The following is a 55,495-nucleotide window of genomic DNA, read 5'->3' on the forward strand; positions in this document are numbered from 1 at the left end:
TTTGCGCGTCGATACAGCCGGCAATTGCCAAGAGGGAAACGAGTTCTTGTGATTTTAATGATGAACCTTCTTCGCCCTTTTTAGACATTCTTACACACAAAAATGACCGTAGGTTAGGATGGCGCGGATTATATGGATAATTGAGCTTGATGTCAATAATCGTTTCATCCTGAATTAAAAACACACAATCCACAGGGCGGTTGATAATAATATCATACTCAGTTCGTACAAAAAATATTTCTATAAGTCCACTTACGGGTTGTGACTTAGGATGCAAACCTGCTACGATATCGCACTAAATAATATAACAACTCAGGAAAGAGGATTAAATGAGATCGATACTTGCTCTCTTTACTTTTGCAGCACTAATGACCGGACCTGTTATGGCATCAAATGACGTACAAATTTATGGTTATGTTGAAAAAGCTACGTTTCCAGATAAAAATTTAACGCTCTCAGCAAAATTGGATACCGGAGCTAAATCAGCATCATTAAATGCAACCAACATAACTGAAATTACTAAAAATGGCATGCCTTATTTGCGCTTTACTGTCCCAACCAAAAGCGGAGACTATCAATTTGAGGCGGAATATAAAGGTCGAGTAAAAATTAAAGTTCGTGATGGAGAACATGGCTCAGAAATACTTGCCCATGCTCCTATTAAACGTCCGGTTGTACTACTTAATTTACAACTTGGAGATAAAGTTAGAACAATTAAAGTGAATTTAACCAATCGCAAACGGTTCATCTATCCTTTGCTTTTAGGAAGAGATGCAATTATTGCTTTTAATGGTGCGGTCAATCCAGCACTGACATTTACGTTAAGAAATCAGAGTCTTAAGAAATAATGAAACACAACACGCGTCATGTTTATGGACTTATTTTTACTTTATTTATCCTAGGAGCAGGGATTTTTTTGTACCGACATTTTGTACTCGATGTGCCGTTGACTGACACAGAAACAATAAACAGTTGGACGATTGAATCGAACTTACGTTTTGTCGCAGATCCGAATACGCCAATTAAAGCGAGTTTTAATATTCCCTATTTGCCGCCCCATTTTGCGATTCTTGATGAATATTTTGTATCAAGAAATTATGGGGTAACAACTAATTTAAATGGTGATAATCGAGAAACAGTTTGGTCCATCAGGCGTGCTCATGGCGCACAATCCCTATATTATAGGGCGATTTTCCGGCAAACGGAGGCTAATGAATCCCCATTAGGAACTCCTCCGGCAGTCAAAACACAACCGCTTGAAGAGAGTCAAAAATCAGCAGTTGAAACTATTACAAGCCAAGTACGACAATCATCCGCAGACATTAAAACCTTTGCCCAAAGTACGGTTAAAGAACTGAATAAAAAAGATGGGAATGCGAAGTTACTAACCAGTAATAATTTTAGTGACGAACATCTTATTAATGCAGCAATTCTCATTTTAAATCAGTCTAAAATTTCTGCAATTCCAGTAAAAGGAATTTACTTATCACAAAAGAGCAAGGCTGAGTTAAGTTTATTTTTAGCTGTATTCAACGGCAAAAACTGGGTTTATATTAATCCGAGAACGGGCAGTGCCGGATTGCCTAAAGATTTTCTTATCTGGCAATATGGAAATGAACCTGTATTTAATGTCACTGGCGGCAAAAAAGCTCAATTTAGCTTAACGGTATCGCCCACCCCCATAAATGCCTTAAGCATTGCCAAATCGCGAGGGTTACAATCAGACTCACAACTGTTGCGTTTCTCCTTATTGCAACTACCCGTTAATGCGCAGGTAACGTATAAAATTTTATTAACGATACCCATAGGTGCTTTCATTATCTTGATTTTGCGAAACTTTATCGGGATTAAAACCTTCGGTACGTTTATGCCCGTTTTAATCGCTTTAGCGTTTAGAGAAACCCATGTTATCTGGGGAATTTCCCTCTTTGTCATTATTGTCTCTTTTGGACTCCTGGCACGTTTTTATCTGGATCAATTAAGGTTACTTTTGGTACCAAGGCTTGCGGCCATTCTTACTATCGTGATTTTGCTTATGATCTTTATTAGTGTCATTAGCCAGAGCCTTGGATTGGATGCAGGACTATCTGTTGCCTTATTCCCCTTGGTCATTTTAACCATGACTATAGAACGTATGTGCATTACCTGGGATGAACGAGGAGCTTCAGAAGCAATAAAATCGGGGGTAGGCAGCCTGGTTGCGGCAGTAATCTCCTATTGGGCAATGAGCTATGAACCTTTGCAATATCTTGTCTTTGCTTTCCCTGAGTTGCTTTTAGTTCTACTCGCTTTAATATTGTGGTTTGGCCAATATCGCGGCTATCGCTTATTTGAGTTGAAGCGCTTTAAATCACTTGCGAGACATGTCGAATGATTACGCTGTTTCGTCGTTTAAAAAACCATGGCATATTAAGCATCAACCAGCGTAATACAGATTTTGTATTACGCTACAATCCAAGAAAACTGTTTCCTTTGGTTGATGATAAGTTAAAAACAAAAAAATTAGCGCTAAAGGCAGGCATCGCCGTACCACCTTTGTACGATATTATCGAAACAGAACAACAAATTAAAACCATAGAAGAACGTTTAGAGCCTTATAACGATTTTGTGGTTAAACCTGCACGTGGCTCAGGCGGTGATGGTATTTTAGTTTTTAAAGATAAGGTCTATGGCCGTTATCGACAAATTAATGGAAAGTTAACCACAACACAGGAACTTAGCTACCATTTATCATGCTTGCTCTCGGGAGCATACAGCCTTGGTGGCTCCTCCGACTATGCAATTATAGAGAAGCGAGTAGTGGTTGATCCCGTATTTGCAGAGGTAAGCTACGAAGGTATTCCTGATATTCGCATTATCAGTTTGCTAGGTTATCCTGCCATGGCGATGGTGAGGTTGCCAACGCGCTTGTCTGGCGGCAAAGCCAATCTACACCAAGGTGCCATTGGGGTTGGAGTTGATCTCGCCACCGGAAAAACTCTTGGTGGGGTATATCATAATGACATCATCGATTATCATCCTGATACGCTCAATCCTATTGTAAACATCGAAGTACCTTATTGGAATAAAATACTTGAGATTGCCTCCAGTTGCTATGAACTGACTGGTCTAGGTTATCTTGGAGTAGATATAGTCCTTGATAAAGAACAAGGACCTTTAATGCTGGAACTCAATGCACGGCCCGGCTTGAACATACAAATTGCCAACAGAGAAGGTGGATTAAAACGTTACCGAACAATTGAGGCGCATTATCAGGAACACCCTAACGAATCAGTTGCCGAAAAAGTAGCGTTTAGTCGCGAACACTTTGCCCGTTTAAAATAGTCTTTTTAAGGGGGGTCGGGCTGTTAAGCCCAGTGCTCGTTGCATCAAATCCGTATGCTCCAAAATACCTCGTTAATGTAAATCCAATGAGCAGAGAATATCCATTATATGGGTGCTAAGCGCTGGGCTTAACAGCCCAGCCTACTTAAGGTAACCTCATTGACTCGAGTCCATTTCGCTCACCCAAGCACATATTAAGGCGTTAAATAGCCACTTACCTGATTCTCTTCATCATCGCTGATTGCAGAAAGCTTTCTTTTTTTGCTATGAGGAACTTCTCCGAACTGGAACGTCGGACTCCAAGACGTTGATTGTCTTTTTTCTTGGCTGCTTCCATCATCCGCCACACGCACTTCGTCCAAATGCGGAGAAAATTCTTGCTCAAAAGCAGCGTCATCATAACCAGGGGTTAGGACTCTTGTATTGTCATCAAACTCAAAATCAGATTGACCAAGCCAATCGCTCGTTTGCTCTTCGGTAGTATATGGAGAGAAGACAGACTCCTCGGCATCATCCCAATTATAACCAGGAGTTTTGGGTATCACATACTCCATAGTCATTCCATTGCCACTCCAAGTCGCATGGTAATAATATTGAGCGTCATTAAAAGCAGCAACCACCTGAGTCAAATTGGTAGGTGAAGCACCATAATCATAGTCACGGTAATAAGCAAGAATTTCCTCACCTGGTTGAATTTGCCGTGTCGTGACATAAGAGTTGGTTGCAAAATCAAAGCGCACATTCATTTCCCTGCGATGCGTTGCACTTTCTATGCAATAAGCTTCGGATGCTTGGTATTTAGTATAAAGATATCCGCCCCCGCTTGATTGCACCAAGTAATTCGTATCAATATCATGTTGAGCCGCCCACAACTCCATCGCCTTTTCCGTGGTGGGTACATCAAACATTTGCTTCCCTACAAGCTGGCATATTGGCTTTTCCGCAGGAATGGCCTGACCACTAAATAAAGAGTAACGATATACCCCATTCCCCCGTTCCGTAGGTGCTATAAATAAATGATACGCTGAGTTTCTTTTGAGCTCCATTTTTTGATTTTTTTGAAAACGCGCCACATCTTCTGGTTGCTGCAAATCATAAATTTTAGGATCTAAGTTTTTATCTAAATACATTTGCTTTTTCTGTTCTTTTTTTATATTCAATTTTTGGGTTAGTAAATCGAAAAAATTTTTTATATCTGCGGGTGTTTTCACATCACTTGCAGTAAATTCTTGCTCAAGTGATTTGGCTAAGCTTTGCAAGACGTCAATCAAGGTTTGTGGTCGTCGCAAGATTTGCGGACGCTGTTGAGAAAAATAATCATCTCCATAAGAAACAGTTAACTCATCAGCAAAAGCAATTCTTTTAGTCGCAACATAATAAGCATGGTAATCAAATGCAACTTTTCCAAACTCGTCTTTTCGTTGCTTACAGGTGATTTGTACTTCTAAATTAGGCCGTTCAGCATGGTTCACCCAGCGGGTACTAGACCCTGATTGCAGCATATCAATTACTACGGCATATTGCTCTTGCTCATCTAAGTTTAATTTCCATACATAAGTAGAATCGCCTTCATACTGTTTAACGGCGCGTTCTATTCGAGAATTAGATTGTATGCCGAATAAATCAATGCCTTTTATTTCTCCGACAATGTCTCCTACCTCAAACGATTTTGCGGCATATACCCCCAATTGCTTAGAACCAAGATTCGGCATAGCAGCGATAATTACACCGGCATCATAGTTTGTAGTGAGATAATTAAAGCCAGGTCGATTGCAATTATTTTGCAAATAATTACCTAGCCTTAATTGGGACTCCGCTTGTTCAGGAAAAAAAAGTAATTGTTCGGCAAGCATTTCGTCCATAGCTTGCTCTTGATCTGATGTATATAAAAATTTAACATTTTTTGGCATATTTGAATTCTTTATCATTTTGAATTGCTGCGCATTTTAGTAAAAAAAAATAACCTGTCCAGCTATTTCCCAAAATAACATCAATTTGTTTTTAACTTATCCTTTGCTGTAATATAATTGGTGCACATAAGCGTACACAGGGATAATATGTTTTCAAAAAAATTGTCTGGTTTTTTTCGTGCAAGCAACAGCGTCAAATCGATGCAGCCTAAAGAATGGTTGGATGCGCAGTTCAAGGCAAGTGCTTTAGACAAACAGTTCCCTAAAGTCCTTCGAGAAAGAACCCAAAACTCCGCAAAAGTATATTATAACGAACATTATTTTGCGCATAATGATACGGATGCGCCTTTTTCCTTACGTAGGGCATTAAGCAAAACAACAGCAGTTAGCGTTGCAGGGGATAGAACCGGAATATTTCAAAATGGCACTCCCTTTCCAGCAAGCTCTGATTATTTTGCCCGCATTCCATTAACACACCCCGAACTTTTATCACCTGTTGAACGACTATCCGGGGCTAAAAAAATTATTTTTTCCAATAGTTCCGTGCTTGCTTCAGGCGGCTACCCCGCAATGAATCCGAGAGTGATGAAGAAAAAACCACATGATGTTGGGATTTTTTCTCTAGCAGGAGCCTGTTTTGAAAATCTCTATCTGCATTATTCGCTGTTTATGCTGGATCCAATAAACTCAAAAATCGATAGTCCAATGTTTGCTCATCTCTTTGAAAAAGTACCGACTGATTTTAAAGATGCACAATCCTCTCTAGGTCCATATGATTCTAACGGCACGCTTACCCGTATTCGCACAGGACTACCGTTGCTTGCACGCTCTGCGTCTAACATGTTTTATCCATCTTTTACTAAAAAAAATGCAGTTCTTTTTTTATCTGAAGCGTATTTCAGATATCAGTTAGAAGATATTTCTATGTTATTAACTGCAGTGAATGACGCTGCGCAGAAAGCAGGAAAACCTGCGCTTTTAAAAGCCACTGCTGTTGGGATGGGTTTTTTTGCCAAAATAAATGAGCAATATGACATACAACATCTTCTTTACCCCCATTATCTGCGTGCTTTTCAAAAATTGCTGCAGAAACACTCTTATCCTTGGATAGCAAAAGTTGAGTTCCCTACGTTTAATGAGCAGCTTCAACAACAATTTGATGCCATTATGGATACGCCAATCGAAAAGGTTGAAGTTTATCAAAGAAGCAGAGATGTCTTGGAGTTTACTGAAGAAGAGATTGAAAACTATTTTGTTTGTGCCATTAATCCTGCAGATGCGTTCTCCTATACAGGAAACGAATGGGGATTTGGTAGTGTCGAAGCAATGATAGGGTTAAACTCATCATTGCGTATGGATCAAATACCGCTGGAAAATCCCTTGCTGCTTGATTCCAACCACCATATTCCAGTCAGAATCAACAGCGCGTTTGAGGCTGAACTACTTGACTCAAAAGCCAATAACTTACATCTTTAACGTGTGATCTAATTTCAAAGCATTGCTAATTGCTTCTACAAGTTGTGGATTGCGAAAGCGCTCTGTCAGCATCTCTTGGGTCATATCAGCATATATTGCCTTGCACACTTCAGTAAATGCCTGCTCCGCTTTGTTGATCAATAACCAAGTCAGAACTCCTTGTTCTGTAAGTAAATTGGCAATGCACATTGATTTTGGTAAGTCATGATTATATTCATACATGGCATTAGGCACCATCCCACCATTCAAAAACCTTTCTCTATATTTAGGACAGGTCGATGCAATAAACTGACTGAATGGTACATGTTGCACAATGATTTCTTCTTTTTCCTGATCAAGTCCTTCGGCTTCAATTCCTGTAGCATATTTCAGCATAAGCAGTGGCGTAGACTTACCATAAAACTTATGTATCCAAGACTTTTCCGTATGTGATTTATTTTGCGTAATAAAAGTCAGTAAATCTTGTATCGAATTACAGGCTCCCCATGCAAAAGGCTCCTCATTATATTTTTGATAACGTTCTACATTAGAATGGCGAATCGTTTGCAGCTGCCTTTCTGAAATCCGAGGCATAATGCCATTTTGTTGATACAATACATCGAGACCTCTACCATCGACACGTGCAAGTAACGAATTTTTTTGTAGCTTGAGGATTTGATTACCAACTAAGGGGTCTGCCATCTCAAAGAGACCTTTACCATATCCTATCCCTTTCTCCAGGACTCCATTAGAAAAAAATTTTGTCCACATGATGACCTCACAAACAACAGATATACTGCTGTCTATTATATAAAGGCAACATTAAATAAATATTAAGCAAATTGATCAAATAAAGTTATTTTAAAATGGATGTAGAGTTATCCATGCATTGATGTGAACGGATGCGGGAATAAGCGGAGAGGAATTATATTTCTATTGCTGTATGCCTTGGGCATGTTGAATGAATAAACGTTTTATAGGAGTAAATCCGTTACACAAATTTAAACCTAAGCCACGTAAGGCAACAACAGGCATAAAAGAATTACTGAATAAGCGTTTGAATCCTTCCATCAACATAATCGTTTGCCATACATCATTTTTACGTGCACGTTGATAAGCACCTAATGCCTTTTTGGATACCAGGGTATCGCGAGCGGCATCCAAACACTGAATCCAAGAATATACATCGGCCAAGCCTAAATTTAACCCCAAACCAGCCAAAGGATGAATGGTATGTGCTGCATCACCAAGGAGTAACCAACGGTTCCCTACATATTGTTTAACGTGTCTCATTTGTAAAGGGAATTGATGGCGTGTACTGATTACTTCAACCTGACCTAGCTTTTTGGCAAAAGCGTCGCTTAAGGATGCATTAAACTCCTGTTCAGAAAGATTCATTAATTTTTTAACATGTGCTGGATTGGTAGACCACACGATAGAACATTGATGTGTATCAGCCAGCGGTAAAAAAGCCAAAGGACCATCAGCGCGAAATACTTGATATGCCGTGTACTGATGTTCCTTTTCTAAAGACACCGTCGCAACCAATGCATGTTGCTCATAAGACCAGCTGTTTAATGGCACCTTGAGTTTATGACGAATGGGGGAATTGGCACCATCAGCAACCATTAACAATTGTCCTTCCCAGGTCTGCTGACTGCTGCACACCCTGACTCCGGATTCCTCGCTAAACACATCCTCTACACAACTCTCAGGAAATAAATGAATAGAAGATTGATTAGAAACTTGTTGCAATAAAGCGTGTTTTAACACCGACTCCTCAATGATACTCCCTAGGCTCTGTGTACCGACATAACGCGAATCAAAATCAATATGCGCTTTACTTTCAGCATCCCAAACATACATGCGGCGATAAGGAGAAATGCGCGAACTTTCTAGATATTGCCAAGCATTTAATTGCTGCAACAGAGCCTGTGACGCATGGTTAATCGCATAAACACGCGTATCTGCTTGTGAATGATTGACCTTCAACGAACCCGCATCGATGACTGCTACAGTATAACCCCGTTGGGCCATAGCCAAGGCAGCAGTTAAGCCTACAACCCCACCACCAATTATCAATACATTAAATTGCAGACTCATTTCATTTCCTTCATCACTTTTTTTGCAGCTTTGGCAAAGCAATTTCACAGACTAAATCAGGAACCACCCCTCCGAATCCTCGGGCGTATCGGGCTAAAAGATTCTTCAATGCGGGAATATTATCCAGAACAACCAACCCTAAGCCGCGAGCCACCCCCAATCCAGGTAAACGACTGGTAAACACTTGGATTAAACCATCAGTTAAACGTGTAATGGCTTTTTGATCATGAGATCTTAATTGTACATAATGCTGTAACATTTCCGCATTAAGCCCCCGTTCAGCAATGCATTGCGCTAAAGTAGCCACGTCTCTAAGTCCAAGATTAAAGCCTTGTCCTGCGACGGGATGCAATGTGTGTGCGGCATTACCGACAAAAACTACTGGCCACTTCACTTGTGTTGGCATTAAGACTTGTTGTAAAGGGAAAGAAAAACGCTTTCCTACTTTGGCAAGCCGACCTAAACGATAGCCAAAGGCATGTTGTAACTCACGTAAAAAATCGACCTCAGGTAAAGACAATAAACGCTCAGCTTCCTTGGGCGGTACCGCCCAAACCAAAGACATCCGATTGTCGTGCATGGGTAAAAGCGCCAAAGGCCCATAAACGGTAAAACGCTCATAAGCACGGTGTTGATGTGGTTTTAGCAAACCCACGTTGGCAACAATTGCGTGTTGCCCATAGAGCTTAGTCTTCGAGGGCAATGAACAAAAACGGCGGACTCCGGAATGCGCTCCATCCGCAGCAACAATTAAACGCGCCACAATTTTTATTTCACCAGAGTCAGTGAGAATTGTTGCCGAATTATTTTCATAATCTAAAGACTGCAAGCTCGCGGGAGCAATCAGCTGCTCAGAAGGTAACAATTGATGCAAAGCCTGGTTTATATGCTGCATTTCCGCCACATAACCTAAAGGCGCATCCAACTTCCCTTGTAAACGGGATATCCCGAAGTGATGTTGATCAGAAACATGAATCGTGTCTATAGTAGTGACATGATCTTTAAGAAGATCCCACACACCGAGCATCGTTAAAATACGTCGACTAGCAGGCGATAGAGCTAAAGAGCGAGCATCAAAATCAGGATTTATTTTGTCACTAAAAGGCTTAGCTTCGACCAATAAAGTACGGTACCCTAATCCTTGCAAAGCAAGCATTAGAGTTGCACCTGTTAAACCCCCGCCAATAACCAGTATATCAATCTCTTTATTAATCACGCATTAATGCCTCAATCTCATCCACATCCACAGGCAATGCTGCAGTTAATACTTCATGACCTGTTTTCGTTACGACTACATCATCTTCAATACGTACACCAATACCCCACCAACGCTTATCTACTCCTACGCTGTTTGAGCTAATATATAAACCTGGCTCAACAGTTAAAACCATTCCGGGCTCTAAGGGGCGCCACTCTCCATCAATTTTATAAAGCCCGCTGTCATGAACATCCAATCCCAACCAATGCCCAGAATTATGCATATAAAAAGGTTTATAAGCTCCTTTAGCAATCAATTCCTCAACATCTCCTTGCAAAATACCCAAGATACATAACCCTTCAGTGAGAATACGGAGCATAATTTGTTGTACCGCATTCCATGGCAAGCCCGGCTTAATCGCTGCAATTCCTGCTTTTTGTGCTTTGAGAACCACTTCATAGATACTTTTTTGTTCTGGCGTGAATTTGCCATTAATTGGAAATGTTCTCGTGATATCAGCAGCATAATTTTCATACTCACCCCCTGCATCAATAAGTACTAAACTACCTCGATGCAAAGGTTGATTGTTATCCGTGTAATGCAAAACACATGCATTTTCGCCACCGCCCACAATCGGATCATAGGCGACGCTACGGCATCCATGACGACTGAATTCATACACAAGTTCTGCCTCAAGCTGATACTCATGCTCCAGATGCTTGCAACGACGCATCGCATGTTCATGGGCTTTAACCGAAATACTTGCTGCTCGGCGCATTAAATCCAGTTCCGCATCACTTTTAAATAAACGCATTTCACCTAATATAGGTTCCAAATCACACAACTGAGCCGGTACTTTAACGCCACGCCGTACCTGGCCTTTAAGTGAATTCAATGAGCGCATGATCGTTTTTTCTAACTCTGCATTGCGAGCAAGCGCATAATAAACAGCCGATTTTCCATTTAATAATTTGGGTAATTCTTCCTCAACACTATCTATAGGAAAAGCAGCATGCATACCCAATTCAGAAAGTGCCCCATCTTGGCCAAGACGTTTTCCTGTCCATTGTTCTTCTGAGGGATTGCGTGTACGGTTAAAGAGAATACTCTGAGCATCTGCTCCTGCAACAAGAACCAATAACGCATCAGGCTCATTAAATCCGGTGAGGTAATAAAAATTACTGTCCTGGCGAAAACGATAATGCGCATCGCCATTACGTAATAATTCGTGAGCAGCAGGGATAATGGCAATACTGCCCTCGGGCAATTTTTGCGCCAATTTACTTCTTCTTGTTTGGTATTCTGGTTGCGAAATCATAGTAACATCCTTTTTAATGAGTTATTCCAGCATGACCGCCACGTTCTTTTTCATTCATAATTAAATCACTATGCAAACGAAGCACTGCCATCCGCGCATATTCACTAACTTCCATTAATGCACGTTCATCTTCTTCATCGACATCCAAGGTATCACAATCAAGTTCGGCAAATTCAATAAGATGTTGGAATGCATCTTGAGCCTCTTCATCGTGAAATTGACTAAGACCTATGCCAGCTAAAGTCAAGGCTTGGGTAAACCCTTCGCACCACTCACTAAAAGCGGTTGCACGAAGCAGTAAGGATTCCTCATCATCAGGAAGCATCATTTTAAATTCAAAATCCAAACTGTTAATTTGTTGCTGGCTTATTGAAAAAACAGCAAACATCGCTAAAACTGCATTGCGGTTGGCTTCATCTTTCTTATTATTTAATAAGGCGCGTAAATAAGCCTCTCCTTGGCTGTCAGCGCCAGCACATAGGTAACCACACATCATTCCATGCAATAAACTGGAAGATACGTGCAACATTAAAACAGAAATAGATGCAGAAAACTCATCATAATCAGGCAAACGCAAATGTTCTCTTTCCTCAGACATATTTAATTTAACTCATTTATAGAAAATACCCCCATGATACCCGATTTAATGCAAGCGTTCATCCTACTAATTGCTGCTCGCGAGCAAAATTGTTACTATGCATAACTGCTCTCTATGGAATGCAAAGGTCTTATTATTATGACGCAGATGAAATCATGTACTGTTAAGCTACTAAATAAAACGTATGAAATTAAATGCCCTGAAGGCGAAGAACCTAATTTACTGCTTGCGGTGCAGAAATTAAATAATCAAATCATGATTAATAAAAAGAAAGCGAAGCAGCTGGACAACTTCCAGGCTTTGTTGCTTGCCGCGCTTGATATTAGCCATGAATTGATCTTATGTAAAAACAAACAAGCACACCAACAACATCAGGTATCCCAATTTATTAACTCACTGGAAAATAAAATCAATAAAATGGTGGGTGGGGACATGATGGAACGAATTCCAGAACTAGATTAGTTGATTGATTCTGGAATGCTACAAAACATCCCCGCTTTGTGCGGGGAGATAATATAAATATCCATCTCTTCATAATAAGAGGAAGATTAGATCTGATTAAAAGGACTTACAAATGAGACGCCAATGGTATATAGGATTTGGGGTAACTTTATTAATTGCCCTTGCTCTCTTTGCGATGTTTAATAGCATCAAGTGGTTTATCGCTTTTCTAATTCCCCTAATTGTGATCTGGATCTATGATTTGATTCAGAAAGAACACACCATTTTGCGTAACTTCCCAGTCTTGGGCCATGTGCGCTATTTTCTAGAGTTTCTGCGTCCAGAAATTCAACAATATTTTATTGCGACCGATGAAAGTGAGCTTCCTTTCAATCGTGAAACACGCTCCCTTATTTATGAGCGCGCCAAAAATACTCGTGATACCGTTCCTTTTGGTACGGAGCGTGATATTTTAAGTGTTGGCTATACCTGGGCTCTCCACTCGCTAGCACCAAAACATCACACAGAAGTTGAATCACGGATTATTGTTGGTGGGCCCGATTGCCTGCAACCCTATAATGCCTCGCGTTTTAATATTTCAAGCATGAGCTTTGGTGCACTGTCTGCCAAAGCAATTATGGCCATGAATAAGGGGGCACAGATTGGTGGTTTTTTCCAAGCCACCGGTGAGGGAGGATTAAGTTCCTATCATTTGCAAGGCGGAGATCTGGTGTTCCAATTCGGAACTGCCTACTTTGGTTGCCGCGATGCACAAGGAAATTTTGACGAGAAAGAATTTGCTGTGGAAGCCAACCGTCCAGAAGTAAAAATGATAGAAATTAAACTCTCGCAAGGAGCCAAGCCCTCTCACGGAGGCATCTTGCCCGCCGCCAAGTTAACTCAGGAAATTGCAACCGTACGCAAAGTTCCCATGGGCCAAGATGTCGTCTCACCCATGGCACATTCTGCTTTTACAACGCCCATAGAACTACTCTATTTCATAAAAAAATTACGCGAGTTATCTCATGGCAAGCCTATAGGATTTAAATTGTGCCTGGGGCGCAGAGATGAATTTCTGGCAATCTGCAAAGCCATGTTAAAAACAAATATCCTCCCTGATTTTATCACCGTTGATGGTGCAGAAGGAGGAACCGGAGCAGCACCAGAAGAATACGTTAATTTTATAGGTACACCTTTGGAGGCCGGCTTAGTCTTTGTGCATAATGCCTTAGTAGGGATTAATGTAAGGGACAAAATTCGTATTATCTGTAGTGGTAAGGTGGCAAATGGATTTGATATGCTGACCAACATCGCTTTGGGCGCCGACATGTGTAATTCTGCGCGTGCAATGATGATGGCAACCGGTTGTTTGCAGACAAAACAATGTAATGCGAATACCTGCCCCACTGGGGTCACAACACAAAATAAACGCTTACAATATGGTTTGGTTGTCGATCAGAAAAAATATCATGTCGCCAATTTCCATAAAAACACCATGAAAAGCTTTTTGGAAATGGTTGGCTCGCTCGGTTTAGATAATCCCAGTGATTTAAAACCCATCCACATCATGCGACGAGTAAGCGTACAAGAGGTCAAATCATTTAATGAAATTTATGAATATCTGACACCGGGACAACTACTGGGAACAGATATTCCCCAAAGTTATAAAGCACATTGGGAAATGGCAAATCCAGAAAAATTTTAAAAATTTAATTGTAGCCTGGGTGAAGGCGAAGCCATAACCCGGGAGTGTTTTGACACAGAACACCTGGGTTATGGCTTCGCCTTCACCCAGGCTACATATCATCCAAGATCAACAATCACTTCCACTTAATATTACATCCCAAACTTGGTTTTTGGTCTGAGCTCACCGGTACTCCAGCAAGGATATTATCCAGTGCATTTTGTAAATGGGCTCCTGTCACTGGTTTATTATTCCCTGGTGTTGACTCATCCAAACAACCACGATAGACACAAAGCAGATCCTTATCAAAAATATAAAAATCAGGAGTACACGCCGCCTTATATGCTTTGGCAACATCTTGGGATTCATCGTATAAATAGGGGAATGAATAATGACATTGCTCTGCCTCAAGACGCATTTTTTCTGGGCTATCTGCAGGATACTTCTCAACATCATTGGAGCTAATCGCAATAAATTGAATCCCTTTTTGCTGATAGATTTCAGCCAATTGCACTATTTTTTCCTGAATATGCTTCACAAAAGGGCAATGATTGCATAGAAACATAATGACTGTCGCAATAGGTGATTTAATCTGCGACAGCGAAATCAATTGATCGTTACGTGTATCAACTAAAGTAAAATCAGGTGCTTTGCTTCCTAAAGGAAGCATATTTGATGCAGTTGCTACCATAATTACCTCTCATTAATCAAAACAAGTGCCACATCACCCCAGTCACCTCTATTTAATCATTGCGTCAGCAGATCTATAAGATAGGTTTAGTGTATTTTCATGGATGACGGAAATTGCGCTTCATTGTGATAAAAATTAAAAAAGAATTGGGGATCAAATAACTCGACGCATGTTAAACGAAAAATTATGGCTAAGCAAACGGGTAATCCTGATGCTCATCGGTATTTGGTCTCATGCATCAAAACTTGGGTTGCAAGTGCTCCTCTTTTTGCTGTTCCGGCGGTGATCGTTGTAAGGTGCCATTCTTATTGCGTGTAGGGCTTATCGCTTCATCAATTTCTTCTTTAGCTGTTACTTGTTCAATAGGCCCTTCTTTTCTTTTTGCACCCGGTCTATCAAGTATTGCCATGGTCTGTCTATAACTACAATTGTGTGCATTCTTGGCCCCCTCTTCCCCTTGAGAGCTCAGTAGCGATTCTGAAAAATCTTCTGCTGCAGACGATCTGATGCGTAACCCACTAAACGCTTGGGTAACGCCTTGCCAGGCACTCTTTAGCCGAGTGCTTAAAACACCTCTTTCCGGTTGCATCGTTTCTGGAATGGGTTCCCTGGCAGCTGGAGCTTGTAGATCCAAACCGGTTATTGCGCTTAATTCCTCTTCTAATGCTTCTTTCGCATTTTGCATACTTAAGGCCATAGAGGGCTCGCCAATATCGTGGAAGACCCGTATATTATTCTCGCAGTTAGCAATGCCCTTTCGTAAATCGTTCACCCTCTTTTCGAGAGCTTCTTGGGTAATTGAAGGTATAAATTGATATTTTTTATCGCGATCTAAGGCCTTAATGGGATACTTTTGTTCATCAATCCGAACTTGCAACTGTTCATACTCTTTAAATAGAATGTCCCACTCGCGTTGTGCTTTATCTATTGCCGTTATCGTCCCTCCCAAGACGATTTTATCAAACAAGGATACTTGTGCTTGCAACTCTTTTATCTGCGCAGACTTTGCTTGTTATTGCTCTCTTAATTCGCCACCTCTGCGCGCAGCTTGTTCTGTGGTAAAACCAAATACCGATGTACTCCCATCCTGGCCTACTCCAACGCGCATAGCCTGTACAGGGGTTGCATTTCGATTAGTAAACGCACTTAAATCTAAACGATATCCGTGCAGGGTGAATTCATTTGTCATTTTTTGAGCATAACAATCGCCCGTTTTGTCCACTAAACCTAATTCGCAACCAAAACAACGCAATCCTATAATGTCTTCTCTTTTGAAACCTGCTGTTGTTCTAGCCTTATCAAAAGCTTCCACAAACTCTTTCGGTTTAAAATCAGACGCACCGTATCGGGTGGTATGAGCATGTCCAACTACCGTCATGCGGGCGACATCGGCGGGCTTTAAGCCAATGAGACATTCCGGTGAAAAACGTCTTATTTCACAATTAGGTAACTGCGTGGCAATACCTTGAGCCGACGCCAGAGTTTCCTTATCATCACCTAAAATAAGTATGATGTTTTTGGAGGCCATAAAAAAATACACAAACAAAGAGCCAATAAGAATATTATAGAACTCTTTGCGTATTTTTTTATCAATTTACTATAATTGAACTACTAAGGACTAAAGAGCGCACGATGATCATCTTGATGAGTGACAGCAAAGAAAATGAAGCGGCTGCAGCCAATTTACAACACCTTACTGCTTTTGATGTCATGAAATTAAGCCAACCTGCTGACCTAAGCAAAACTACGGAACAACTTCTATTGGTTGATGTGGATGCAGATGATAAATTTTTGCGCTACCTTGAGCCAGTAAGTTTGGCGGAAGTGCTATTAAAACGCCAGTTATCAGCTCAGGTGCGTTCGGTTGTATTTCTTATTTCTGATACCAATAAACACAAAAACTTGTTTGAATTTGCCAGACCCTTTCTTGCCCGTTTAGAAGGAGCCTTTAAGCATCCAGTAATCGCATATATCCCTACGGATTTAAATTATTATTCCACACTACTCATGGCGCCTCGTAAAACCAACTTAAATTGGCAAGTCTATGGCATAAACATTGATGATTTTCCCAAGGACACATCATTCAATTTAGAGTTATTTCAAAGGCTAGAAGACAAACATTTGTTATGGGAAGGGCCTAACATATTGGAATGGATTACTACCGGGCAAAAGGCGATTAGCAGCAGCCCCGTCGTTGCAGAAAATATTCGCTTTGGTTTGTAACGTTGACTGCAATATTCTACCCCAAACAATCTCATCAACTTATATGTAGCCTGGGCGAAGGTCCACAGGACCGTAACCCGGGTTCCACTTCGTTGCACCCAGGCTACATGTGCTTTTATATTCAACACTTATTGTTTTAATAACTCTCTGATCATGTAGCACAAAATTCCCCCATGCTTGTAATATTCCAATTCATTTAAAGTATCGATACGTACCAGAAGATTCACTTCGGTTTGGTTTCCGTCTGCACGTTGTATCGTCGCATTGATTGACATTTTGGGTTTCATATTTTTGGTTAATCCAGTTAACGCAATGCGTTCGTAACCCGTAATACCTAATGTTTTGCGGGTGACTCCCACGGGGAATTCCAATGGCAAAATTCCCATTCCTACCAAATTAGAACGATGAATCCGCTCAAAACTCTCAGCAATTACGGCCTTAATACCTAAAAGTTGCGGGCCCTTTGCAGCCCAATCACGTGAGGACCCAGTACCATATTCTTTCCCGGCAATGACGACTAGAGGAACATGTTCCTTGTCATAACGCATTGCAGCATCATAAATGGAAAGCATTTCCTCGCTGGGTACATGCTTAGTAAAACCACCCTCTACATCAGGAAGCATTTCATTTTTGATGCGTACGTTAGCAAACGTGCCACGCATCATGACCTCATGATTACCACGTCGCGAACCATAGGAATTAAAATCCTTTGCGGCAATCCCTTTGGAGAGCAAATATTTTCCAGCAGGGCTATCTGCTTTAATAGAACCTGCAGGGGAAATATGATCGGTGGTGATGTTATCACCAAATACGGCAAGAATGTGTGCCTCGGTAATATCATTGATTTTTTCAGGCTCAAGCCTCATGTCATTAAAAAAAGGAGGATGCTGGATATAGCTTGAACTCGCTTGCCATTCATAAGTTTCAGATTCTGGAATGTTCATTGCTTGCCATGCTGCGGAACCATGAAAAATATGAGCATAAGTTTCTGCAAACATGGTTTCTGTTATCATTGCTGCTGTGTGCGCTATTTCACTATTCGTTGGCCAAATATCTTTTAAGTAAATGGGCGCTCCAGATGCATCCGTACCCAGCGGATCTTTTGCTAAGTCAATTGCCGTTGTGCCTGCCAAGGCAAATGCAACAACCAGCGGTGGAGAGGCAAGCCAATTGGCTTTAACTTGGGGGTGTATACGTCCTTCAAAATTGCGATTACCCGATAAAACTGCAGAAACAATCAAATCATGCTCAGATACTGCTTTGGCTACCGCCTCAGGCAATGGCCCTGAGTTGCCAATACAGGTGGTACAACCATAACCTACTAACCCAAAACCCAGTTGATCCAAATAGGGCTGTAAATTTGTTTTTGCCAAATAGCGAGTCACCACTTGCGAGCCAGGGGCAAAAGAAGTCTTAACCCAAGGTTTACGGGTCAAACCTTTAGCTACAGCTTTTTTGGCTAATAAGCCGGCGGCAATCAGTACATCAGGATTGGAGGTATTGGTGCAACTGGTAATAGCGGCTATGACCACATCCCCATGATGCAATGCATAGTTCTCCGTCGTTGGAAACGCTTGCGTTTTTTCTGCCTCACGATGGCTATCTATAAGTAACTGATTAAACGTATCCTGCAGTTGTGATAATTCCACTTGATCTTGTGGCCGTTTGGGCCCTGCAAGACAGGGTTTAATATCGGCTAAATCTAAGGTAACCACTTCTGTAAATTCAGGATCGGGTTGTGTTGCATCATGCCATAAGCCTTGAGTTTTGGCGTATGCCTCCACCAATGCAATTGTTTGGGCATCACGACCGCTTAAGCGTAAATAATCCAAAGTGGCTTCATCAATGGGGAAAAAACCACAAGTAGCGCCATATTCTGGTGCCATATTACCTATGGTTGCTCGATCCGCGATGGATAACTCATGTAAACCAGGTCCAAAAAATTCAACAAATTTACCCACCACACCTTGCTGGCGCAGCACATGGGTCACTGTAAGTACCAAATCGGTTGCTGTAACTCCTTCACGCAATCTGCCAGATAAGCGTACGCCAATGACTTCGGGAATTAACATGGAAATAGGTTGCCCCAACATGACCGCTTCGGCTTCGATACCACCCACCCCCCAGCCCAAAACACCAAGCCCATTAATCATCGTCGTATGACTGTCAGTCCCCACTAAAGTATCGGGGTATGCCTGATTGTTGCTGCCTTTTTTCTGGGTCCAAATCACTTTGGCCAGATATTCCAAATTCACTTGATGACAAATTCCAATGTTCGGTGGCACAACCCGGAAGTTTTGAAATGCTTTTTGCCCCCAGCGCAAAAATTCATAACGCTCAGAGTTCCGCTCCATTTCCATACTCGCATTCACAGTGTACGCCTTTGGGGTATTAAACTCATCGACTTGTATGGAATGATCAATCACTAAATCAACTGCTGAGAGCGGATTGATTTTTTCAGGACTTCCTCCAAGTTTTTTAATTGCCGCACGCATAGCCGCTAAATCAACAACCGCAGGCACACCGGTAAAATCTTGCATTAATACCCGTGCAGGGCGATAGGAAATTTCACGATCGGATTTTTTTTGTTTGAGCCAATCAATCATTGCATGAATATCATCTGTATTCACCGTAATTCCATCTTCATGACGAATTAAATTCTCTAATAAAATTTTAAGGGTGAAAGGAAGTTTAGATAAGCCATTGAGCCCCATTTTTTCTGCAACTGGCAAACTAAAATAATGATATTCAATGCCATGAACCAGCAGCGTTTTTCGTGTTTTTTCATTAAATTCAAGCGGTAAAAACACATCAACATGAGGTTTAATATCCGTATGGCTGTGATTATGCGATACCCATGCAGGGGGATCACTTGCAGGGAAAGACTCTTGAGAAGCCTCATCAATTTGATCCGATATAAATGGAGTAGTGGTGGCTGTTTTTTTAGGCTTTTTCTTCCCTGAGGTTTCTTTCATTTTCAATTCCATTGAAATCATATGTTATTTCACTATAGCTCATTTTTTATCCACAAAGGGCAACTTCAAGGCAAACACCTCGGTTTTAACCTATACTTTTAAACTGTAGTGTCACAGAATTAGGTGTAGAAAATGGCTTATGACGCAGTAGACCTCCCCCCAGAAAATTATGAAAACATTATCAAAGAATTAGATGAACTAATAAAAAAAATGGAAGGATCAATTGATATTCTCCCTGAAGAACAGCAACCGGAGCTCCTCTCTGTTTTGGATGCCCTAGATGATGATGTAGCCGAATTAAGTGAAATCCACGAAGGCAGGAAAGAGACAACCATTGCAGATGAAAAACTCCTTGAATTGGATCTTCAATCCGCTATACGTACGCTTCTTGCTGAATTTCGTCCCACTAAAATCGGGGATTTGCAGTTGCGGTGTCAAAAATTGATAGAGCATCATGGTTTTACACAATTTCAAGAAACAGTTGATGCATTGTTAGTTCAGAGCGAGCAGTTAAAAAATCAGGAATTGAGAGCCATGAAGCATATCAATCGATACCTGATGAATAAAATGATGGATACGTTTGTTGCCATCACCGCAGAAGGATCAAACACTTTTGCTAAAAGCATTTTAAATGCGTTTAGCTTGAATCAGTATTATCGAGAAAAAGCGCTTGAAGCAGAAAAAAATGATAGTCCACAAGCTCAGGAACAGGCCATCAAAATGGTGCAGATGGAAGCAGCACAAATAATAGCGGAAATAAAACAACTAGAGCTGCCTGAGGAAGAAGAGAATAAGTTGATTGAACAAACCAATAAGGAAGCCACCGAACAAATCACTGAAATTCAACAAAGAGCCAAAAACATGGCCATCAAAGTAGTACAGACTGAAACAGCGCAAAAAATCGCGGGAATAAAGCAACAAGGATTGCCTAAGGAAGAACAGCAGCAGTTGATTGAACAAGCTATCAAAGAATCTGCCGAACAAATCACAGCGGTGACACAGATGGAAACCATACCCTTGGATTATTATATCCGAGCAGAGCGCCAACTGTTCCAAGAGCGTGTTCTTAAAGCAGCAGAAGAAGATGGATATCAAAAAGCGAAAAAACTGACCATCAAAGCAATTCAAACTGAAACAGCGCAAAAAATAGAAGGCATAAAACAACAAGGGCTACCTGAGGGAGAACAGCAGCAGCTGATTGAACAAGTGAACAAGGAATCTGCTGAGAAAGTCGCTGCGGTTGAGCAAATGCAAACCATGCCATTGGATTATTATATTGAAGCAGCACGTCGAAAGATATTACAAGACTCTGCACGTTCACGCGCCCTTTTTCAAAGCTATGATAAAGTAGTGGATTCTGTAGTCCAAGATATTCTATCGAGAAAATCAATCGACGAACGAACCATAGTGATGGAGCGCTATCTTTTCATGGCCGAAAAACTGATGACGCAAAAAAATTATGATGCAGCATTCCAAATTCATGGGGCATTACAACAAACTCCAGTCTATCGTTTGGCAAAAACCAAGGAAGGATTATCACCTCATGCACAAAAAATTATCGAAAGACTCAATGAGCTACAGGATAATTCAAAAAATTATGCAGCGCTTAGAGGCCGTTGCGAGCGTGAAAATGCATACATTCCTTTGAACTTCACCGTGACTGATATTACATTCGCTACGGATGATGCCAATCCATTTATTTTGGATAGCAAAGGAAAAATCGTTAGGGGCTGTGAAAAGTTACCCGGAATGGAAAAAATAATTGCCAACTGTGTTAAAGCAGCTGCAACCACTATTGCAGATGCGCCTGATCCCACTCTATCTGGAGAAATAGAAGGCCACCATCAGCAGTTAGCCACAAAAAATAAAAAAAATGTTGAAAATGAGCTATATGATGTCTCGCAAAAGCATGAACCCCGAAATGCACCTCCTGAAGCCAGTAGCATACTTTCTAAGTCAAAGTTAAAAAAATTAATTCATTTAGGAATAATAGAACCGCCCAAAAGAAGCGAACAAACACGAAAATTAGAGGATGCTATTCACGATTTAAAAGAACGGATACAAGGTCGATTGGAGCACTTAAAACACTTGGTAGTTCACTATGAAGATAAAGTAAAAACGCAACTTTCTGCTCTGGTAGACAAGATGCAAAACGCCATTACGCCTCTTTTTGAACGAATAGGTGCCTCATTAAAAGAGTCTTTTCAAAATGCCAGTCAGCGATTTCGCTCGCTGATGCAGTCTTCCAAAAAAGAACAGGAAAATGAAGATAAGGAAGGTGAACACCCCCATTTTTAAGAATAGGCAAGGCCGTGCTTGACTTTAAGCGAGATGGCCATGATATAATCAACTTAACCCGATAGCGAGAGATTTTAGAACCAATGCTAACAGCATGGGGAGCATCCTGAAATCGGCGTTGTGCAAGCCCACCTTGTAGTGGGAAGCCTGAACCGATACATCCGCTACCCACTTGAACCTCAGGGTTCATAATCCATGTCTGTCGGGCTCCTTTCATGTGCTCCAATTTGAGTGCAATCAGCCAGTTACTTCATTAATTGCTCTTTTAATAAAAAATACTCATCTCTAACCTTGGCTGCCGCTTCAAACTCCATGTTTTTTGCATGCAAGTACATTTGTTTTTCCAAAGTATTAATGTGTTTCACTAATTCCTGAGTTGACCAATGCAAATATTCTGGACTGGGTTCTGCAACCGCAATGTTGCGTTTTCCTTGATAAGCACCTTCCATAATGTCGGTTATGGACTTGTTAATCCCTTTAGGTATGATTCCATGTGCCTCATTGAATGCTTTTTGCTTTTCACGTCGTCTGTCGGTCTCTTCGAGCGCTCTTTGCATAGAACCAGTGATCTTATCCGCATAAAGAATGGCACGCCCCTTCATATTTCGTGCCGCACGCCCTATAGTCTGAATCAAAGAGCGATCAGAACGTAAAAAGCCCTCTTTATCTGCATCAAGAATAGCAACTAAAGCAACTTCGGGCATATCCAAACCTTCACGTAATAAATTAATCCCCACCAAAACATCAAAGACGCCCAGGCGCAAGTCACGAATAATTTCAACGCGCTCCACCGTATCAATGTCTGAATGTAAATAGCGTACTTTAACACCATGTTCATTCAAATAATCGGTTAAATCTTCGGCCATCCGTTTCGTGAGTGTAGTCACTAACACCCGTCCATTTTGTTGGACCACCAGACGAATTTCAGACATTAAGTCATCAACTTGCGTGCGCACAGGGCGAATTTCCACTTCGGGATCCACAAGACCAGTCGGACGCACGACCTGTTCTGCAACATTATCTGAATGCTCTTTCTCATAAGAACCAGGAGTTGCGGAAATATAAATCGTTTGGGGTGAACGCGCTTCAAACTCCTCAAAGCGTAGCGGTCGATTATCAAGGGCCGACGGCAGTCTAAAACCATACTGTACCAACGTCTCCTTACGCGAGCGGTCACCGCGGTACATGCCGCCAATTTGCGGTACAGTAACGTGAGATTCATCAATAATCAGCAGCGCCTCTTCAGGCAAATAATCAAATAAAGTTGGCGGTGGTTCACCTGCTCCCCGCGCCGATAAATAACGGGAATAGTTTTCAATACCGGAGCAATAACCCAATTCCAACATCATTTCCACATCAAAATTAGTGCGTTGCTCCAAACGCTGGGCTTCGAGTAATTTATTTTGTTCATTAAATTCAGCCAGGCGCTCTTGTAATTCTTCTTTGACCCAATCTACGGTTTGCAAAATACGATCACGAGGCGTCACATAATGAGTTTTAGGGAAAATAGTAACACGGGGAAAACGGCGCAAAATTTCACCCGTGAGTGGATCAAATTGCGCAATGTTTTCGACCTCATCATCAAATAACTCAATACGTATGGCATCACGCTCTGAATCTGCAGGAAAAATATCGATAATATCGCCATGCACGCGGAACTGGCCACGCTCCAGGGATAAGTTACTGCGGGTGTACTGCATTTCAGCAAGTCGCCTTAAAATTTTACGCTGATCGGATTGTTCTCCACGGGAAAGATGTAATACCATACGTAAATAGGAATCAGGATCACCCAAACCATAAATTGCAGATACGGTTGCGATGATAATCGCATCTTTACGTTCAATTAAGGCTTTGGTTGCAGACAAACGCATCTGTTCTATGTGCTCATTGATAGAAGAATCTTTTTCAATAAAGGTATCTGAAGCAGGCACATAAGCTTCTGGCTGATAATAATCATAATAGGAAACAAAATATTCCACCGCATTATCGGGAAAATATGCTTTAAATTCGCCATAAAGCTGAGCAGCAAGCGTTTTGTTGGGCGCCATAATCAAGGCAGGACGACGCATGGATTGAATAACATGTGCTATAGTAAAGGTCTTGCCCGAGCCAGTAACCCCTAACAGGGTTTGTTTGGATAAACCAGACTCCAAGCCTTCAATTAATGAGGCAATGGCAGCCGGCTGGTCGCCAGCAGGCTTGTAATCGGCATATAGTTTAAATAAATCTTTCATATCTTATTAGTATATCTCACAGGAGCAACAAATGGATATCGCATTAGCAAAACGCGTGCAAAAAGTTAAGCCTTCACCTACTTTGGCCGTAGCAGCAAAGGCTACCCAAATGCGTGCTCAAGGCCATGATGTCATTAATTTAGGTACCGGCGAACCCGATTTTGACACACCCAACTACATTAAAGAAGCCGCTATTGCTGCCATTAATAAAGGGTACACCAAATATACTGCTGTTGATGGCATACCTGAACTTAAAGATGCGATTAAAAACAAATTTAAAAAAGATAATGGTCTTGATTATCAGCCCAATCAAATTTTAGTTTCCGTGGGTGGCAAACAAAGCTGTTACAATCTCTGCCAGGCCCTGCTTAATCCAGGTGATGAAGTCATTATTCCTGCGCCATACTGGGTCTCTTATCCTGATATGGTGTTATTGGCTGAAGCGACTCCGGTTATCATTTCTACAACTCCGGCACAACGGTATAAAATCAATGCCGAGCAACTTGAAAAAGCCATCACCCCCAAAACACGACTAATCTTCTTAAATAGCCCATCCAATCCATCGGGAGTAGCATACACTCTAGATGAGTTGAAAGCATTGGCTGAAGTCTTGAAAAAACATCCGCAAATTATTATTGCGACCGATGATATGTACGAACATATCCTTTGGAGCCAACCCTTTGCAAACATTCTGAATGCATGTCCTGAATTATATGAGCGCACTATTGTATTAAACGGCGTTTCCAAAGCGTATGCGATGACTGGCTGGCGTATCGGTTATGCAGCAGGTCCTGCCCCCTTAATGAATGCGATGAAAACCATCCAGTCCCAATCAACATCCAATCCTTGTTCTATTGCACAAAGAGCCGCTGTCGCCGCACTAACAGGTGGAAATGAGAGCGTCGTAGAAATGGTTAAAGCCTTTCGCGAAAGACACGACTTTGTCGCTTCCAGATTGCAAGAAATACCCGGAATAGAAGTGATTCCCGCTGATGGTACCTTTTATATTTTCCCAAATGTACAAGCAATCATTGAAACGCGCGGTTATATCAATGATCTTGAATTCTCTGAAGAATTACTCGTTAAGGAAGGGGTCGCTTTAGTACCTGGATCTGCATTTGGCAATGAAGGCTGCATCCGTTTATCCTTTGCAACCAGCATGGACATATTAAAAGATGCCTTAAACCGCCTACAACGTTTTTGCAGTTAAGCTCCACCATTACTTCTTCCCCCCAAGGGGGAGAAGGTGCCCAAAGGGCAGATGAGGGGGGCAAAAACCCCATCAATAAGCAGATTTTAAAAAATTATTCTTAAATCTACTTGACCCTCAATCAGAATCGTTTTAAGATTCCGACCCTATTCCCCGGTAGCTCAGTCGGTAGAGCGGATGACTGTTAATCATTAGGTCACAAGTTCGAGTCTTGTCCGGGGAGCCACTTCCAGTCTGGGTTTTGGCGAAATTCAATCAAACCTTAAATTTTACGTGTCGAACATGTGTCGAAGTTTGAAGTAAGATACTGGGCTCTTCCCCAAATCAGGGGACACTAATCAAGAATACAAAACTTTGGACGGATTTTTCAGATATGTCATTTGCATACCAATGATGAAATGTCATTTAGTGTTATAAATTCAACTTTAGATAAATGAGCATTATTAATAAAACCCATTGGGACTAATCTATTAGTTACTACCAGTGCCTTAATCTCAATTATCTGTTGGGTTATCCCTAATTTCGAACATACTGTGTCAATATTTTTATTTAACCAATCTACCCTGTTAATATGTTTGGTGAGTTTATCATCATTGTTTGACGGGTCGCCCCTAAATTTTGAAAGTAAACGGCCAATGTCTCGTGCTGTCCGGCACATTTTTAACCGCTTACATTCTAAAGCATAAATTTTATTACTATGATTACTCCAGACTAAAACGTCAACATCCCCGAGTTTAGAAGGCGCGCCAAAAAACTCCATTTTTACTGAGTGCTTAGAATTCCATTGGTTATCTAAACAAATATTATGCACTAACTTTTCAAATTCATTTCCTAATTGCTCTGCTTTAGCACCTAATAAACTCTTCATTCTTTTACTATCAAATATTGAGCTATCTATCCAGCCTTGCTCGATACCAGAAAAAATATTACGAAATGAATTTTCAATAAATTGAATACCATAAATTAACTTTGATTGCTTAAAATCTAATTTATTTTCAATCAAAATTACTGGTTGAAATGAGAGCGATAATTTTCGTTGGAAACGCCATGGAAAATTACTATCTTGATTAGTTGATTCCCAAACAGTCCTAGGTGTAAAACAGAACCTACTAACAAACGACTTAACAACTTGTAAATTTACTGTATCTTTCAATTTATCTAAAAGTGATCCTACTGAAATCTCTACTACTGCTAACTTTTTTCTTTCAGAAAAATAAATTAAAGCTTGAAAAATTTTTGTAAAATCACTTAATTGAATTTGATATTCGTTGTAAAAAGCTTCTTCAAACTCAAAAAGATCTCCTTGCTCCAAATAGTTAATATGATCACTGTATAATTCATTATATTCTTTTTCTGAAATTTCAAATGTATCTAAAAAATAACCAGTTAGATATTCATTCGTTACTGAAATTAACTCATTTAAATCCATAGAAATAAGTCCGTTGTTATGAATTCGGACTTGGCAGGAGTCATTTAAATTATAATGAATTGAATCAGAACTGTTTGCATATGAATACATCTCTGAAGCTAATGCCATAAGATGGTCAATATCTGATTGAGACGCCTCTTTACAATCTTGTGTAATTGGACAAAGTGACATCTCTATCAATATTCTACAACTTATAGACGTAATTGCTCTAAGAGACTCCTCTTTAGATGAGGCTAAGAGACCATCTTCGCCATAATCAATTACTATAGACTTGGATGTATTTTTTAAGCGTCTTGATTCTAAAGACAGAATTTCTATATTTTTTAATAAGTTAAATACTAATGAAAATGAATTATATTGCCGGATATTTTTTTGCAATTCTTTGAACAAAAATAACCATATTTTGTCAAATATAGTTTTACAATCTTGAGAGTTATCTATGATTTGGGGAATCCTTGATATCCCTATTTTTCTTGCCAATCCAAGATTGATTTCAGAAAGATCTTCTTGTTGTATAAGAAATTTTCTATTTTTACTGAGGCTTTTGTATGCGATTTCAAAACTTAGTTCTTTGACTCTAATAAAATGTATGTGGCGCGCATACTCACTAGGAAAAATTTTACTTAAAATATTTTCAATGTCTGTTTTTCCAAGATCTTTTCCTATTAAAAAAAATAATGCTTTTAAACACTCTTGGAGCAATAACTTTTCGCCAGTATTTACCGGCTTACCTAATTCCAATAATAGTTGTCTTTTTAAAACAATAATAATTTTCTTATTTATCTTGTCAACTTTAGTGTCAAACAAGTTGCTATTATTAATATTTCTCGTACTTGCCCATTCTTCTGGATGCTCAAAAAATAATTGAATACTTATCTGATCAAAATTTCTTGCCTTCAATTCTCCACAAAAAATATAAGAGCTCTGAAAAAGTTTATTAAGAATGCTCTCCCATAAATGATACGATAAATCTTTCAGCTCATTTGAAAATGACTCTCCATTAATTGCCAACCATATTCGCGCTCCATCAATCTTGACTAATCCAAGGAGAATATCTAATTCTAATGCATCCTCAGCAACGTAAATATCTAAATTTTTATTTTTTTCATATATATTATTTTGCATCAAACGAACTACTTTACTATATGCTCCATCTTTAAATGCTCTTACAGAGTGGGCATCTTGTATTTTTCTTTTTTCAATGCAATATACCGCCGAGACATCAGCACTAAGTGTAATCATACTTGTTTGTGATGCGGGATACTCACAATCAGAAGGAGCTAGTAAATATCCATTTTGAACCCAATATGCATATTCATTAGTAAATTTATCTGGATTAATTAGATTAATTCCATTTCTCAATAAATTTTCTTTTGAACGTAAGTATTTCCAAATCTTTAATAATTGATTAGATCCGTCCTTTGGAAAAAACTGAAATTCAGCGATTGACAATGAACAAATATACCAATTATTTTCTAATGGTTTGTCTAACTCTAGATATAACCCTTGAGTATAACCACAGGGTATTATCAGAGTTAATCCACCACCCAATCCAAAACTATTATATAAGTAACTAGAAATACTTCTGATTCTTTGATTGATAAAATTTTCCTGCTGTTCATTAAACGAATATGGAGTATTAAAGTTATTAACGTTAAATTTGCTTAAATCTTCATTCAGAATAATCACGTGACAAAATTTGTTTGTATCAAATTCTAAGACAAAATCATCAATCATTATCACATTTAAATTTGGAGATGGCAGAAGACAAATTCTTGGATAATAAGCGTTAAATTTTCTTATAAGCTCTCCTTGAAGTATCTTTCTTGTGCGGGCTTTACTTATGTCGACGTGTAATTCTCTTAATCTATTTTGCTTATTTACGTTTTCTACGAAATATAAGCATAACGAATAACATATTGCTGAGGGGATAAGTAGCATCATTTTTCCCTGAGCTGTCTTAAAAAAAGGATATCTATGTAATCTACCTGTATCTTTTAATTTATTTAAAGGTGAAATGAAATTTTCAAAGAAGGATAAATTTATTTTAAATTTATTTAAGTCGCTATCTTTTATATATAAGGATCTTCTTCGTATTTCTAATTTATTTTTCTTCGGTATATGAATTTTTTTTTGGGCAGAACTTTTTCCATAACACCAACGTTCCAAATTAAATTTATCTGCCAATTTTTCACTTAAAAGCAATAGATAGTACATTTCTTTAGCAACATGCCCATATTTACTGGGATGAGTTTCACAAAGTTCAATTATTTCCTGCAAAAAATAATCAATACTCGTATGAAGACCTGTAAAAACTCTAAAGCTTCCATGTCTTGAGTTAATATTTGAGATAAAGACATCCTCATGAGGGCCTTCCATATGGATATGAAAAATTTTTTTATTGTTAATAGTTTTTTCAAGACAATTGTAGGAGAATTTTTTCTTTCCATCACAATACATTAATCCATATAATATTAACTGCTCAATTCTGTATTGATTCTCTTGATATTGAGGGTAAGTTAATAAGCTACTTAACCAAGAAATTGTACTTTCTACTTCATAATTTTTAAAATATTTTTGTGCTACATCATCAAGGTTCGTTGATTTAAACATATTTCCAAGCACTCAGATATCCATGATTTATTGAGAATATTTTAGCCTAGTATTGACATAAAATCTTTTAACGTACGTAGCCACCCAGCTGCTAGCAGCAGGGAACAAGCATTTATTTATTGCAGACTAACAAATAATGAAAGGGACAAATGGGACTTATGGGAATCTCATCCAGCATTGGGTTATAACCGCCCCACCTTAAAATATCATTGTGGGGCTTAAGGGACATTTTGAGGTTAAGTCAGAGAAGATTTTTCTTCTTTAATCACAAATACTTTGCCCCTCTAAGAAAGATTTAAATAATCAGAATAGATTCTCAGGATTCCGTAGGACTAAAAGTAAAACTGGGTATTGGGGTTGACAGTTTCTTCTTCAATGGCCTTTCAACCAACAACTTCGCTCGATCAATTAAATCATTTCGAGAATACCCTGGCTTTTGGCCATTCAGGTATTTCAATACGTATAAGCGGAACGTATTGTAAGTTGCAGTGAAGCGTCCCTCATCCCTAAGCGTTTCCCAGATGATGGTAATCGACCATCCTTTTTCCAAGGCTTCGGATATGTCTTCACATAACGCAAGAAATTCCACTTTATTTTTTCTGGTGTTCGTTCTTTGTTGGCTCTGTTTAGAAGTCATTATGTTTTCTGTTAAGGATTTTTTCATGGTATCTACTCTCCATATTATTGGTTATTCAATCCTTTGCGTTTTATCGTTTATTTCTATTTATTTTTGACCTTTTCGGTCACTGGTAAAGCCCTTTTGGTAATTTTCGGTAATTTATTATTTATTTTTGTTTATTCATGATTATTTTCGTTACTAATCGTTACATAACGAACAATTACGCTTAATTACCAAAACACGGTTCTAAAATAAATTTCAAAATACAGGGCAAGATAGGTGAAGTTAGCTAACCAGCAGGCTGGTCACCAAACTTCACGAACCTTATTCGCACCTTCGGTGCTCAACGGGAAAACCACTGGTATAGTCAATTTTATTCACCTCCCCAAATTTTACCGGTAAAAACATACAGCCTTGGTGTGCCAACTCCTTTGATTCTTGGCTTGTGTGAGGCTTTGCCATCCGAGGCGGGTTTCAGCCAGCCGGCTTGTAATAAAACCCTGGTCACAGTGCGTTGATCAAAGCCTTTGCACAGTTCATTTTTGTAGGTCTCAGTTAACACCATATAGATTCGAAACCCTTCGTTATCTGTATGATAGAATCCTGCTCGGTTGAGAATCTTGTCATTGTTGGGTGAGTTAGCATTATCAAAACGACTGGCGCCATGAGATTCAAAGAAGGCACGTACTTGCGCCATAATGGCACGATCTTCGCGTTGGCCATCAACCCCAAAAGCATCCTGCCATGCAATAAAGCAAGTCTTTGCAGCATGGAAAGATTCGCCTTTTTGCCATCCTGTCAGGCCAAATTGACTGGCGAGTTCTCCGGCAGCTGCAACTAATGCAAAGCGTCTGGCAACACGGATTATCTGACCTGTTGCATCGGGTTGAATGACTGCATCAACAAAGGTTTGAATGGTGTCGGTGATAAATCGGCTGATTGTTTGTCGGTTGGCAACTACTTGATTCAACCACGCCATACCGATTGCACCATGATATCGGTTGCTGTATTTCTTTAGCGATAAAGCCATACTGGCTGGGCTTAGTTGATCATGAATGGTTTCAAAGATCCCCATCTTGCACCCTGCATCTGCCTCAATATCAGCAAACCTGATTTCCTGACCTGCATTAATGCGCTGTCCTGATTTTGCCATGAGTGCCGTCAAAGACTCTTCACCAGCAGATAAGAAAAATAAAGACCATCGAGAAGATTGCCTGACTGTGCCAGTACGAGAAGCACGTGTTTTTCCCTGACCATTGGCCAGCAAATAAGCTGCCTCCCCTGCTTCTCTGGGATCAATTTGGCTGAGTTCATCAAGGATCAGCAATCCATCATTGTGTAATGAAGCCAAGCCTTCGAGTCCATTGGTGGTGCTTCGCCATAAACGGCAATAGGATTGTGGGTTTCCCCAAACAGAAGCGGCCAAACTTAATGCAGTGCTTTTACCTGATGAGGATGCGCCTCGGAAATGAAAACCGCCTGAGTCTTCCCCAACAATCTTTGCCAGTACAGGTGCAAGAGCTACAGATATGGCAAATACCAGTCTTGAGTTGCCTGATGCCAACCGACCTATTGAATCTCGCCATTCTTCAACACTACCCTTAGCGGACATTGCTGGTTCAATGGAATTGATATTCTGGAAGACAATTTTTTCTGTTGATTGCCCGATACATTGGGATGCTGTTACAAAAACATCGCCATGCCAACCCAGTTTATCAACACATCGTGCACGTGCGTCTACTGGAAAGACCTGTAAATAGGAGGCTAACAAATCGCGAGCAGTCCTATTGGGAGAAATACTCAATCCCAATCTTGCCAGCTCTCTCCTTACATCGGATGAATCACCTTGCAACAAAGCCAGTGGCATCGCCCACTGATGAGTGATGCCATCATCGTCCTGCCATTCCAGCAAACGACCCCATTCACCACTCTGAGCATCTCGAGTTTTTGCAACGACATACAATGGCGCGCATATCCACCGAGGTGATAATGGGTTGCCATCCTTATCAATACCGATAAAGGTTAATCCCTCAGCAGTTAATCGAAAGCGACCACCAGCATAGTCGCAGATAATTGGGCGCTGCTTTGCATTGGCTAATTCAACAACATGATTTTGTGACATAGATTATTCTCCAAACAACAATCACACCATCGGAATGAAGCATATTCATTCTGACGAATTTTAAATTTATGCGTTCTCAATAAGCTGTAACTGACCTTCGTCACTGGTTGAGTAATAAATTTTTTGTTGTTGGAGAAAATTCAACACATCGCTTTTTCGGTACAACACCTTGCGTCCAATTTTTAAATAAGGAACACCACCACCCGCCCAACGGTTACGTTCAAGTAACTGGGTGGAGCAGCTTAATACCGCAGCAATCGTTTGTTGATTAAAAAGCGCAGAATGTGGCGCAGATTCAAATTCGTTTAATAAATGTAAACGGGATGGTTTTTGAGCAGACATAGGGATCTCCGCAATTGGTTATTCATTCAGCATAATGCCGACCTGTACCATCCTTGGAGATGAATTCAAATGCCTATCCGATTAGACTTGGACAAATAATTGATATTCACTAGCCTTTTGGCTATAAAAGCTTCTACTTCAAGCTCGGAAAAAGTATCTCGTATTCCCTCAAAGATTGTCAAGGAGAAAAGATCGTATTCAAAGAAGTGTTATCGAATGATATTGATTGATGCTGAAAATAGTTTTTAAAATCAATGTGTCCCTTACGTCCCATCAGTACAATATAAGATTGGGGCAGCTCAAACCCTGTAATGACGTGGGTGTCCCGCTTGTCCCCGATGTCCCGCAGTTTTTTGCGTTATGGTGCAATTCGCTTAAATGCCATGGAGATATCAAAACCACAAGCATGCGCGTATTTTTCCAATGTTTTCCAGCTTGGATTGCTGCTCCCTTTCTCCAGTCGAGAAATGTTTCCTTTTTGTGTTCCCATGCGATCCGCAAGCTGCTCTTGAGTTAATCCCGCTTTTTGACGCATCGAAAGTAATGAGTCAATCAATGCAAATTCTGACTCTAATGCGTCATAGGCTTGCTTTACGTCCTCATTTTTAAGTGCTTTCTCTTTTAATGTTTTAAGGCTCATAATTTTTCCACCTCGCGTTTTCTCTGCAAAGCCAAATTCAACTCCTGCTTTGGTGTTTTTGCACTTTTCTTTACAAAAGCATGTAAAACCATAATATGCTTACCCTTCATATAACAATAAAGCGATCGGCCAATGCCTTCCTGAGCTTTTGCACGAACTTCAAACAAGCCATTACCCATCGCCTCTGTATGGGGTGGCCCAAGATTGGCGCCATGCCTTTCAATTAACTCCAGAAGCTTAAGCATTCGAGCCTGAATTTTTGGAGGCATTGCCAAGATAGCTTCCTCTACAGACTCATTATAAAAATCAACAGTCCAATGCACTTAATTTAATCCCAATGTTATCTTATATGATAACCCAATGTTATCATTTTTTCCAGTTTGATGACGCTTTACAACATATTAGTTTCCAAGGAGGGTATGTAAATATTTTCTGGTGGCAACTTTGCCATATTTGGAAGATAGTTTCATCAACTGGACTTTATCAAACTGATCGAGGTTTTTAGCAACTTTTAATTGTAATTGGCTTACATCTTCCGTTAAATATTTCGCATTGTTCAATAAGTCCACCAGTAAAAATTCTTTAGTCAGTTTAGTTGGGAAACCATTACTTGGGCGTTTAAAAGAGAAAACACGATTTCCAAGCTTTTTATCCTCATGACGTTCGCTGTTATAAACAACTACCCGGTTATAAAGTTGTGTTAGTCCTAAACCCAATTTATTGTAATCATTCCATGAATACATGAGAAAGGGCTTATTAAGAAAACCTTTAACAAGCGCCTCATCAGTCGGTGGTAGTAATCCAAAACGAGATTGCTTTGGTTTGTAATATAAGCCTGTTGCTGGCTTTTTGAGTTTGTTTGCTTCTACTAAGATATTGAGATCTCTATCCAGATTGCTTGAAAAAGATAACAAGTCCTCTCTCCGGTAAACGAAGCCGGCTTTCATATGGGAATATAGGTTGTCACGCCTTAATGTATTCATGGTTATATTATATACAGACATTGTCTAATTTGAAAAAATTTTATTAAAATTTCATGTAAATATTTTTTATCCTGCCCTTTACGCTCTTCTTTAACCATCTGCGCCAGGCATACAATATGTCCTTATTGTAATTGCGACACAGCTTGTGGCGTAATTGGGGCACAACCTGTGCACCAATTTTGAATTCAGAATAAGCTCGTGCAAAAACGTGGAGTTTATTACTCATGAACTACTTCTTGTGGTCGAATTGCTACTAGTGTTGCGGATGGTTGAACACCCATACACTTTAAAAAATAATCGGTAATTTGTTGCATCGGTTTTCTCAACCGCTCAACGTCGGTCACAATGTACCCGGCTGTGATATCACCGTTCATTTTATGGTTCATCAAACGCTTTAAAGCATAAGCTGAGATATCCAGCCCCTCAGCAATAGTAATAAATGTTCGTCTTAAATCATGAACCGTAAAATGAATGCCTGAGAGCTTGGTTACATTAGCCATTTGCTTCCGCGGCTCAATAATATGACCTGCTGCTCCCGTGCCAGGAAAAACATAGTCATTAATCCTTTTTTGGCTGCGTGATAATAGCAGTTCATAGAGGTAGCTAGAAAGAGGTAGGGTGTGAGATTCATGGTTTTTAGTATCAAGTACGGTTAAGGTTTTGGCGTTTAGATCAACTTGATCCCAGCGTAAAGTCGCGGCTTCCTGACGTCGCAATCCCGTGAGTATGATTAACATTAAGTAATCTCGCAAAACCGCACTTTGTAATTGTTGAACGCCAAGATACCAAGCAGCTAATTCATGGGCTTTAATAAAACTTTGGCGACGCTCAACCCGATACCATGCTCTTGTTTGTGATAAACGTTTTACCGGGTTTTCGGTAATCAATGATTTACCTTGTGAATCTTCATATTGACCAGCCGCAAAATTGAAAAGGGCGCGCAGTAGACGCATGGCTAAATTGGCGTAAGCCTCTCCATGTTCTTGCCCTAATTTTTTATGATGTTTCGCAACACTATCTTTGGTGATACCAAGAAGGGGTTTATTAACCCAGCCTGCAAATCCTGTGGCTAATACCTTTTTGTAATTATAAAGGGTATTGTGTTTTAGTGATTTACGGACTTGAATGTAATCATTAAATACATCGTTTAATGTAATTTGACGCATTTTTTCAGCGCGCTTTTCAGCAACTGGATCTATTCCAGTCGCAATTTGCCCGAGCAGCTTTTGGGCTTCCTTTCTTGCCATCTCAACTGTCAGTTCAGGATAACGGCCTAAAGTAATGCGAGACAGTTTATTTTTTATCAGTTTTTCAACAAAAAAAGCCTTAGTTCCACCGGAGGTAACTCTGATACCAAATCCCTTCATTGCGTCATCGTAATATCGTTTTTGTGCCGTTCTACCCAGAGTCGTTGAAACAGGCAAAGGTAGTTTATCAACGGCTGATTTTGTTATTTTCATTTTCCCTCTTATTCAAACGTGTCGAATATGTGTCGAAGGAATGATTAAAACACAATAAAAGTAATTGTGCTATAAAAAAAGCCGATAGGCCTTATAAACAAAGGGTTGTTAGGATAATTTAAAAGTTGGTAAAAGTGGTTAAAAGCCGTAGTTTTATAACTGTTAATCATTAGGTCACAAGTTCGAGTCTTGTCCGGGGAGCCATTTCCAATCTGGTTTGTGGCGAAATTCAATTAAACTTTCTAAAACGACACATACGTACTATCTCCTCTTTCCATTGACGGAACGTTTTACCAAGAGCAGCTAAGCTTTAAAGGGGCTATTTCTTAGTTCATCACGCTTATTTAAAAAGAGAGAAATCATTTTTTAACACCAGTCTTTACTCATTTAACAATAGAACGAAGTCTAAAAAGTAATTGATTTCTTAGGACGCTCATGGGACACTACGCCACGAATAATGGCAATAAATGACAACAATTGGCAGAGAAGGTTTATTCATAAGCAGTTGATTTTATTGTTTTTATTGGTTGTAGCGTTTAGAAGTGACTTGTTGAAGATATTTTCTATAATTTATAACTCATAATCGATCTGATTCTAGATTCATACCCTAGTTATCAAGTAATTACGAGTAGTTTCAGAAAACTAAAAATTACCACATAGCCACAGTGAATAATTTATTAAAGCAACTAAACTTTATTAGGCATACAAACAAAGCTCTATTTGTTATGCTGACTATTCATCTCATCCTACTGCTCATCCAAACTGTTTATATGTCCTTTAACAGTAGCATGATTCATGATTACTCCTGTTACTATAATGCCGCTAACTATTGGTTAAAAGGATTATCCCTTTATTCTGGTTGTTTTGTGTATTTACCCCAAAGTGCAATTTTTTTCACCCCACTCTCAATACTCCCCCCGCAATTATTTTTGATCATTTGGAAAATAATTTTAATTATTGCGCTGTATTCTTCATTATTTAAAATTTTAGAATTTTTTAAAATTACTACAAGAAAAAAACTTTTTATGTTTTTTGGGATAACTCTTCTTGTCGCTCAAGGACCATTGACACAAGGACAAGCAGACATATTGATGATTTCATGTATGATCTTTGCCATTGCTGCCTGGTATGATGAGAAATATACGAAATGCGCCTTTCTTCTCTGCTTCTCAGTATTCTTAGATCCATTGGCTATTGTTTTTATGGGTTTAATGTTTTTATTTCATCGTCAATTACAGTTTAAAATAATTTGTTTTTCACTCTTTTTTATTTTATTTCCCTATATTATTAGTAACGTAAACTATGTGAACCAGGAGTACATCGAACTGATTTTAAGATACAGGTTCTTATCAAGCCCCCAATTTCCACATGTATTTAATTTATTTTTCCTTTTTACAAACAGCAATATTTCTGATTATGCGCAATTTATTATTCGTTTAATTTTTTCAATTTTGACTATTGTTTTTTCGTGGCAGGTCAAGAAAAAAATAGACAACCGTCTTTTTCCTTTTTTCTTATACATGCTTTCTTCTCTATACATGCTTTTATTTAATCCGCATGTAGAGTCTCATCATTCCTTAATTCTTATCGTTGTCGCTTTGCCATTTATAATCAGTCAAATGAAAACGATTGATACTCCCCTATTAACATTAATATTTATAATTAATCTTTTTCTCTATATCTGGCAAAAAATATTCTTAAACTCCATGCTTCAACCAATTCCAGTTCTTATAGTTTGTGCCACCTCATTTTACCTGTTGAAATCAATAAGACATTATGAGCAAATTTAGCTCTACTAGTATAAGCATCAACTTTCAAAACCGTTCTTTTCTGGCTTTTCCTCATTTCCAGGGCAATAATCAAGAACGCAAAACCTTAACGCTTAACTTATGCTTTTCGCCTTTTATTAATAGGTTAGGATGAATTTATACTAAAATATTAGTTATTAATGGTCATGGCGCCCCAAGAGTTGATTTATACGCTTGTCCGGCAGCTCCCATTGTGTTGTGCAAGGCATTTTGTTCCTCCATTTACCTTCATTCTCTGACCTTAAATGCTCGTCTTTTTATCGTAAAAAAGCAAAGTTGACTTTTTTTGAGCATTCTGGTTTACTCGTTTTGGCACAACATTAATCAATGTTGTGTTAAGAAATAAATAGGAAGGATACAATTGCTTAGAATAATGCGATTTAGAGAGTAACCCTACCTTGTTGCATATTCGAAACATTTACCAATAAAAACAAAAATCAAAGAGTGCTATTTGGATTAAGGAACAATCAATCTGATAACACTCGAAGCTGTTGTGTACCTATGGAATTTGACTATTACTTTTATTCTATCGAAAAGTGAATGCTTAATAAAAACAGCCACATCGTGTTTTTAAAAAGATGAATGCTGAAGACGGAGTATAGGTATCAGTAATTAAGGATAGAAAAATGATGTCGAGACTTGCAAGATTTTATAGATCGAAACCTTCGAATAATGTTTCTACAGTGCGCGAAGTATATGCCGCTCATAGACCCAATTTCGTTACGGGTTCTTATACTGGAAGTAGATGGCGACATAAAAGCATGGAAAAAACATTGGAGCACGTCACTGATGAGGCTAAACTCAATGAGCTACAAAAACAGGCTCACATTAATTTAAGCCAATGGGCACTAAAAAAAATAGTGCCACCAAAAGCGGTGCAAGTGGTGCCTCAAGATTGGGGCGTTGCGGCACATGAAGCAACCAAGAAACATGGCAAACCTTATTCCGTACTCAATATGGCCAATCCGGTATTCCCTGGAGGGGCTGCTTTAGAAGGTGGAAGTGCCCAAGAAGAAAATATGTGGCATCGAAGCACCTGTGCTCAATCCTTGATGGATCCAATGGTTTTTGTCGATCAACTCTCTAAGACATTTCGCTACCATGACACCGCAAGAAAATTGTTAGAAGCTAGACTCAAAATGACGGCAGAGGAACTGGAAGCCTTAAAAAAACATGGCGGAGAAACAGACTCTTCAGGACATAAAGTATTTTTGAGCCAGACACCTAGGGTATGTTTCAGGGGACCAGAAATAACACTGCCTACGGAGACTGGTGATTTTACGGCAGCACACCGTGTTGCAGACAGTGGCTTGAGTTATTCTTTTATGCATCCAACAGAGATTTTCCCATTTTATGAGTTAAGATCAGCAGCTCCAGAATTTGCCATTGAACCACACGGACTGAATCCTCAGGCTAAGGCACAATACACCGCAGATCTCAGGCGGCGGATTGCAGCTCAATTAGACACCCTCATCCTTGAAAAACAGCCCAATGCAATTTTAGGCGCTTGGGGTTGTGGCGCATTTAAAAATGATCCGACCATAGTGGCAACAATATATGGTGAAGAAATTGCAAAACGGGCTCACTTCTTCGACCATATAGTATTCCCTATAATTAACACCGGTTCGCATAATAACTATGTCATATTTGAGGAAATTCTTAGTGGTATCAAACTTGGACATACGCCCTCTCTTTCTACTGCTCTGACTTTGTAATTTGAGCCATTATAGTTTCCAACTGAGCCTCAACATTTCAGGCAGAGCATTTGCTCTGCCATTCTTAGCATACTGATGTAATTCTTTTCCAACCTATTTATTTAAAAATTAGCCGTAAAACGAAATAAAAAATCAAAATGAACAACATCAATCACAAAAACACAAAATTTGTTAATTTTGAAAAAAACATTTGCATTTAATTTAATGTTTAGATTAATCTAAAAGGGACTCAAGGAAAAGGAGATCACCATGTATAAAAGGGATACAAATGCTCGTCTAGTCAATGGAAAAAATAAAACCAATCAACCTGATTCTCATCAACGAACACCACTTTTTTTTAATCAAAAACAAAAAGCCCCATCAGCACAAAAGGAAGCCCCAAAAAAACCAGGAGCACAACAACAACCACAACCTGTGCAAGAAATAAGCTTACAATCAACTACGGACTTTTTACTCGCTGCAATTTTGCAAGAATTAAAAACGCAAAATATGATCGAGCTCATGAAACTACAAACCCAACAAGAACAAGAGCAAGCGGAGAAAGAGGCGGCTGAAAAAATGCAAGAACGCGATCGCGCGCGGTTTGCAGAAATACAACCTTCGCTGTATCTTTAATTAGCTTTTTAACCCACAGTAAAACGTAGGTCTGATTTGAGCATGACCTACGTTATTTCCCGCTCTGACCAAGAATTGCAATGAAGTATAAATTTTAGTGGGTGACACTCTATTATTTTATAGATTTTTGTTTTATTTGTTCCTCTGTAGGTAACTTGATTTCTTGGACCAACCCCATACGTAATAGTAAAAATATCAACAGATAAGAAACATCAATTTGCCCTTTTTTCAGTCCATGTTTGGCAGAGCTTGGAAAAGCATGATGTCCATTATGCCAACCTTCGCCATAGGCAAGGATCGCCAAGAGCCAATTATTTTTACTGTTATCCTGCGTATTAAAGTCCTTCTTACCCCAAATGTGACAAATAGAATTAATGGACCAAGTGACATGTTGTTGCACAAAGATCCGGACAAATCCACAAATAATTATTCCTTCCCATAAAGAATACCAGCTCATATACATCAAGCCATTGATCACTCCAGGAATAATTATTCCACTCAAAGCAATGGGGGCATAGTATTTATTGATAAATAATAAATCACGATCATGAAGCAAATCACCGAGATAATATCGCCAGTTCTCTATAGTATGATGAGGCATCCATCCCATATGTGCATGATAAAAACCACGCAACCCTCCTTTCTTTACGGACATAGGCGAATGCGGATCAAATTCGGTCTCTGTATATTTATGATGTCTTCGATGGGCTGCGATCCAAAAGAATGGCGGCCCTTCATAAGCCATACTGCCAAAACAAGCAAATACAATCTTAACCCATCGTTTTGCTTTGAATGAATGATGTGTTAACAATCGATGAAAACCGACTGTCACCCCGAAAACGGTGCAGCTGTAACAGAACAAAAATAAGATTAACGTACCAAGATGAATGTCAAACAACATCCCTGAAGCGATACTAAAGACTGTCACGAGTAAAGGCAGCCAGATGATGGCCCGACTGTATAGCTTTTCCGAATTGGTTAAACTACGGTACAAATGCAATTCGGTTTGTTTCATAAACTACCTCAAACAACGGACTTATTAAAGCCACTATGAATGAACAGATGGTCTTATAAATATAAACAACAATGTCTCAAAATTCAATCAAAATGAATCGATACAAATCAACCATCCCATAAACAATGGCAAAAAGCCTAAAAAATAACTGTATATTTCTTGAGCATTTTTAAAAAGCTACTACACTCATAAAATACGAGAAAAATTAGATACTACTAATTTGTATTTGGAACTATTTGGCCATTCAAATGAACTCAAGGAAAAAAATCGAAAGTATGGTTGAGCTGTTTACTGAACGTTGTCTTGCAACCCCTTCAGCTCCATTGTATTACTTCTCCTCAACAGGATTGTTTGCAAACAGTGAGTTACTTACCTACAGCATGCTACAGCAAAAAATTCACGCCACCGCCGCATTAATTCAACAATACGTGAAACCTGGAGACCGGGTGTTGTTAATTTTTTCGCCAGGCATTGATTATATAGTTACATTTTGGGCTTGCTTATTTTCGGGGGTATTGGCAGTACCTGCTTATCCTCCATTTGATAAAAGTACCGTTGAAAAGTTACAAGCAATTATTAATAACTCGAAACCAGCGATTATTCTTTCAAATGCGGAAATCATCCAAAAAATTAAAAAACTAGGGCTCATAAAAAATCTTGCTTCTCTCCCCCTAATTCAAAAATTTGTAAGTAAATTTTCAGCAAAAGTGAACCATTTAATGGAATGGGATTTTCAACACTTTCGTTGGCTAGATATCAATAAAGCCACAATTGATATGGCAAGCTTATATAAACCTATAGTCCTTAAAGGCTCTGACATGTGTTATTTGCAATATACATCAGGTTCAACAGCCATGCCTAAAGGCGTCATCGTACGTCATGAAAATCTGTTAGATAATATGAGCTTAGTCTATGAAACTATAGGTAAAACCAGCAATGAACGGATGGTTTCTTGGTTGCCGCCCTATCATGACATGGGGCTAATCGGTAATTTATTATTCCCTGTATATGCAGAATTCAGCATTTTTATGATGTCTCCCATTGCGTTCCTCAGACACCCCTATTTATGGTTAAAAGCAATTTCTGATTTTGAAGCAAATATCAGTGGAGGCCCAAATTTCTCGTATGAGCTGTGTGCAAAACGAATCGATGAACAATTAGACGAACCTAATTTGCAATTAGGTTCATGGAGAGTCGCCTACAATGGCGCCGAATATATTCATCATAAAACTTTAAATAGTTTCTATAATAAATTTAGTAAATACGGATTCCAAAAAAAATCTTTTTATCCAATTTATGGTTTGGCTGAATCCACCGTATTTGTTAGTGGAAACAAAAATGAGCATGCCCATCCACAACTCTTAAATGTGGACATGCAGTCCTTACAACAGGATAAAATAGTGCTGGCGGCTGATGTTGAAAATAATACACATACCGTTCTGGTTGGATGTGGTAAGCCGATGGTTCCTATAATCATTGTCTCTAAAGCACCTTTTAGAATTTGTGCTGAAGGCGAAATCGGAGAAATCTGGTTGCATGGGCCAAGTGTTACCTCAGGCTACTGGGAAAACGATGAGATAACTCAAGAAACATTTCATGCAGATTTAGAAAACACAGATGCAAAAAAATATCTGCGAACTGGAGATTTGGGGTTTTTATATCAAGAGCATTTATACATCACCGGGAGAATAAAAGAGCTCATTATCATCAATGGGAAAAATCACTACCCTTATGACATTGAAATACTTCTTGGCTCTTTAGACTCTCGTTTAAAAACAGGCTGTATCGCCGCATTTTCAATAAATACCACTGATTCAGAGCAACTAGCCATTGTTGCCGAAGTTCAGCATCTTTTCCCGACCCCGGAACTTGAAGATATTGTAAATAAAATAAAAGCGCATATTAGTGCAAGTTTTGGTTTAAGTCCTCATTTCATTGCGTTGTTACCACCAAAAAAAATTCCTAAAACCACGAGTGGCAAATTAAGAAGAAACATTATTAAAAAATTGGTGGCTGACAATGAACTCAGCGCATTTTATGTATGGCAATCTGGAAGTGGGAATTATGATGAGTAACGATCCGTTCACTATTGGCGAAATTGAAAATTATTTACAAAACAATATAGCAAATATTCTAAGCCAGCCTAAGGAGAATATTGATATAAGCTCTCCATTAATAAATTTTGGCTTTGATTCTTTGCATATCCAACATTTCATTGCCAATATTGAAGATGGTTTACAGATTAAAATGGACAGTGAATTAATTGTTAACTTCGAAAATATTAAAGAACTTGCTGGCTACCTATTAGAGTGCATTGATGAGCAACAAGCAAAACCTGATTTAAACAAGCTGCAGGAGCATTCACAAAAGCAGCAAAATAAAACAGAAAAAACTGAAGCGCATGATACCGAATTTAAAACCTATCCGCCTTATTTACACCTGAAAAACATGCAATCAAAGTTAGGTGCTAACATTTTTTTTGATGCACAACAAGGAACATCCGAAAACACATGCCTCATTAATGGGAAAGAATACATTAATTTTACATCCTATAATTACTTGGGCTTGGCATCTCATCCAGAGGTTATATCCTCAAGCTGTGATGCAATCAGAACATACGGCACGTCTGTTTCTGCAAGTCGGCTCGTCTCTGGGCAAAAAATAATTCATCAAGAGCTAGAGGATGAATTAGCAAGGTTATTAGGGGTTGAGGATGCCATAGTTTTTACAAGTGGCCATGCGACAAACGTTATGACCATCGCCCATCTCTATGGACCCGAGGATTTAATTTTACATGATGAACTTGCTCATAACAGTCTTGTATTAGGTGCAGTTTATTCTAAAGCAACCCGCATGACTTTCCCTCATAATGATTGGCAGGCTATTGATGATATTTTAACTAAGGATAGAGGCTTTTATAAACGAGTATTAATTATTATTGAGGGCATTTACAGCATGGATGGCGATATAGCTAATCTAAAGCAGTTTATTAAGGTCAAAAATCGTCATGCCGCCTGGCTGATGGTAGATGAAGCGCATTCCATGGGGGTGCTTGGAAAAAATGGTCGGGGTATTAGTGAACACTACGGCATTAATCCCATGGATGTAGAAATATGGATGGGGACTTTAAGCAAATCTTTTGCAAGTTGTGGTGGCTATATTGCCGGTAAAAAGGAGCTAATTGAATACTTAAAATATACCTGTCCAGGGTTTGTATTTTCAGTAGGGCTACCTCCCGCAAACACGGCAGCCGCTTTATCATCGATAAGAATCATGTCAAGAGAGCCTGAACGAATTAACCAGTTAAAGGAATTAAGCCAATTAGCAAGAAAGACCGCACAACACTATGGTTTTGATATAGGATTAAATGAAAATACACCCATTTTACCCATTATTTTGGGGGACTCACAGAAATGCATCAATACATCAAGGCAATGTTTTGAGCGTGGAGTCAATGTTAAGCCAATCATTTATCCTGCAGTTCCTGAAAATTCAGCGCGCTTACGCTTTTTTATAACCGCTATTCATACGCCAGAGCAGATCCTTAAGTCGTTTGAAATTTTATCTCAGGCAATTCATCATTAAAAAAGAAGTCTTTGATGACAAAAGGAACGCTTAAAGACTTATCTGGTTTTCTAATCTTTGTCTAAAAACACCGATATAACAAATTTTATGATGCCAATGAGCAACTGTATTCTATAATTAAAAAATGAGCCCTTAGTAAAAATAATACTCATTTTAAACTTTTAAGCAAATAACCGCGCCCAAACAAAGAATGAGTACCAGAAATAAGGATAGTAATATGTTATCAAGAACGCTTTTTAGACGTATCCCCAAAACTTTTGCGCAAATTAAAGAAGTACATGCGGCACATAAACCCGGCTTTGTAAAAGGATCCCTTTCTGGGGAAAGATGGCGACATAAAAGCATGGAAAAAACATTACAACATATCACTGATTCTGAGAAACACAAAGAGCTACAGAAACAGGCACAATTTAATTTAAGCCAATGGGCAAAGGAAAAAGTAACAACCCCTAAAGCAGTTGAGGTAGTTCATAAAGATTGGGGGGTTGCCACACTTGAGGCAACCAAGAAGCATGGCATAACTTATTCTGTACTTAATATGGCCAATTCAGTATACCCAGGAGGAGCCTCTTTAGAGGGCGGAAGTGCCCAAGAGGAAAATATATGGCATCGCAGTACCTGTGCGCGTTCATTAATGGAGAAAATGGTTTTTCTCGACAGAGAAACTATGACTTTTCGATACAGTAATACGGCAAGGAAATTGTTAGAAGCCAGGCTCAAAATGACTGCCGAAGAACGTGAAGCCTTAAAAAAACATCGAGAAGAAACAGACTATACAGGATATAAAGTATTATTTGATCGAGATCCCAGAGTATGCTTCAGAGGACCAGAAGTAGCAATGGTCACCTCTGGTTTTGAAGATTTCAGGGCAGATAGATCGGTTGCAGACAGTGCATTGAGTTATGCTTTTCTGCGCCCATCAGAGATTTTCCCATTTTATGAATTAAGATCAGCTGCCCCAGAATTATCTAGTGAACCACGGGCTTTGACGACACAAGCTAAGGCACAATACACCGCTGATTTGCGAAGACGTATCGCAGCCCAATTAGATACATTAATCATTGCGGGAAAATCCCATGTGATTTTAGGTGCTTGGGGTTGTGGCGCATTTAAAAATGATCCCTTACTTGTGGCACAGATATATGGAGAGGAAATTGAAAAACGCGCCCACTTCTTTGACCATATTGTGTTTCCCATAATTAATACAGGCGCGCGTGACAACCATGACATATTTAATAAATGCCTTAGTGGCATGAAACTTGGAGATACAAACTCAACTGCTCCCGCACCATAAAATGAACTAAAATTACTCTCCAATTTGCGCAGATTATTCTGCGCCGTTCTCGCTTGTTGCCGGAGATGTCCTGGTTCACAGTTTGCTCGCGCACCTTTCTTCGGCTAAGGTATGTTTAGGGAAAAACCTATTTTTATTACATGTACCGGCTAAGGAAGTTAAATAATCTATTTTGAGATAAAGGGATGCGTCGAATAAAAATAATTAGTACGGCAATCTGTCTTGCAATCATTGGCGCAATCCTGCCTATGGCAGGTGCACTTTTTTTTGCATGGTCCTTAGCATTTCAAGAAGAAAGCAACGTCTTATATGAATATACTGCGCGCATGCTGACACGGGCAAAACATACTATGAATAAGGCCCGGCAAGCGCTTTCTTTACTCGAAAACAATAAGGATATTTTGCCGATTTGCTCACCACAGCATATCCAGTGGATGCAGAAAGTGTCCACATCCACCGCGGGCTCAAAAAAAATTTCTTATTTTGAACATGGTGTTGAATATTGCACCAGCTGTGGGTCCTCTGTCACTAAAACCCCTAGATCTAAAATGGATTTTATCCTGCCGGATGGCTTAGAAGTAGGAATGCCAGCACAAACTTCAGCTCACTCACGTTCTTTTATTCCTGTACGAAGAAACGGTAATTATGATGTTTTTGTTGATGTGCGACGTCTTGCTGACATTATTATACCGGATGGAGTCTGGCTGGCTATTGCCTATAATGGCAAAATAATTACACAACAAAATGAAATTCGGCCGTCTTTACTGCGAATCATAATGGATAAAGTCAAAAACGATAATTTAAGCCAGTATTATTATCAGGCCGATGGGAAAGAGCGTTTAAAACCAGCGGAACGCCTCAAAAAAAATCAGGTATTTATTCTCGATGAACAAATGGTTTTTATTAGTCAATACGGGCCATTTTACTTCATCTCCTCAGAGCCCGAATCGTTTGTTAATCAACATTATGAAGAATTGCAATTGATTCTTCTGCCATTTGGCCTCATCACTGCTTTTTTTATTGTGGGACTGGTGATCTATTACTCAAAAAAACGCTTGCTTTTAAAAATGATTTACATGAAGCATTAAATAATAAAGAGTTCTTTATACACTATCAGCCTATTATCCATACCGCATCAGGTACATGTTGTGGCGCAGAAGCATTAATTAGATGGCAACGTCCTAATGGGCCGCTGGTAAAACCCGAGCTATTCATTCCTTATGCCGAGGAGATAGGAATTATCTCGTCTATAACCAAACGCGTAATTGATCTGGTATTTGAGGAAATGGAGCAATTTCTTATTCAAAATAAAGAAGCGCACATTTCAATTAATGCCTCGGCTGAGGACATACATAATGGATGGGTTCTTGAACTATTAGAATCAAAGATTGCGAAAAGCAAAATAACAAAACAACAAATATGGATAGAGCTTACTGAGCGAACATTTTTAAAAATGGAAGAAGTGAAAAAAATTTTTATTCAAGCGCGAACATTAGGCTATGTTGTAGTCGTTGATGATTTTGGTACTGGCTTTTCCAATTTATCCTATTTACACAACGTTCCCCTAGATCTTCTAAAAATTGATAAGAGCTTTATTGACAGTTTGGGTATGCATTCGGTAACGAGTAATGTGGCAGATCATATTATTGAAATGGCGCAGGGCATGAATTTACAGATTGTCGCGGAAGGTGTTGAAACACAAGCTCAATATGATTATTTAAAAGAAAAAAAGGTAGATTATATACAAGGTTACTTATTTTCTAAACCGCTTCCAGCACGCGAATTCATAAAATTCGCTGCCCAAAGAAACATTGGATAGTTGATGCATTTTTGTCGATAGTCGATGTATTTAGCCGAACGCCTACATTCAAGCTACACTTGTTATATAACCTTTTTAAGGAAGTAATAACAATGAGCAGCAGAGCACCCATAATTATTGGTGAGGTAAAAATCAAGCCAGGGGAACGGAAAACAATTTTATTACCTATGCCCAAATTGTATAACTGGACGCCAATCAGCCTACCGATTCATGTAATTAGCGGTTTGGAGGAAGGACCTTCCTTATGCATCACTGCAGCAATCCATGGCGACGAAATTAACGGTGTTGAGATCATCAGGCGCTTCTTGAAAAAGAAGGGATTAAAGCGTATCAAAGGGAATGTGATTGCGATTCCTATTGTTAATGTATATGGTTTCTTATACCAGGAACGCTACCTCATGGATAGAAGGGACTTAAATCGCTCGTTTCCCGGGAGCTCCAATGGCTCTCTTGCATCCATACTCGCAGAAATCATCAGTAAACAAATTTTATCCCAATCAACCCATGTGATTGACCTGCATACCGGCTCGAATCATCGTTTTAATTTACCTCAAATTCGCGCAAATCTAGATATGCCAGGTGTTGGCGATTTGGCCGAAGCATTTAATGTTCCTGTCATCTTGCATTCGACCTTTAGAGATGGTTCGATGCGCGAATACGCCAATGAACAAGGCATCCCCATTTTGGTCTATGAGGGAGGGGAGTCTTTGCGCTTTGATGAACTATCCATAAGAACTGGCATTAATGGGATTTTGAGTGTCATGGGGGCATTAGGAATGCTGCAACCCGGAAGATATCGAGTGAAAAAATGCACCCCCACTGTATCCAGAAACAGTTATTGGATTAGAGCCCCCATAAGCGGTATTTTAAGACACATTAAAAAATCAGGGGATCGAGTCACTAAAGGACAAACGATTGCAATTATCGCCAATCCAACCAGCACAGAAGAATACAAATTAAAATCACCGATTTCTGGCATTATTATTGGCGAAAATATGTTGCCGCTAGTGCATTCGGGGCAGGCTTTGTTCCACATCGCAAGTTTTGAAAAATTAACGGTTGTGGAGGAGCAATTGGAGAACCTACAAGAGGCGTTTGACTTGAATGACTATGAAGATTAATTTCATCAAAAATAATCAAGCCAAAAGCGTAGTAAAGTAGTTACTGCCTGTGGGGACTCCATAGGTGACATGTGTCCTGAGTCCTCAATTATCGCTAATTTAGCATGAGGAATGCGATCGCGTAGTTCCTCATGAACCGCCAAAGAAAAATTTTTATCTTGGCGTGCATGAATCACTAACGTAGGCATAGTCAAAGAAGGAAGGAAAGAGCGGCATTCTTCTCGCGCTAACAGGATCTTTTGTTGGGCAATAAAGGCTTGTTGGCCAACACTTAAGAACATGGAGTAGACTTCCTTTTTGACGAGCTCATCAACAACATAAAAATCTGCTAGTGTTCTAGCGACCTCTTGAAAATTTCCTTGCTCAACCATCTGCAGCATCGCCATTCTTTTTTGATGCTTTTCTTGAGAGTCAGATTGTGCCGAAGTATTCAATAAGCATAATTTTAAGATCCGCTCGGGAACTCTTCTGGCAAGCTCTAATGCCAACCATCCCCCCATTGAATGCCCTGCCAAGAAAAAATCACCGTCAACACGGTTTAAAATCTCTTGAAGTAACGCCTCAGTAGTATCGCCGCCAACTAAGGGGATACTTTGACACTGCACAAGATCCTGTAAATGATGTGTTTGATAAGACCATACGCGCTGATCGGATAAAACTCCAGGTAAAAAAATCAATGTCTTTTGCGACACAACACTCTCCTCACTTAAGCAGAACGTTTTGTAAACCACAAAATCAAATCATCATCCAGGCAAACCATGGCTCCTGGCTTGACAGTTTTATAAGCATAAGAAATTCCCAAGCCATCAGGAATATAACCCCGTTGTACATAGAGCCTTTGCGCCTGTCCATAATCTGTATACAAACCAACACCGATTCCAAGTATGGGATAATGTTTAAATCCTTCTGCCTCCGCCAAATCAAGAAGTGCAGAGGCAATTCCCTTATTGCGATAAGGTGGCAGGACATTCAAATCCATAATTTCTGGAATGCTCTGTTGTTTGAAGGAGGGGTAAAGTGAATCCCATTTCAAGGTAATATACCCTGCAAAATCATGCTCATAAAACGCCACCCACACCAGACGCTCGCGTCGTTCCTGCTCTTGCAGATAATGGATAAAAATACTTCTGGGTTTTGGCCAATTGTGCACGGCAAATTGCTTAACCATCAAGTCGATGTCATCTGGGCTCATGAAGCGAAGCTGTAAGCGGGCGGCGGTCATTTGTTATTTCTCATCAAAGTACAAAACTTATTGGTATTGAGCGTTCATTATCTAGCATATCAACAAAAAGGCAGAAAAACAGTGGATAACATGTATTTATGCATGCTCTAGCTCATAGAGTATCAAGTAAAAATAAAGAAATAGGCGCAGGAACATCAGCATAGTAAGATTGCGTTAAAATCTTGCTCGGTTATTATAGCAAGGGTTGTCATGTCATGGGATTAAAACAGCTAAATTTTGGCAAACGAAATCGCTGGAGAAAAATTATTCTGATTGAAGCTTCTGAAGTACCTAATACGTGGCCTGAAACATGGGTCAAGGGCATGATCAAAACTAAAAATAAAATGGGAATTATGACCGTTGAAAATTCTCCTGCTTCAAAGGCCATCATGCGAAAACAGCGGAAAAACCTTTACTCGATTAGGTTTGAAAAAATGTTTTAACTGGTTGGTTCCATGTGGAAAATTATATGTCGTAAATATGACACCCTATTTTGGTTTGTTTAATTGGCAAGAACTAGCTAAATTTTATTTAGAACGTGTCAAAAACGAGGAGCAATGGCCTGGAGAGATCAACTGCAGGAATTTCGCTAAGGATGGCTGGGGTGATCAGTTACCTGAATTTGCCCATTTTTTTGATATAAAGAGCATGCGCGCCATTACTGAGCAAGCAGGGTTTTCTATTGATGATATCTACTATTTTTGTTACGAGAATATACCCGATGCATATAAAACAAATGGCAAAGAATACGTTGGCATGATTGCGTCAAAGAAATAAAAAAGCAGGATAATGGCGGCTAACTAACAAAGGTTTTTCTATGCTCAATAAATCATTGGATACTTATTTAAGTTTATGCACCCAAGTTTATGACTTGAGTAAACCCCTGCCACCGCAAGATGCGTGGGATTTCTATCTAAGCTATGCACAAGAGGCAGATGGTCCTATTTTGGAGCCTATGTGTGGGAGCGGGCGTTTTCTCTTACCCATGCTATGTGCAGGATTTGCTATCGAGGGGTTTGATGCGAGTCAATCGATGCTGGATGCCTTATATGCCAAAGCCCAAGAACAACACTTAAATCCTAATATCTGGCATGGATATCTGGAAAAACTCCAGCAAGCCAAACAATATAGCTTAATCTTTATTCCCAGTGGTTCGTTTGGCCTCATTATTGATTTGACTGTTGTCAAACAGGCCTTAAAAGTAATTTATGACCATTTAAGCGAAAATGGTTTCTTTGTATTTGAGACAGAAACCATACATGCCGTTCCTAAAGAACTAGGTATTTGGCGTGGTTCACGTTGGCAGCGCGCCGATGGACAAACCATTTTGCTCAGTCAGTTGGCGATGCTTGAAGAATCCGTTTGTTATTCAATTGGCAAATATGAGCTGGTTGCCGCCAATCAACTCATAAAGACTGAAATCGAGGAATATAAAATCCGCCTTTATGATGACCCATCTCTATTACTGGATTTGTTGCATGAAACCGGTTTTAAAGAAGTTCGCTTACTAAAAGCATTTGATAGGAGCGCATCCCCAGGTAAAAATGATGAGACTATTCTCTATGAATGCAGAAAATAACCCGGCGCTTTTTTGGGCGCAAAACTACCTGAATCAACAAGGTTACTCCATACAAGAGCCATTTAAACCCATACACAACACGTCCTGGGCCAAGGTGTATCAAATTACTACGACTAAAGGTTTTTTTTATTTGAAACAAATACCCGCACCATTTGCCATTGAGCCTAATTTATTATTATATCTCCGCAGTTTCTTCCCGGCCTTAGTACCTGAAGTAGTGGGCACTAATCCAGATTTGTATTGTTTTTTGATGAGCGATCGGGGAACACCACTTAGAGAAAGTTTGGCAATCAATTTCCAAATTGAATTGGCAAGAGAGGCACTTAAATCTTATGTGACAATCCAAACAGGTCTTATTAGCCAGACTGATTCCCTGCTAGCACTTGGAGTTCCTGATTGGCGTTTGCTAAATTTACCTGATTTATATTTAAAGTTGTTGGATGAATCTGCGTTTTTAAAAAATGATGGTTTAACGACAAATGAATTGCACCAACTCAGCGCTTTGCATCCAAGATTGGTGGCGCTTTGTCAGCAACTGAGCCAATACGCTATTCCTGAAACAATTGAACACAGTGATTTTCACGAAAATAATATACTACATCAAGTACAGCATCTTACGATTATTGATTGGGGGGAAAGCGTCATTTCCCATCCGTTTTTTTCTCTAATTTCCTTTTTGCTGGGGATAATGCGTCAGCAGCAAATCAACGAACAAAATGAAACCTACAGCATATTACGTGATACTTATTTGCAGCACTGGCATGCTTTTGAACCCCAGGAGCGCCTATTGCAGGCATTCACCTTAGCAAAACGCATAAGTCCAATTAAATATTGCTTAAGTTTTTATCGCCTAACCCAATGCCCAGGCTGGTATGCCACCGAGCGTCATCAAGGGCGAATGACCAAAGTACTGCGCGCATTTCTCCACTCAGAAATAAACAGATAAAAACTAATCGTTCATGCTCAAATTGTAGCCTGGGTGCAGCAAAACCGGGTTAGGGCTTTCGCCTTCACCCAGACTACATTAACTTTAGGAGCGTTGCCTAACTCTCTTGCAATGTTCCAGTTTCATTTCCTTTCTGAATTTGACAGCGCAATAACTTCCAGTAACCAAACAGATTGGTTTTCCGAGAGTCCAACAATTTTAATGACTTGTAATTGAGAAGAGAATGTACTGAAAAATCGGATTTAAAGCCTACGAGCTCATTAACACGAGCAAATATTTTCTCAAAAAAGCGAATTACTTTATGTTCTGAGGCAAAATGATTTACAAATATTATTTCTGCCGTGGGCTTAGCAACGCGGGTTAGCTCTTGCAGAAAAGCATCTACATCAGGGACTACAGAAGCCACATACATGGCGACAATAAAATCAAAACTGTTATCAGGAAACTCTAAATGGGCCGCATCCATGATCTTTAACTGCACTCGTTCTTCCAACTTATTTTTTACCACCTGCTCCTCTGCTTTTTCCAGCATTTTCTCAGAAATATCAATTCCAGTAATCCGCAAATCAGCGCGATAAAGCGGTAAAGACAAACCAGTGCCAATACCAATTTCAAGTATTGTAGCCTGTTGTTTTGCGTATTTGTTGACTACATCAGTACATAAAGAACGACCAGGGCTAAAAATAGAACCAAATAAAAAATCGTAAAATGAGGCGTACACATTATAAACTTTTCTTATTGAAGCAACAGACATAACAAACTCCCATGCAATGCAAATAATTTTAATTAAATTATGGGTTCATACCTATCTAATATAGACCTTAATAACAAAAAAATAATCAGCCTATATATTTTTTTAACTCATTGTTTTTAGAATTTATTTCTAGTAATTAAATGAATCCATGCTCAAACACGGGATCACTTTTGGGTAATCCCGTGCGCTTTATGTACTTATTAATATGGGGATACTATGGTGGAGTCGGTGCGGAGGCGTGTTCGACGTGTTCCTTTTCTTTTTCCTGAGAAAAAAAACGTGCCTTTTGTTCTTCTCTTCTTGCCAAAATGCCATCTGCATAACCAGTCCTGGGACGTTGGCTTATTAATGCGTCTTGATAGGCAATGCGTTCTTGCCCTTGATAAGAATCGGGATCATCAGAGGTAAGCCCCCTTGGGCCAACATAGGACACTGATAACTGACGCTTTAGGCTTGCCTCGACAAGTCTTCTTGCTGGTTTCTCTGCGGTATCTGGTTTAGCCGGATTATTCTTCAACATGATAATCTCCTTTATCCTGAACTTAAAAAATCCATATGCTCTTTTAAGCTTTATATCAAATCCAGAGAAATGAAACAACGCAATTCAAATTGATCAATAATAAAATTACTGTCAAAATAGCATCCAGCTTGTTTATCTAATCCAGGTTGTATTATTTAAATGGCATTAAAAATTGACTTAAATCATCCTATTTTTTTATTAAAAAATAAAACCCATGACGCAAGTAAAAATTTATTGAATGCCTTTGGATTTAATTATTTTCAATATTTACGCTGTTTTGCAGATGGTTCAATTAATTGTCTGACCAACAATACAGGTCTGTTTGAATACTTCCAGCACCTTGAAAGTGAACCTGTGGTGTTCTCATCATTTGAAAACGAGCATGAAAACTCCCATTCATACTGGTTTCTTTGGGATGAAGAATTGCCCAGTACACCAGTACAAATTGCTCGGGAAAAATTTAATTTACACAATGGGCTCACCTTAGTCCGGCGTAGTAAAAATTATTACGATATGATTGCGGTTGCCTTACCCTATGAACATGAAAATCCGGGTTCCTTTTATCTCAATAAGCTCAAAGCAATTGAACAATTTATTTTTGATTTTGATCTGCGGAATAAAGATTTAATTCAAGTGCTGAATAAAAATCCTATCGCTTTGCCCGAAGCGTACCGTGATGTGAATTACAAAGAGATTTGTCTTGCTCAAGGTAGAATTCCTGTTCTTGGCAGAAACGGAGCTACCTACCTCACCGTGCAAGAATTAACCTGCCTTAGATTAGTGCTACAAGGAGCAACGCACAAACAAATCGCCCGTCTTCTTGAGCTTTCGCCACGAACGGTAGATACCTATTTGCTACGGATGAAACAACGCACAGGTTTTTCCTCCAAATTGGAAATGGAGCGAATGCTGTATCTATGCTCAGCATTATAGCGTTTCATTACCCTTGTCCGTGTTCGTAACGGACAGAAAAATTTTTTCGCGTTCTATACTCTGTCAAAAATTTCATTTATTCAGGAGAACGCTTGATGATCATGCCCAAAAGAAAACCAGCAGAACAGATCTTTCAACAATTTTGTGAGGGATACGCGCAGCGCAACTTACCGCTGTTGCTTAGCCTTTTTACGCAAAATACAAACGTTTGGGGCTCCGCGCTCGATGAATATCGAGTCGGTTTAAAGGAAATAGAAGAACAGTTTAAAAGAGATTGGAGTCAATCCGAGCAAGGCAAAATAGAAGTGGTTCGTTTTGTCCCCACAGCCGATAATGCCTTATGGGCTGCGGCAGTATGTAATGCACGTGTTACCATCGAAGGCAAAGAACATCTATTTGAACATTTACGCGGAACCTTAATGATTGAAAAAGAGGAGGGGGTCTGGAAGATTGCCCACATGCATTGTTCTTTCCCTGATTATCGAAACGCTGAAAACGGCTCATTTCCAGTAGGGAATGAATTCAAATAAGTAAGTGTAGGCTGGGCTGTTAAGCCCAGCATTCAAAATATCCACCATCCCTGGTGTTATTAGAAAGAAAATATTTTGGCGTTGTTACATGCTCGGCTTAGGAGTGTATAGACCGGGGACATCCCTGACATATGTTCGGGGACATAGTTGACACTTTACAATGGCATAT

General features: G+C 39.5%; 49 protein-coding genes, 1 tRNA gene and 1 other RNA gene (1 of these 51 only partly in view). 26 read left to right on the forward strand and 25 right to left on the reverse strand.

All coding sequences use genetic code 11. From position 1 onward, the window contains the following. Positions 1-88: the 5' portion of a hypothetical protein gene (locus BGO44_RS03415; RefSeq protein WP_273198061.1), read on the reverse strand. Its footprint begins 1,838 nt before the window's first position; the window shows 88 of its 1,926 coding nt (coding positions 1-88); its start codon is at positions 86-88; the stop codon falls past the left edge of the window. A 241-nt stretch (positions 89-329) separates the two neighbouring features. Between BGO44_RS03415 and BGO44_RS03420 the strand changes: the two genes are divergently transcribed. The 3 genes from BGO44_RS03420 to BGO44_RS03430 are packed head-to-tail and all read left to right on the forward strand — an operon-like array spanning position 330 to position 3,324. Beyond that, on the forward strand, positions 330-848 hold the full coding sequence (locus BGO44_RS03420; protein ID WP_058511323.1) for an ATP-dependent zinc protease family protein: 519 nt from the start codon (positions 330-332) through the stop codon (positions 846-848). Further along, the gene (locus BGO44_RS03425; protein ID WP_058511324.1) at positions 848-2,374 is read left to right on the forward strand and encodes an inactive transglutaminase family protein; all 1,527 of its coding nucleotides are present in this window, start codon (positions 848-850) and stop codon (positions 2,372-2,374) included. The genes BGO44_RS03420 and BGO44_RS03425 overlap by 1 nt, the downstream gene beginning before the upstream one ends. Beyond that, entirely contained in the window at positions 2,371-3,324 is a 954-nt protein-coding gene (locus BGO44_RS03430) for an alpha-L-glutamate ligase-like protein (RefSeq protein ID WP_273198059.1), read from the forward strand. The genes BGO44_RS03425 and BGO44_RS03430 overlap by 4 nt, the downstream gene beginning before the upstream one ends. A gap of 194 nt (positions 3,325-3,518) precedes the next feature. Here the strand turns inward: BGO44_RS03430 and BGO44_RS03435 are convergent, their stop codons facing one another. Next, entirely contained in the window at positions 3,519-5,234 is a 1,716-nt protein-coding gene (locus BGO44_RS03435) for an SET domain-containing protein-lysine N-methyltransferase (RefSeq protein WP_273198058.1), read from the reverse strand. Positions 5,235-5,381: 147 nt separating this feature from the next. On the opposite strand from BGO44_RS03435, the gene BGO44_RS03440 reads away from it, so the two are divergent. Continuing rightward, positions 5,382-6,710 (forward strand): type IV secretion protein Dot, encoded by a 1,329-nt coding sequence (locus tag BGO44_RS03440; protein WP_273198057.1) that lies wholly within the window; start codon positions 5,382-5,384, stop codon positions 6,708-6,710. On the opposite strand, the gene BGO44_RS03445 is transcribed toward BGO44_RS03440, so the two are convergent. The 5 genes from BGO44_RS03445 to BGO44_RS03465 all read right to left on the reverse strand — a co-directional run bounded on the left by BGO44_RS03445 (position 6,699) and on the right by BGO44_RS03465 (position 11,906). Then, entirely contained in the window at positions 6,699-7,460 is a 762-nt protein-coding gene (locus tag BGO44_RS03445; RefSeq protein WP_273198056.1) for a hypothetical protein, read from the reverse strand. The genes BGO44_RS03440 and BGO44_RS03445 overlap by 12 nt on opposite strands. A 162-nt stretch (positions 7,461-7,622) precedes the next feature. Then, positions 7,623-8,792: an FAD-dependent oxidoreductase gene (locus BGO44_RS03450; protein WP_273198053.1), complete on the reverse strand. Its 1,170-nt coding sequence runs from the start codon at positions 8,790-8,792 to the stop codon at positions 7,623-7,625. A 13-nt stretch (positions 8,793-8,805) separates the two neighbouring features. Next, positions 8,806-10,008, reverse strand: a complete 1,203-nt coding sequence (gene ubiH, locus BGO44_RS03455; protein WP_058511330.1) for a 2-octaprenyl-6-methoxyphenyl hydroxylase — start codon at positions 10,006-10,008, stop codon at positions 8,806-8,808. Further along, positions 10,001-11,308 carry a Xaa-Pro aminopeptidase gene (gene pepP, locus BGO44_RS03460; protein ID WP_273198050.1) on the reverse strand — a complete coding sequence of 436 codons (1,308 nt, stop codon included), beginning with the start codon at positions 11,306-11,308 and terminating at the stop codon, positions 10,001-10,003. The genes ubiH and pepP overlap by 8 nt, the downstream gene beginning before the upstream one ends. A 13-nt stretch (positions 11,309-11,321) precedes the next feature. Next, a complete protein-coding gene (locus tag BGO44_RS03465) occupies positions 11,322-11,906 on the reverse strand; it encodes a UPF0149 family protein (protein WP_058511332.1) in 585 nt (194 codons plus the stop codon). A 138-nt stretch (positions 11,907-12,044) separates the two neighbouring features. On the opposite strand from BGO44_RS03465, the gene BGO44_RS03470 reads away from it, so the two are divergent. After that, entirely contained in the window at positions 12,045-12,368 is a 324-nt protein-coding gene (locus BGO44_RS03470; protein ID WP_058511333.1) for a cell division protein ZapA, read from the forward strand. Between the two features lie 112 nt (positions 12,369-12,480). Continuing rightward, the gene (locus BGO44_RS03475; RefSeq protein WP_273198048.1) at positions 12,481-14,052 is read left to right on the forward strand and encodes an FMN-binding glutamate synthase family protein; all 1,572 of its coding nucleotides are present in this window, start codon (positions 12,481-12,483) and stop codon (positions 14,050-14,052) included. A gap of 115 nt (positions 14,053-14,167) precedes the next feature. Here BGO44_RS03475 and BGO44_RS03480 read toward each other — a convergent pair whose 3' ends face one another. The 3 genes from BGO44_RS03480 to BGO44_RS03490 all read right to left on the reverse strand — a co-directional run bounded on the left by BGO44_RS03480 (position 14,168) and on the right by BGO44_RS03490 (position 16,250). After that, positions 14,168-14,722 carry a thioredoxin family protein gene (locus tag BGO44_RS03480; protein WP_058511335.1) on the reverse strand — a complete coding sequence of 185 codons (555 nt, stop codon included), beginning with the start codon at positions 14,720-14,722 and terminating at the stop codon, positions 14,168-14,170. A gap of 238 nt (positions 14,723-14,960) precedes the next feature. Continuing rightward, positions 14,961-15,707, reverse strand: coding sequence for a hypothetical protein (locus BGO44_RS03485; protein WP_273198046.1), 747 nt, complete (start codon positions 15,705-15,707; stop codon positions 14,961-14,963). Positions 15,708-15,734: 27 nt separating this feature from the next. After that, positions 15,735-16,250, reverse strand: a complete 516-nt coding sequence (locus BGO44_RS03490) for a hypothetical protein (protein WP_273198045.1) — start codon at positions 16,248-16,250, stop codon at positions 15,735-15,737. Between the two features lie 104 nt (positions 16,251-16,354). On the opposite strand from BGO44_RS03490, the gene BGO44_RS03495 reads away from it, so the two are divergent. Beyond that, positions 16,355-16,945 (forward strand): MurR/RpiR family transcriptional regulator, encoded by a 591-nt coding sequence (locus BGO44_RS03495; RefSeq protein WP_273198043.1) that lies wholly within the window; start codon positions 16,355-16,357, stop codon positions 16,943-16,945. Between the two features lie 128 nt (positions 16,946-17,073). Here the strand turns inward: BGO44_RS03495 and acnA are convergent, their stop codons facing one another. After that, the gene (gene acnA, locus BGO44_RS03500; protein ID WP_273198042.1) at positions 17,074-19,920 is read right to left on the reverse strand and encodes an aconitate hydratase AcnA; all 2,847 of its coding nucleotides are present in this window, start codon (positions 19,918-19,920) and stop codon (positions 17,074-17,076) included. A 132-nt stretch (positions 19,921-20,052) separates the two neighbouring features. Between acnA and BGO44_RS03505 the strand changes: the two genes are divergently transcribed. Both BGO44_RS03505 and ssrS read left to right on the forward strand, forming a co-directional pair. After that, positions 20,053-22,218 carry a RasGEF domain-containing protein gene (locus BGO44_RS03505; RefSeq protein WP_273198041.1) on the forward strand — a complete coding sequence of 722 codons (2,166 nt, stop codon included), beginning with the start codon at positions 20,053-20,055 and terminating at the stop codon, positions 22,216-22,218. Between the two features lie 52 nt (positions 22,219-22,270). Next, positions 22,271-22,431, forward strand: a non-coding RNA gene (gene ssrS, locus BGO44_RS03510) — 6S RNA. Between the two features lie 32 nt (positions 22,432-22,463). Here the strand turns inward: ssrS and uvrB are convergent. After that, positions 22,464-24,452: an excinuclease ABC subunit UvrB gene (uvrB, locus tag BGO44_RS03515; protein WP_273198039.1), complete on the reverse strand. Its 1,989-nt coding sequence runs from the start codon at positions 24,450-24,452 to the stop codon at positions 22,464-22,466. Positions 24,453-24,483: 31 nt separating this feature from the next. On the opposite strand from uvrB, the gene BGO44_RS03520 reads away from it, so the two are divergent. Both BGO44_RS03520 and BGO44_RS03525 read left to right on the forward strand, forming a co-directional pair. Then, positions 24,484-25,662, forward strand: a complete 1,179-nt coding sequence (locus BGO44_RS03520) for a pyridoxal phosphate-dependent aminotransferase (RefSeq protein ID WP_058511340.1) — start codon at positions 24,484-24,486, stop codon at positions 25,660-25,662. A 150-nt stretch (positions 25,663-25,812) separates the two neighbouring features. Continuing rightward, positions 25,813-25,888 (forward strand) — tRNA-Asn (locus tag BGO44_RS03525). Between the two features lie 150 nt (positions 25,889-26,038). Here BGO44_RS03525 and BGO44_RS03530 read toward each other — a convergent pair. The 8 genes from BGO44_RS03530 to BGO44_RS03565 form a co-directional block, all read right to left on the reverse strand. Next, positions 26,039-29,716, reverse strand: a complete 3,678-nt coding sequence (locus BGO44_RS03530) for an anti-phage protein Upx-like protein (protein WP_273198038.1) — start codon at positions 29,714-29,716, stop codon at positions 26,039-26,041. 304 nt (positions 29,717-30,020) lie between these two features. Then, the gene (locus BGO44_RS03535; protein ID WP_131795550.1) at positions 30,021-30,368 is read right to left on the reverse strand and encodes a TraK family protein; all 348 of its coding nucleotides are present in this window, start codon (positions 30,366-30,368) and stop codon (positions 30,021-30,023) included. Positions 30,369-30,696: 328 nt separating this feature from the next. Beyond that, complete coding sequence (locus BGO44_RS03540; protein ID WP_273198037.1) at positions 30,697-32,445, reverse strand: DUF927 domain-containing protein; 1,749 nt, start codon at positions 32,443-32,445, stop codon at positions 30,697-30,699. 66 nt (positions 32,446-32,511) lie between these two features. After that, entirely contained in the window at positions 32,512-32,787 is a 276-nt protein-coding gene (locus tag BGO44_RS03545) for a helix-turn-helix domain-containing protein (protein ID WP_058465844.1), read from the reverse strand. A 358-nt stretch (positions 32,788-33,145) separates the two neighbouring features. Next, positions 33,146-33,427: a helix-turn-helix domain-containing protein gene (locus BGO44_RS03550; protein ID WP_058465845.1), complete on the reverse strand. Its 282-nt coding sequence runs from the start codon at positions 33,425-33,427 to the stop codon at positions 33,146-33,148. Beyond that, positions 33,424-33,750 (reverse strand): type II toxin-antitoxin system RelE/ParE family toxin, encoded by a 327-nt coding sequence (locus tag BGO44_RS03555; RefSeq protein WP_058465846.1) that lies wholly within the window; start codon positions 33,748-33,750, stop codon positions 33,424-33,426. Before BGO44_RS03555 ends, BGO44_RS03550 begins: the two co-directional genes overlap by 4 nt. 78 nt (positions 33,751-33,828) lie before the next feature. Beyond that, positions 33,829-34,341 (reverse strand): hypothetical protein, encoded by a 513-nt coding sequence (locus BGO44_RS03560; protein ID WP_242605371.1) that lies wholly within the window; start codon positions 34,339-34,341, stop codon positions 33,829-33,831. A gap of 287 nt (positions 34,342-34,628) precedes the next feature. After that, a complete protein-coding gene (locus tag BGO44_RS03565) occupies positions 34,629-35,870 on the reverse strand; it encodes a tyrosine-type recombinase/integrase (protein ID WP_273198032.1) in 1,242 nt (413 codons plus the stop codon). 1,025 nt (positions 35,871-36,895) lie between these two features. Here BGO44_RS03565 and BGO44_RS03570 point away from each other — a divergent pair. The 3 genes from BGO44_RS03570 to BGO44_RS03580 all read left to right on the forward strand — a co-directional run bounded on the left by BGO44_RS03570 (position 36,896) and on the right by BGO44_RS03580 (position 40,008). Further along, a complete protein-coding gene (locus tag BGO44_RS03570; protein WP_237760480.1) occupies positions 36,896-37,660 on the forward strand; it encodes a hypothetical protein in 765 nt (254 codons plus the stop codon). Positions 37,661-38,304: 644 nt separating this feature from the next. Then, positions 38,305-39,393: a poly(ADP-ribose) glycohydrolase domain-containing protein gene (locus tag BGO44_RS03575; RefSeq protein ID WP_058511342.1), complete on the forward strand. Its 1,089-nt coding sequence runs from the start codon at positions 38,305-38,307 to the stop codon at positions 39,391-39,393. A 249-nt stretch (positions 39,394-39,642) separates the two neighbouring features. Beyond that, positions 39,643-40,008: a hypothetical protein gene (locus tag BGO44_RS03580; protein ID WP_058511343.1), complete on the forward strand. Its 366-nt coding sequence runs from the start codon at positions 39,643-39,645 to the stop codon at positions 40,006-40,008. Positions 40,009-40,120: 112 nt separating this feature from the next. On the opposite strand, the gene BGO44_RS03585 is transcribed toward BGO44_RS03580, so the two are convergent. Continuing rightward, on the reverse strand, positions 40,121-41,023 hold the full coding sequence (locus BGO44_RS03585) for an acyl-CoA desaturase (RefSeq protein ID WP_058511344.1): 903 nt from the start codon (positions 41,021-41,023) through the stop codon (positions 40,121-40,123). Positions 41,024-41,271: 248 nt separating this feature from the next. On the opposite strand from BGO44_RS03585, the gene BGO44_RS03590 reads away from it, so the two are divergent. From BGO44_RS03590 to BGO44_RS03615, 6 genes are all read left to right on the forward strand, one after another. Continuing rightward, the gene (locus BGO44_RS03590) at positions 41,272-43,098 is read left to right on the forward strand and encodes a fatty acyl-AMP ligase (protein WP_058511732.1); all 1,827 of its coding nucleotides are present in this window, start codon (positions 41,272-41,274) and stop codon (positions 43,096-43,098) included. Beyond that, entirely contained in the window at positions 43,043-44,608 is a 1,566-nt protein-coding gene (locus BGO44_RS03595) for an aminotransferase class I/II-fold pyridoxal phosphate-dependent enzyme (protein ID WP_237760481.1), read from the forward strand. The genes BGO44_RS03590 and BGO44_RS03595 overlap by 56 nt, the downstream gene beginning before the upstream one ends. Before the next feature lie 217 nt (positions 44,609-44,825). Then, the gene (locus BGO44_RS03600) at positions 44,826-45,902 is read left to right on the forward strand and encodes a poly(ADP-ribose) glycohydrolase domain-containing protein (protein ID WP_273198029.1); all 1,077 of its coding nucleotides are present in this window, start codon (positions 44,826-44,828) and stop codon (positions 45,900-45,902) included. A gap of 185 nt (positions 45,903-46,087) precedes the next feature. After that, positions 46,088-46,990 carry a CSS-motif domain-containing protein gene (locus BGO44_RS03605; RefSeq protein ID WP_273198028.1) on the forward strand — a complete coding sequence of 301 codons (903 nt, stop codon included), beginning with the start codon at positions 46,088-46,090 and terminating at the stop codon, positions 46,988-46,990. A gap of 35 nt (positions 46,991-47,025) precedes the next feature. After that, positions 47,026-47,721 (forward strand): EAL domain-containing protein, encoded by a 696-nt coding sequence (locus tag BGO44_RS03610; protein WP_273198179.1) that lies wholly within the window; start codon positions 47,026-47,028, stop codon positions 47,719-47,721. A 92-nt stretch (positions 47,722-47,813) separates the two neighbouring features. Beyond that, entirely contained in the window at positions 47,814-48,842 is a 1,029-nt protein-coding gene (locus tag BGO44_RS03615) for a succinylglutamate desuccinylase/aspartoacylase family protein (RefSeq protein WP_058511348.1), read from the forward strand. 5 nt (positions 48,843-48,847) lie between these two features. On the opposite strand, the gene BGO44_RS03620 is transcribed toward BGO44_RS03615, so the two are convergent. Together BGO44_RS03620 and BGO44_RS03625 are read right to left on the reverse strand one after the other, a co-directional pair. Continuing rightward, positions 48,848-49,534 (reverse strand): alpha/beta fold hydrolase, encoded by a 687-nt coding sequence (locus tag BGO44_RS03620; protein WP_058511349.1) that lies wholly within the window; start codon positions 49,532-49,534, stop codon positions 48,848-48,850. Between the two features lie 14 nt (positions 49,535-49,548). Beyond that, a complete protein-coding gene (locus BGO44_RS03625; protein WP_058511350.1) occupies positions 49,549-50,064 on the reverse strand; it encodes a GNAT family N-acetyltransferase in 516 nt (171 codons plus the stop codon). A gap of 215 nt (positions 50,065-50,279) precedes the next feature. Between BGO44_RS03625 and BGO44_RS03630 the strand changes: the two genes are divergently transcribed. From BGO44_RS03630 to BGO44_RS03645, 4 genes are read left to right on the forward strand one after another with little or no spacing between them, the layout of a single operon-like run. Then, entirely contained in the window at positions 50,280-50,507 is a 228-nt protein-coding gene (locus BGO44_RS03630; protein WP_058511351.1) for a hypothetical protein, read from the forward strand. Positions 50,508-50,544: 37 nt separating this feature from the next. Continuing rightward, positions 50,545-50,841, forward strand: a complete 297-nt coding sequence (locus BGO44_RS03635; protein ID WP_058511352.1) for a hypothetical protein — start codon at positions 50,545-50,547, stop codon at positions 50,839-50,841. A gap of 40 nt (positions 50,842-50,881) precedes the next feature. Further along, positions 50,882-51,643: a class I SAM-dependent methyltransferase gene (locus BGO44_RS03640; protein ID WP_058511353.1), complete on the forward strand. Its 762-nt coding sequence runs from the start codon at positions 50,882-50,884 to the stop codon at positions 51,641-51,643. Continuing rightward, positions 51,627-52,589, forward strand: coding sequence for an aminoglycoside phosphotransferase family protein (locus BGO44_RS03645; protein WP_058511354.1), 963 nt, complete (start codon positions 51,627-51,629; stop codon positions 52,587-52,589). Before BGO44_RS03640 ends, BGO44_RS03645 begins: the two co-directional genes overlap by 17 nt. A 97-nt stretch (positions 52,590-52,686) precedes the next feature. On the opposite strand, the gene pmtA is transcribed toward BGO44_RS03645, so the two are convergent. After that, complete coding sequence (gene pmtA, locus BGO44_RS03650; protein ID WP_058511355.1) at positions 52,687-53,343, reverse strand: phospholipid N-methyltransferase PmtA; 657 nt, start codon at positions 53,341-53,343, stop codon at positions 52,687-52,689. 214 nt (positions 53,344-53,557) lie between these two features. After that, on the reverse strand, positions 53,558-53,863 hold the full coding sequence (locus BGO44_RS03655; protein ID WP_083503964.1) for a hypothetical protein: 306 nt from the start codon (positions 53,861-53,863) through the stop codon (positions 53,558-53,560). Positions 53,864-54,022: 159 nt separating this feature from the next. On the opposite strand from BGO44_RS03655, the gene BGO44_RS03660 reads away from it, so the two are divergent. Both BGO44_RS03660 and BGO44_RS03665 read left to right on the forward strand, forming a co-directional pair. After that, a complete protein-coding gene (locus BGO44_RS03660; protein ID WP_058511356.1) occupies positions 54,023-54,796 on the forward strand; it encodes a helix-turn-helix domain-containing protein in 774 nt (257 codons plus the stop codon). A gap of 101 nt (positions 54,797-54,897) precedes the next feature. After that, positions 54,898-55,326 carry a nuclear transport factor 2 family protein gene (locus BGO44_RS03665; protein WP_273198025.1) on the forward strand — a complete coding sequence of 143 codons (429 nt, stop codon included), beginning with the start codon at positions 54,898-54,900 and terminating at the stop codon, positions 55,324-55,326. The last annotated feature ends 169 nt before the right edge of the window (positions 55,327-55,495 follow it).

The organism is Legionella sp. 39-23 (assembly GCF_001897665.1).
Lineage (GTDB): Bacteria > Pseudomonadota > Gammaproteobacteria > Legionellales > Legionellaceae > Legionella > Legionella steelei.

Excerpts from the sequence above, each read along its gene's own strand:
- BGO44_RS03540 (WP_273198037.1), bottom strand. The coding sequence starts at position 32,445 with ATGTCACAAAATCATGTTGTTGAATTAGCCAATGCAAAGCAGCGCCCA.
- BGO44_RS03425 (WP_058511324.1), top strand. The coding sequence starts at position 848 with ATGAAACACAACACGCGTCATGTTTATGGACTTATTTTTACTTTATTT.
- BGO44_RS03585 (WP_058511344.1), bottom strand. The coding sequence starts at position 41,023 with ATGAAACAAACCGAATTGCATTTGTACCGTAGTTTAACCAATTCGGAA.
- BGO44_RS03595 (WP_237760481.1), top strand. The coding sequence starts at position 43,043 with ATGAACTCAGCGCATTTTATGTATGGCAATCTGGAAGTGGGAATTATG.
- BGO44_RS03580 (WP_058511343.1), top strand. The coding sequence starts at position 39,643 with ATGTATAAAAGGGATACAAATGCTCGTCTAGTCAATGGAAAAAATAAA.
- BGO44_RS03640 (WP_058511353.1), top strand. The coding sequence starts at position 50,882 with ATGCTCAATAAATCATTGGATACTTATTTAAGTTTATGCACCCAAGTT.
- BGO44_RS03490 (WP_273198045.1), bottom strand. The coding sequence starts at position 16,250 with ATGGCCTCCAAAAACATCATACTTATTTTAGGTGATGATAAGGAAACT.
- BGO44_RS03630 (WP_058511351.1), top strand. The coding sequence starts at position 50,280 with ATGGGATTAAAACAGCTAAATTTTGGCAAACGAAATCGCTGGAGAAAA.
- BGO44_RS03615 (WP_058511348.1), top strand. The coding sequence starts at position 47,814 with ATGAGCAGCAGAGCACCCATAATTATTGGTGAGGTAAAAATCAAGCCA.
- BGO44_RS03435 (WP_273198058.1), bottom strand. The coding sequence starts at position 5,234 with ATGCCAAAAAATGTTAAATTTTTATATACATCAGATCAAGAGCAAGCT.
- BGO44_RS03450 (WP_273198053.1), bottom strand. The coding sequence starts at position 8,792 with ATGAGTCTGCAATTTAATGTATTGATAATTGGTGGTGGGGTTGTAGGC.
- BGO44_RS03660 (WP_058511356.1), top strand. The coding sequence starts at position 54,023 with ATGGCATTAAAAATTGACTTAAATCATCCTATTTTTTTATTAAAAAAT.
- BGO44_RS03600 (WP_273198029.1), top strand. The coding sequence starts at position 44,826 with ATGTTATCAAGAACGCTTTTTAGACGTATCCCCAAAACTTTTGCGCAA.
- BGO44_RS03480 (WP_058511335.1), bottom strand. The coding sequence starts at position 14,722 with ATGGTAGCAACTGCATCAAATATGCTTCCTTTAGGAAGCAAAGCACCT.
- BGO44_RS03505 (WP_273198041.1), top strand. The coding sequence starts at position 20,053 with ATGGCTTATGACGCAGTAGACCTCCCCCCAGAAAATTATGAAAACATT.
- BGO44_RS03520 (WP_058511340.1), top strand. The coding sequence starts at position 24,484 with ATGGATATCGCATTAGCAAAACGCGTGCAAAAAGTTAAGCCTTCACCT.
- BGO44_RS03545 (WP_058465844.1), bottom strand. The coding sequence starts at position 32,787 with ATGTCTGCTCAAAAACCATCCCGTTTACATTTATTAAACGAATTTGAA.
- BGO44_RS03550 (WP_058465845.1), bottom strand. The coding sequence starts at position 33,427 with ATGAGCCTTAAAACATTAAAAGAGAAAGCACTTAAAAATGAGGACGTA.
- BGO44_RS03645 (WP_058511354.1), top strand. The coding sequence starts at position 51,627 with ATGAATGCAGAAAATAACCCGGCGCTTTTTTGGGCGCAAAACTACCTG.
- BGO44_RS03465 (WP_058511332.1), bottom strand. The coding sequence starts at position 11,906 with ATGTCTGAGGAAAGAGAACATTTGCGTTTGCCTGATTATGATGAGTTT.
- BGO44_RS03665 (WP_273198025.1), top strand. The coding sequence starts at position 54,898 with ATGCCCAAAAGAAAACCAGCAGAACAGATCTTTCAACAATTTTGTGAG.
- BGO44_RS03570 (WP_237760480.1), top strand. The coding sequence starts at position 36,896 with ATGTTTTTTGGGATAACTCTTCTTGTCGCTCAAGGACCATTGACACAA.
- pepP (WP_273198050.1), bottom strand. The coding sequence starts at position 11,308 with ATGATTTCGCAACCAGAATACCAAACAAGAAGAAGTAAATTGGCGCAA.
- BGO44_RS03535 (WP_131795550.1), bottom strand. The coding sequence starts at position 30,368 with ATGAAAAAATCCTTAACAGAAAACATAATGACTTCTAAACAGAGCCAA.
- BGO44_RS03470 (WP_058511333.1), top strand. The coding sequence starts at position 12,045 with ATGACGCAGATGAAATCATGTACTGTTAAGCTACTAAATAAAACGTAT.
- BGO44_RS03430 (WP_273198059.1), top strand. The coding sequence starts at position 2,371 with ATGATTACGCTGTTTCGTCGTTTAAAAAACCATGGCATATTAAGCATC.
- BGO44_RS03495 (WP_273198043.1), top strand. The coding sequence starts at position 16,355 with ATGATCATCTTGATGAGTGACAGCAAAGAAAATGAAGCGGCTGCAGCC.
- BGO44_RS03605 (WP_273198028.1), top strand. The coding sequence starts at position 46,088 with ATGCGTCGAATAAAAATAATTAGTACGGCAATCTGTCTTGCAATCATT.
- uvrB (WP_273198039.1), bottom strand. The coding sequence starts at position 24,452 with ATGAAAGATTTATTTAAACTATATGCCGATTACAAGCCTGCTGGCGAC.
- BGO44_RS03445 (WP_273198056.1), bottom strand. The coding sequence starts at position 7,460 with ATGTGGACAAAATTTTTTTCTAATGGAGTCCTGGAGAAAGGGATAGGA.
- BGO44_RS03565 (WP_273198032.1), bottom strand. The coding sequence starts at position 35,870 with ATGAAAATAACAAAATCAGCCGTTGATAAACTACCTTTGCCTGTTTCA.
- pmtA (WP_058511355.1), bottom strand. The coding sequence starts at position 53,343 with ATGTCTGTTGCTTCAATAAGAAAAGTTTATAATGTGTACGCCTCATTT.
- BGO44_RS03420 (WP_058511323.1), top strand. The coding sequence starts at position 330 with ATGAGATCGATACTTGCTCTCTTTACTTTTGCAGCACTAATGACCGGA.
- BGO44_RS03635 (WP_058511352.1), top strand. The coding sequence starts at position 50,545 with ATGACACCCTATTTTGGTTTGTTTAATTGGCAAGAACTAGCTAAATTT.
- BGO44_RS03475 (WP_273198048.1), top strand. The coding sequence starts at position 12,481 with ATGAGACGCCAATGGTATATAGGATTTGGGGTAACTTTATTAATTGCC.
- BGO44_RS03440 (WP_273198057.1), top strand. The coding sequence starts at position 5,382 with ATGTTTTCAAAAAAATTGTCTGGTTTTTTTCGTGCAAGCAACAGCGTC.
- acnA (WP_273198042.1), bottom strand. The coding sequence starts at position 19,920 with ATGAAAGAAACCTCAGGGAAGAAAAAGCCTAAAAAAACAGCCACCACT.
- BGO44_RS03590 (WP_058511732.1), top strand. The coding sequence starts at position 41,272 with ATGAACTCAAGGAAAAAAATCGAAAGTATGGTTGAGCTGTTTACTGAA.
- BGO44_RS03575 (WP_058511342.1), top strand. The coding sequence starts at position 38,305 with ATGATGTCGAGACTTGCAAGATTTTATAGATCGAAACCTTCGAATAAT.
- BGO44_RS03655 (WP_083503964.1), bottom strand. The coding sequence starts at position 53,863 with ATGTTGAAGAATAATCCGGCTAAACCAGATACCGCAGAGAAACCAGCA.
- BGO44_RS03625 (WP_058511350.1), bottom strand. The coding sequence starts at position 50,064 with ATGACCGCCGCCCGCTTACAGCTTCGCTTCATGAGCCCAGATGACATC.